Origin of the sequence: Cohnella soli (genome assembly GCF_042655525.1) — a bacterium.
GTDB classification, from domain to species: domain Bacteria; phylum Bacillota; class Bacilli; order Paenibacillales; family Paenibacillaceae; genus Cohnella; species Cohnella soli.
Genome location: NZ_JBHSMI010000052.1, coordinates 1 through 57,671 on the forward strand (window position 1 = coordinate 1; position 57,671 = coordinate 57,671).

The following is a 57,671-nucleotide window of genomic DNA, read 5'->3' on the forward strand; positions in this document are numbered from 1 at the left end:
TGCCATGTCTACATGACTTCTCCATCTCTTGAGATAGTCGATGGTTGAGAATTTAAGAACGAGTGAGAAAATGCGAGAAAACATTAAATTATAGTGGGAGGGGGGACGCTTGTTCTATACAGGGTTATGTTCGGTAACGTTTCGCGAGTTGTCTCCGCAAGCGATCGTGGAAGCTACCGTGAAGGCGCAAATAGATGCTATCGAATGGGGAGGAGACGTCCATGTTCCGCCCGGAGACGCAGTGCTGGCTGCCGAGGTCAGACGGATGACCGAGTCGGCAGGTTTGCGCGTATCGTCGTACGGCTCCTATTACCGAGCGGGCTGCTTTCATGGAGCCGAGGCTGATTTCGAAGCCGTACTCGTATCAGCCCGATCGCTCGGTGCTCCGATTATTCGTGTATGGGCCGGCGACAAGGGGGCCGCCGAGACGGACGAAACCAGGTTTCGGGCGATCGTCGAGGATGTACAACTTATGGCGGCAAGGGCGGAAGCGCTTGGGATCGACATCGCCTTCGAATACCATGGCAATACGCTTACCGATACGCCGGAATCGGCGCTTCGTCTTCTTGGCGAGGTCAACCGCGCGAACGTTCGCTGTTACTGGCAATCCGATAATATGCGGAACGTCATGGATGAGATCGAGGCAATAGGTCGGCTCACTCCATATTTGGCCCATGTCCACGTGTTTCATTACAACGGCGGCCATCAGAAGCCGCTGGCAGAAGGGAGGGAAGAGTGGAACCGGTATATTCGGGCATTTGAAGGCCAGAGCCGTGATTTCTATCTTTTGCTGGAGTTCGTCCGAGGCGGCTCGGTGGACCAATTGGTCCGAGATGCGGCAACGCTAAAAGCATTAGTCAATGGGGCAGCATCGTCCGACGCCGTACTGGATTTCTAGGTGAGCTTGACCATGAAACTTCTCTTTAGTAGATGATTCCAAGTAAAGTTTAATACACAGCAGATAGATCGAATAGGGCCGTCAGGGATTCATTGACGGTCTTTTTGTGTTATTGAGTGGGCGGCGGTCGCTTATCGTCTGCACGATTTGCTTTAACCCTTCCTTCCGGGTTGCATATATCTTCTGTATTTAACATGCGTGAATCCGGTTTTCTGCTTGAAAACACGCAGGACTTAAACTGAGTGTCAATGTTATAATGATATCGCTTCATTTCAGCCAAGCATATTCTACAAGACACTTGATAGTATGCGGAAAATTAGTTTTCAAGTGGCTTTCAGACCCAGTAGTATTAGCGTATTACGAAGGCTGCGATCGACCAAGGGGGAGAGACGATTCATGGTGGAAAACAAAAAGATTTCAAAACGACTTTCCGGAAGTGAACAAGTAAAAGCTTTTTTACAAGAGCTTGAACATCCCATGAAGCAAGAGGTTGAGGAAGTTCGTAATATCATTATTCAATCAAACAGCCAATTAACCGAACATATTAAATGGAATGCACCCAGCTTTTGTATAAATAATAAGGATAGAATTACATTCAATTTTCAAGGTAAGAATAGATTCCGCTTAGTTTTCCATTGCGGGGCTAAAAAAACTCAGTTTGAGAATGAAGAATCGCTTTTTATTGATGAATCAGGGTTACTAGAATGGGTAACCGGTGACAGAGCAATTTTAACTATTTCATCACAGCAGGAACTAAAAGACATTAATAAAAATAGATTAACCAACATCATAAATAAGTGGATTGAAGTAACCAAGGACATTTAGAGGGCTACTCGAAGATATGACTTGCGCTGCTTGAGGCGCTGCTCCGCGAAAAGCTCGGCGGCCTGTTCGAAATCGAGCCGACCGATGCGGGCTTGCACCTGTTCGCTTGGTGGAAGCGTCCCGCTGAAGAATGGCGGAGATATTTGACCACTTGCGAACGCAATGGCGTACAATTGTTCGACGGGACCGCCAACTATGCCGGTGATCCGCGGCTTTGCGCCGTTTTCGGTTTTTCTCACCTGTCCGAGCATGAGATTAGGGAAGCTGTGGAGAGGATGGGGGTCGGAATTGAATGCCGAAGCGGATGCATAAATTTTCATGGTTGAGCACAGCGTTCTATGCAAGGTGCCGCTTACGATACTCTGTGATCGTAAGGCGGCTTTTTTTCAAAATATAGACTTTATATGTTTCACCTATTAAGTGCTTGTATTTCTACGGTAAACGCGCCTGTCCTTAAAGGACGGCGAAGCCGTTTATCCTTGTATCAGTTCTCCCTAACTGCGCTTAGCTACTGAGGCGGATGATGGGGGCTTCTACTAAAGCTCTATCATTGTCTACGGTTGATTCTTGACAATGAGATTATGATTCCTAAAGAATAGAATCAAGGAGACTGTTATTTTTGAAATAGCTGAGTTGCGTTGGAAATCAAGAGAATGAGCGGCATGTAAGTGAGCGGGTTTTACGCGTCAAGCTGGCGAAGAATGATAAAGGATCCGGAACATATGTTTGGGGGGGTAACAATGAGGTTATTTGTACAGAATAACGGGCCTTCGATTTACATGAAGCTGCTGCTTTCCTTTTTAATTGTTCTCATTCCCGTCTATGCAGTTGCGATCATTGCCAATTATGACGGAGCACAGAAGGTAAAAACGGAGATTAAAAAAACAATCAGCTCAAAGGTCAATGACTATCTCAGAACGTTTGATAGCGAAATGGCGAGGGTGATCAGTTTAAGAAACGAGTATATCCTGGATAAGGACTTGCAGGACATAAGCGTTTTGTCCACAGTAATGACGCCCTTTCAGTTTTCGCAATCGGTCAGCCGCATTATGGATCGGCTGCAAGTGCTTAAGACTTCAAGCTTGTACGTGGAAGATGCGGAAGTGAGCATCCCTCAATTGAACCGAACCCTCTCAACTTTAACTTATGAAAACTCCATTGATGAAACGGCACTCTCGATATCAAACGGCATTCTGGACAATTCCATTATCGAAGCTTCCGGCGAGTATTATATTTACGGTTCCTATCCGGTATCTCTTCCGAAGGGCGTTATGCCGTTGTATGGCGTGAAAATCAAGCTCTCCAAAGAAAAGATCGACCAGTCTCTCTCCGAAATGGTTTCCCGTTTGGGCGGATGGGCTGTTTTATTCGATTCGTCTCAAAATTGGCGGCTGTATAGCCGTCAAAAGGAGGACATGCTTAGCAAATTCCAGCCCTATATGGATACGTTTACGGCTGGCGAAGAGCAGGAGATGAGCAAGATGTTGACGGTTGGCGGCGTCAACTATTTTGTCTTTATGGAGCGATCTGCAAAATCGGACGTGTCTCTGCTCTTCTATATTCAGGAGGATGAGATTCTAGGCCCTCTCAAAATGAACAGGGCATGGCTGATCCTGCTTTCTATCGTTTCGGTCCTCGTCGTCGCCCTATTTGCTTACTGGATTCATATGCTGATTCGCAGGCCGATCCGCATTATGGTTCAAGCGCTGCGTAATGTTGAGAACGGCAGGACCGGGATACCGATTCAATACCGGTTCAAGGACGAGTTTAATTATATGTACAATCAATTCAACGCGATGACGAACCAGCTGGATATTCTGATTCATGAAGTGTATGAGCAGCAGATTCGAACGCAAAAGGCCGAATTGAAGCAATTGCAGTCCCAGATCAATCCTCATTTTTTATATAACAGCTATTTTTTGCTGTCGCGGATGGTTCATTTGAAGGAATTTGAACATGTGGCCCGGCTCTCCAAGCATCTGGGAGAATATTTCAAGTTTATTACACGAAACGATAGGGACGAGGTTTCCTTACTGGAAGAGTGGCAGCATACGCTCGCTTATATTGAAATTCAAATGTACCGCTACAAGCGGCGCATGAAGACCCGTTACGAGCCTTTACTGCCTGAATTCCACCATGAGCGTGTGCCGCGCATTATTTTACAGCCCATTATGGAGAACGCCTATGAACACGGTTTATCCAATAAAGCGGCGGATGGCGTCATTACGTTGAGCTTTGTCGAGACGGACGGAGCACTGACGATTCGCATCGAAGACAACGGGGATGAGCTGACGGACGTTCAAATTTTACAGCTGCAGAAGAAGCTGAACGGTTACGATGAGGCAATCGAAACGACGGGGCTGATCAATGTCCATAAGCGGCTGCAGTTGATGTTCGGGGAAAAGCACGGCTTGCAAGTATCGCGCGCGGCGATCGGCGGTTTGCGCGTACAAATTTCGATTCCGGTGCAAGGAGGAAGGTACGATGTATAATTTATTAGTTGTAGATGACGAAGATTTTATCGTCGATGGGCTCATTGCCTTGTTCGATGAAAAATATGGTGATTCCTTCACTTACTTTCGTGCTTATTCGTCGCCTGAGGCGATCGGCATTTTGCAGCATACCCGGATGGATCTTGTCGTATCGGATATTCGGATGCCCGGGATGACGGGTATCGTTTTGCATGAGCATATCATTCGATTATGGCCTGCGTGTAAAGTCATCTTTTTAACCGGCTTCAATGATTTCGAGTATATTCAGACCGCGATACGCAATGCAAGCGTCGATTATATTTTAAAAACCGAGTCGGATGAAGTGATTGTGCAGGCGGTCGACAAAGCACTGGCATCGCTTCGGACCGACGATGCGGCAAAACAGCTGATGGAGGAAGCGAATGCACAACTGCAAGCTTCGCTGCCGATTTTGCAGAAACAGTATGTATGGGATATGTTGAACGGATTGGATGAGGGTGCCGATATCGTACGTCAATTCCGGGAGCTGCATATGGGACTCCGCGCTGACGAGCCCGTTCTCTTGATGCTTGGCCGCTTGGAAGAATGGGATGACGCGGTAGCGTTGTCCGCCCGCATGCCGTCGGTTTATGCTTGTCAGCAGATTGTGAAAAATTTATGGGAGCCGATGGCGGCAGCCTTCTCGATTTTTTATGATCGCGGAAAGCTGGTATGGCTTATTCAGCCGCATAGGAAGAAACAAGCTGATCAAGACACCGGCTTTATGGACTGGGAGGCGGTTAAGCGGCATGCCGGGCGTATATTGGCGACGATTCAGTCTGATTGTGCAACCTATTTGCATCTGAAAATATCGTTGATCGTTGCCGGACGGCCTGTTGACTGGCGGAGCTGCGGCGCGGAGTTTATGCGGCTCAAACAAATTTTTTATGTGCATTACGGCCTTCAGCAGCAACTGATATTGTCTGAAAACGATCTCCCGTCCAAGCCGGACCCGATATGGGAACATCGTTTCTATGAATTAAGGCCGAACAATTAGCTGCAGCTGCAGCATTATTTGGAAACAGGTCAGATCGAGCCTTTCCAACAGCTGTTTCAGGACATTGTAAATCGGATTCCCGCTGCGCAAATGAAGCAGGATGAGGTATGGCTACATATTTATCATTCGATGCTATCGCTGTTTTTTACTTATATCTCTCAATCCGAGCATCGGGACAAATGGACGGAATGGTTTGCGTACGATCAGCTGTTTTACGGAAAGCTGCTGACATGGGGCGAGGTAACGGAAAGACTATGGCAGTTGGCCGTTTCTATTTTTCATGTGCAGCAGGATCAAGCGGCGGATCGGGACCGGGAGGTTGTACGCAAGGTAAAGCAGTATATCAAGAGCCATCTCGGCGGCGATCTTTCGTTGACCCAGCTTAGTAAGGTTGCCGGGTATAATCATTCCTATTTATCGCGATTGTACAAAGAGATAAGCGGAGAAGGGTTGTCCGATTTTATTACGAATGAACGTTTGACTGCTGCGCGCATGATGCTGTCAAACCCGGAGCATAAGGTTCAGGATATTGCCGAAACGCTCGGCTTTGAATCCGCGACGTATTTTACGCGCTTCTTCAAGAAGCATACGGGGATGACGCCAAGCGAGTTTCGCGAGTTTTTGTGAAAGCGCTATTAATTGTGTAAATAAAAGTCCAGATTGTAAACAGTGTGCGATTGAGGCGAATGGGAAACGGCGGCTATGATGAAAGTGGGTCAAGCAAGATAGATATGAGGAGGAATCAAGTTGAAGCACAAGGGGTTAAAGCTGGGGATGACGGGGCTGTTAGCCGCTATCATGTTAGCGGTTACAGCATGTAGCGGCCAGGAAAGCGGCGGCAAGAAGGAGGAAACTACGCCGCCCTCAGGCAATCAATTGGAAGAGAAAGCCAAAGATCCGCTAGGCAAGTTCGATCCTCCGATCGAACTGACGGCTGCGCGCGATATTGGGGGAAAGAAGTTCCGCGATGGCGAATCGATTAGTAACAATGTATGGAGCCGCTTGTATGAGGAAGCTTTGGGCGTCAAGATCAAGTATTTGTGGACGACTTCAGGCGGGTATGATCAGAAATTAAATGTGTCCATCGCTTCAGGCGCTCTGCCGGATATGTTTCCTGTCAACAGCTCGCAATTGAAACAGTTGATCGATTCGGGTCAAATTGAAGATTTAACCAAGGTTTACGAACAATATGCTTCGGATACGACCAAACAAATCATGGGCGAAGATCCCGACCAGCTGAAGTCGGCTACGTTTAAAGGCAAATTGATGGCTATCCCGGTTGTCGGCTCCCCGTCGGATACTTCCCAAGTGTTATGGATTCGGCAAGATTGGCTCGATAAGCTCGGACTGCCCGGGCCGAAAACGATGCAGGACGTGGAAGCGATCGCCAAGGCTTTTGTGACCCAAGACCCGGATGGCAATCAGAAAAATGATACATTCGGTATCTCTGTCGGCCAATCCTTGGATCAAGGAAATATCGGTTCGCTTCGGGGATTTTTCAACGGATACCATGCGTATCCGAAACTGTGGTATAAGGATGCATCCGGGAAGTTCGTCTATGGCAGCGTGCAGCCGGAAATCAAGAATGCGTTAGCCAAGCTGAGAGAGATGTTTAAGGAAGGTCTGATTGACAAGGAATTCGTCGTAAAGCCGATTGATAAAATCAATGAGCAGCTCGTTGGCGGCAAAGTGGGCATTGAGTACGGAGCCTGGTGGAATCCGGCTTATCCGCTGCAATCGGGGATCGATCAGAATCCGGAAGCGCGCTGGGTATCCTACGGCATTCCGTCCGCCGACAGTACGCCGGCTAAAATCACATTCGATTTTCCGGCAAGCCAATATATCGTCATTAAAAAAGGTACCAAGCATCCTGAAGCGGCAGTGAAGATGCTTAATCTGATGGTGAAGAAAGCTTATGAAGAAAGGGATATTGAAAATTATTTTATCGCCAAGGACGGCTTCGAGTATAACGGCTATCCTTTGCTCTACGCTTCAAAAGTAGACGGGAATCTGGATATTCATCTGAATTTGACCCAAGCGCTGGAGAAGAAAGATCCTTCCTCGTTGAATGCCGAGGAAGCGTCATACTATGACAGAATTCTTGCATATCGGAATGGCGACCTGAAGCAATGGTATGAGGAAGGCATGCATGGCAAGTCGAGCGCATGGCCAAGCGTCAAGGAGAAAATCGATAAAGGGCTTGTGCAGAAACCGGGATTTTTCGGGGCGCCGACCGATACGATGGCGCAAAAAGGCGGTGTACTCACAAAGCTGGAGTTGGAGACGTTCTCTAAAATCATAATGGGAGAAGTCTCTCTGGACGAGTTCGATAAATTTGTAGAGAACTGGCACAAATTAGGCGGAGATCAAATTGCCTCAGAAATCGAAGCCTGGTATTCCAATCTCTAGAACGCTTACGGGGGAGGGGAATCCCCTCCTCTGTACCTTGGATAGGAGAGGCAAAATGAACAAACGAATTTCACGGCAGTTCCCCCTTCATCTTATGCTTTTACCTGCCATCGTGTTTGCCGTCGTTTTTAGTTATGTCCCCATGGTAGGCATAGTCATCGCTTTTCAAAACTTCATACCGGCTAAGGGGTTATTCGGTTCCGAATGGGTCGGGTTCGACAATTTCAGATTTGCGTTTTCGCTTCCCGACTTTTCCGTCGTACTGGGCAATACCATTTATATCGCCGTCATGAAAATAATAGCCGGTCAAGCGGTTCCGATCCTTGTCGCCCTGCTGCTCAATGAGTTACGTTTGCAGTTCCTAAAGCGCAGCTACCAGACGCTCATTTATTTGCCTCACTTTCTGTCCTGGGTCATACTGGGCGGGATTTTGACTGATATTTTATCTTATAACGGAATTGTCAATCGATTTATCGAGCTATTCGGCGGCAAGCCCATCTCGTTCCTGTTGAGCAATGATTGGTTTCCATCCGTGCTGGTCGCTTCCGACGTATGGAAAGAATACGGCTTCGGCACCATTGTATATTTGGCTGCGATTACAAACGTCGACCCGTCTTTATATGAAGCAGCTGTCATCGACGGGGCAGGACGCTGGAAACAGATGTGGCATGTTACCTTACCCGGCATGCGGCCGATTATCGTATTGTTGGCGACACTTAGCATGGGCAATGTTCTGAATGCCGGCTTTGATCAAGTTTTCAATCTGTACAATCCGGCCGTCTATGAGAGCGGCGATATCATCGATACGTTCGTATACCGGATGGGCATGATTGATTTCCAATACGGATTGGCGACCGCGATCGGCATGTTCAAGTCTGTCGTTGCTTTGCTGCTGATTTCCATTTCTTATTGGACGGCGTATAAACTTGCGAATTACCGGATTTTTTAAGGAGGAGCATCATGCCCGGGCAAAAAACAGCAGGGAATTATACGTTTCACACTATTAATATCTTGTTTTTATCGGTCATGTCATTATTGTGCCTATTCCCGCTTATTCATATATTGGCCATTTCGTTCAGTTCCAGCAGCGCTGCGGCCTCGGGGATGGTTACTTTTTGGCCGGTGAATTTTACATGGGATTCGTACTCGTTTATTTTGGAAAAACCCGAGTTTCTTCGTTCGATGAAAGTGACGTTAGTTCGAGTCGTTCTGGCAGTGTCGCTAAGCATGGTCCTGACCATTATTACCGCCTATCCTTTGTCGAAGGATAAGGGGACGCTGAAGTTTCGCACGGGATATGTCTGGTTTTTTGTCTTTACGATGCTTTTCAGCGGAGGATTAATTCCTTCCTACATGATCATCAAATATATCGGCATTTTGGATAGCATATGGGCTTTGGTGCTTCCCTCAGCCCTGCCGGTGTTTCATGTCATTTTGTTGTTGAATTTTTTTCGCGGATTGCCCAAAGAACTTGAAGAATCGGCTTTTATTGATGGCGCGAGCTACTGGCAGTCCTTATGGCAAATCTTTTTGCCGATTTCTCTGCCGGCTCTTGCTACGGTCTGTTTGTTTACAATCGTCGGCGTATGGAACTCCTGGTTTGACGGTCTCATACTGATGAACTCGCCGGAAAAATATCCGCTGGCAACGTACTTGTTCACGATTATTCAAGGGATCGATTTATCGAAAATAAATGGAAGCGATTATCGAAATCTTGCTGAAATTAGCGAACGCACCGCTAAAGCCGCCCAAATATTTTTGGGGGCGCTGCCCATTCTTGCGGTCTATCCGTTTCTGCAAAAGTATTTCGTTAAAGGGATTGTGCTAGGCAGTGTGAAGGGATAGGGACGCTGCAAGATGATGGTTGAACGGGGGGGGGGGGGATGGATATGCAAGTTGTAATCACCGAATTTGGTGCGATTGGCGATGGGGAGGCGAAGGATACCGCTTCTTTGCAGCGGGCGATCAATGCCTGCGCAGCGGACGGAGGCGGAACGGTTATCGTCCCTAGAGGACGGTTTCGGATTGGCACCGTATATTTGCAAAGCTACGTCTCGCTGGTTCTCGAGGCCGGCGCAATATTGGAAGCAAGCACGGAGCGGAGCGACTACGATCGCCTGCAGCTTTACAGGAATACGCCGAATCCGGCAGCTTACGAAGGCGTTCTGTGCGCGATTGGCGCGCGGGGAGTCAGCATTAGCGGCAAAGGCCGCATCGAAGGACAAGATCAGTCGTTCTGGATCGCAAAGGAAAGGGAGAGGCTTCGCGACCGTTCGGAAGATACGGCGATCGCATATTGGGCGAAGGAATGGCGGCCGATGCTGCTTTTGCTGGAAGACTGCAGCGATGTGCTGATCGAAGGGATTACGATTAGTCAAAGTCCGATCTATGCGGGCTGGTTAATCGATTGCAGCAACGTAAGAATTACGGGTGTTACGGTAAACAACGATGTAGAAGGACCGAATACGGACGGATTTCATCTCAGCTCCTGCCGGAATGTACGCATATCCGACTGCGATTTTCGTACCGGCGACGATGCGATCGCGATAGACGCGAATGGAACGCGAGCCTCCAACGGCATTACGGTAACGAATTGCGCATTTCATACTTCCGTCAATTGTTTTCGGATTTATACCGGGCTTGATCCGTGGATCAAGGAGCGGATTTACACCCGAATCAGTCAAATTGCGATTTCGAATTGCACCGTGTCCGAGGCATCCGGGTTTATAAATGTGACTGCCGAAGACGGCGAAATTTCGGATATCGTCGTCACAGGAGCGTCTCTGAATATGGAGTATGAAGGCGTGCCGATATTCATGATGACAAACCGCGGCCAAATTCGCAACGTGCAAATGAGTCATCTTATCGCCAGCGCGAATGGCGTTTGTACCATTGTCGGCCAACCGGAAGATCAAATCGATCAAATTCAGTTAGCAGACATGAATTTCACGATTACGCCGCGCAAGAAAAAATACGGGCTGGGCATTCCTGCAGATATGATAGGGTATGCGCATCATCATTTTGGGCCGTATAACCTCTATTTGCGTCATGTGGATTCCATTGAATTCAATAGGATTCAAGTACGGTGGACGGAGCATTTGCTGCCGGAAAGCTGGAGTTTGCTGCATGCGGAACATGTGCGGCATATCGTGCTGGACCGCATTCAGGGAGCAAAGTGCGGGGCGGATCCCTCAATGCCCGTCGTTTCGCTGCAGCAAGTTAAAGAAGCGGAGATTACTAGAATGCGTGTCGCGGAACCTGCCGCAGTCTTTATTCGGGTATCGGAAGAGCCTGCAGAGCGCACTTGCTTGCGGTTGGCGGACAACGATTTGCGACTGGTAGATATCGAAGTGAAACGAGACTAATAGCGTTTATGGGCCGGCTTGAAGGCGGCGGCGTGCAACTAGTGTTTGAATAAGAGAGGAGCGATGAACCATGCAAAGGAATACGGATTCGCCGGAAACGGAAAAAGAGGTCAAGGATAGATTGATCGACCGGAGGAGTTTTCTCGCTTATACGGGGATCGCCGGAGCGGCATTATTGAGCAGCGGCTTGCTGCAATCTACGACGGCTTTGGCTGCATCTGATGAGAAGAAGGGGCCGCCGAAGCCCGTCCATCCCCTCGATCCAAACGCCGTTACAACCGTCACGATCTCCGGACTCCGGGCATTGCCGACGCCTTCAACTACTCGCGCTTTCCTCGTTTCCGATGCCGGGAAAGAAGGTCTGTTCCTGCTTGATTCGTCGGATTCCGTGTCCGCCGACAACGGCGGAACCGTGATCGTGTCCTCCTCCGGCGCCCGTTTCAAACGGCTGGTCGACGATGCCGTCAATGTCGCCTGGTTCGGTGCTATTGGTGACGGAACGGCCGACGATTCCGATGCGATTCAGTCGGCTGTCAATGAAGCGATCGCGGCGGGGCATGGCGAAGTGGTTTTTCCGCAGACTAGCGGCTTTTATCGGGTAACCAAATCGATAGAAATCCGTATGCCGGATCATCGCTTCCTGCATTTGAGGGGAATCGGCCAGCCCGAAATTCGGGTGACGCAGTTTACCTCTCCCGATTCGCACATGTCCTTGTTCAAATGCGTTCGCCAGACGACTCCATCCACGAACGCCGGCGTCATGATCAGCCATTTGTTCATAAACGGGATCGGTGTGGGGGAAAGCTGGGGAGCCACCAATTATTACGACAATACGCAAAATAAAATACTCTTTGCCGTGCACATGGAAGTTAATCAAGCCATTGTCCACAATTGCCGATTCGAGAACGTTTACGGTTACGGGATCAATATCCGCTATTATGACTTCGCGCTGGTGGACAACTGCACATTTAAGTCCGTCGGGGGGCACTGGTACGTTAACGACGGGTTTGATGCGTTCGGTGACGCCGTATATTGCGCTCAGGCGAACAGTCCTTCAGCCACCGCTAAAGTATCGAACTGCGTCATCGTCGCGTATCCTTCGGACCGGCCGAGGCTGTCCCGAATCGGTGTGACCTTCGAGTTTGCCGCTTACCAGGCGGTCGTGGAGAACTGCTACATCGAAGGTTACGATAGAGGGATTCATGTGGAGGGTTGTCCCGAGATCGATTTGCTAGTCAGTGCAACCGTCGTTCAACGATACAACGTAGGCGTTTTCGTTCAAACGGGAGGGAAGAAGCTGGCTTTCCATCATCTCCGCATCTTCGGGAACGTGGGCCAATACAACGGACAGTCCGGCCCGTTCGCCACCTACGAGATCACGTCGATGCCGATTTCGACCGTCTTTGAGAATTGCCAGTTCGAAATCGACCGCGATGTGGGGTCGCATCTGAAAATATATACGAGCTTCAGCAACACGACAATCGTCAGCAAGGGAGGCAGGTGGACGTTTGTGTTTTTCAAAGGCCTGTTTAATCAATGTACGCTGATCGGCAAATGCATCTACATGTATCAATGCTTGACCGATCAGATGAACGATTGCCGATTGATTGGACAGCCGGGATCGGATCAAGTCATAGAGGCTGTTGCTGGGAGCACGATATTGCGGTTATCGGATTGCGTTTTCGAGAACGGCTGGATCAGTCTCGATAACGTTTCGGCAGGTCAAGAGCCGCTGCTGAGCGATTGCAAATTTTACAAGCAGGCGGGAAGCACGATGTCTTACGGCGGATTCATCAGACCGTATGCCGCGACGATTTATATCAACGATGGTTTCCTTCGTTCCGATATTCCGATGAGCTTCGTCGCAAGCGGAGGGGGAACGACCAAGTTTCTTGGGCTAAGCTATCTTGATATAGCGGGTACGCTGCAGGATTCCAACGGTAATCCGGTTTAAGCTCGGCCCGGACGGTAGCAGGAGCCGGCAAGCGTACGATTGGAAGGGCAGCCCGCAAAGCCGCACGTATAAAGAAGACAGGTTTTCTATGAATATGTACGGCAACGATGATTGGAGGGATAGCTGTGCACTTGGGATTGCAATCTATGTTTTATCAATATTCCAATAGCTTTAGAGCGTGGGATCATGGGAAGCGGGAAACCGAGAATAAATCGATAGATATCGTGTGCTGCAGAAGGGATAGCGCCGTTTTTCAAGCGGTCGTAAGCGCGGAGGAAGATTTGTTGCTGACGGTCGGTAATGATTCATTATTCTGGAAGGGAGGGCCGTTAACGATTGCCCGAATCGGTGTCGAAATGGAAGGTGCAATCGATGTAGAAGTGAAGATCGTGGGGCTTGTAGATGACAATAACCGTACGATGAAGGCAGATACTTTATTGGATCAATCTCATATTTTTGTGAAAAAGAGAACGGTTCAACCGATATGGGTCGAATGCCATGCATCTCCGGACACACCGCCCGGACGTTATGAAGGAACCGTAAAAATGTTTGCGAGAATGTTGTTTGAAGATGAGCGGGAAGTTGCGAAGTGCAGCTTCAGCCTTGTTGTCAAACCGTATACGTTACCCGAACCGAAAGACTATAAATTTTATCTTGATTTATGGCAGCATCACTGCAATATTGCCAGAAAATATAATATGCCGTTGTGGTCGGACGGACACTTTACAGTATTGAACGAGTATTTTCAGAGCATGGGGCAGCTTGGACAAAAAGCGGTATCTTGCGTCGTTTCAGATATCCCGTGGATCGGTCAAAGCAGCTTCATGGATCCGGAACCTTCCGATTTATTCGAGTATAGCATTATTGGGGTAGAGCGTGATATTGACGGAGCCTTTCACTATGACTATTCATCCTTGGATCGATTGATTGAACTAGCGGAGAGCCAAGGGATTGACCAAGAAATTGAAGTGTTCGGTTTATTGAACGTATGGCAGGATCCTGCTGCAGGGTATGGCGGGGTAGTTGAAGATTACCCTGATGGGATGAGAGTGCGTTATTTCGATAAACGCAGTCAGCGGTATTGCTTTATTCGACATTTTGACCATATCAGTCATTATGTTAAGTCGCTTGAGGCGCATTTCATTGACAAAGGCTGGATCGATAAGGTGCGGGTTCTTGCCGACGAGCCTGCCGATATGACGGAGTTTCTTAATAGATTGAACACATTGCGCAGCATAGCTCCGAGTTTTAAATATAAAATTGCTGTCAATCATGCGGAATTCATCCGCGCGGGAATTGAAGGGATTTGCGATTTTGTGCCTATCATTGTCTGTGCAGCGAATGAATATGAGAAGATGCAGGAACTGCGGGACAGGATTAGCGGGCGGCTTTTGTATTACGTTTGCTGCGGTCCGCAAAGACCAAATACATTTGTTTCGTCTCCGCCTCTTGAAAGCCGATTGATCGCTTGGTTAACCGAGAAGCTGCAGTACGACGGTTTTTTGCGCTGGAGTTATACCGCTTGGCCCGATGATCCGTTAAGACAAATAAGCTATCGCGCCAGCTTGCCGACGGGCGACATGCATTTTGTATATCCAGGGGCAAGCGGCAAACCGATGCTCTCGCTCAGGTATAAATGGCTGCAGAGAGGCATTCGTGATTTTGAATTCATGCAGCTGCTAAAGGCAGAAGGAAGAGCGGAAGCAGTAACGCAAGCGCTGAATGACGTGATTCGATTTACCCATCCGTCGGAGCTGTATGCGCCGGGGAAAGAAATTGGCGATCTTTATAGTTTAAATGAGTCGGATTATGATCGATTGCTTCATCTATCATGACTTCTAAGTTAGGAGAACGTACACACATGACTAGAAAAATCGCTTTTATCGGTGCAGGCAGTTTAGGATTTACACGGAAATTAGTGACCGACATTTTAACTTATCCGGCTTTTCAGGACTGTACAATCGCATTGATGGATATTGATTCCGAACGCCTGGCGATGGTGAAAAAAGCAGTTGACAAAATCATTCAAGCGGGAAACTATCCAGCACAAGCTATTGCAACAACAAACCGGCAAGAAGCGCTAGATGGTGCCGATGGCGTTATTTGCACGATCTTGGTCGGCGGTCCTCAAGTGTTCCGGCATGATATTGAAATTCCTAAAAAATATGGTGTAGATATTAATGTCGGTGATACGCGCGGGCCTGCTGGAATTTTTCGGGCACTCAGAACGATACCTGTCATGATGGATATTATTCGCGATGTCGAAATTTATTGTCCGCATGCAGTATTATTAAATTATACGAATCCTATGGCTATGCTGTGCAGAGCCATGCAGGGAGAAAGCAAGGTAAAGGTTACTGGATTATGCCATAGCGTTCAGTATACGGCGGAAATGATGGCTCGCTGGATAGGCGCTCCGCTGAATGAAATCGATTATTTATGCGCGGGAATTAATCATCTTGCCTTCTACTTGAAATATGAATGGGGAGGAAAAGATGCCTATCCGCTGCTTAAAGAGGCCGTTAAACAGACAGACATCTATAATGAAGAACAAGTGCGGAATGAGATGTTCATTCACCTGGACTACTATGTTACGGAATCCAGCGGTCACAATTCCGAATACAATCCTTGGTTCCGTAAAAGACCGGATTTGATTCAGAAATACTGTACTTCCGGAACGGGGTGGAATCCGGGAGAGCATGCATATATTTTGAACGGATATTTGGATGCAGAGGAAACCTGGAGAGAAGGATTGGCCAAATCAATTGATGAAGCAGTCAACTTGGAACGAAGTTTTGAATACGCATCCTCTATTTTCAATGCTGTGTTTGGTGATGGAACGTTATTTAAATTTAATGGAAATGTCCGCAATTTCGGCTTAATCGACAATCTGCCTGCAGGTTGCTGCGTTGAAGTGCCGGTGTTGGCTTCAAAGTCCGGATTAGAACCAATACATGTAGGGCCGTTGCCTGATCATCTTGCTGTGCTGGTCAATATAAATGCCGCTTGTGAGGAATTGGCCGTCGAAGCAGCATTGACAGGCGACAGGAGGAAGGTGTTTCATGCTATTTGTATGGATCCGTTGACTTCTGCCGTATTGAGCCTCGATGAAATACAAATGATGGTGGATGAAATGTTCGTAGTTAATGAAAAGTGGCTTCCGCAATTTCAAAAAAAGTAAAGCGGAAATGCGGAAATCACAACAGGGTTAAGGCTGGAGTGCAAGAAGGCTTTCAACTCAACCCCTTCGCACCCGCATTTTGTATTTTGTAATCGTGGAAGGGACAAACTCAAGATGCTTTACTGGGATCACAACGGATTCTGGCTCTTTTATCGGCGCCTCCAGTGAGCGCACCTCTGCGGACCAACTGGAGATTTTCAACGAGGCGGAGGCGCTGGCAAGTCCGTCGACGGGCGAACCGGATCTGGAAACGGTCGTCACGAAGCGGGGCCAGAAAAAGCGCGGCGCCCGGTAGGAGCAGTTGGCGTCTTTGTCATCGGAAACACTCACCTACCGATACCCGATTGCCAATTTCCGGAGGCGGACACGGCGGGGGGGACGAAAGGCTTCGCCGCATGTTATTTGCCGGTCCGCTTGACGATCCGCTCGGTCAACTTGCGGACATCACGGCAGGCGCGTTGTCGCTGCTCATCGGCGCGGCCGCGAATCGCTCGATCGCAGAAGAGAAAATGTTCAACATATCGGCATTGTCCGCAGGGCTTATATAAACTTAACGAAAACGGAGGTAATACGATGGGTGGTATTGGTGCATCCGGTATGATATTGCTCGTGTTGATCGCGTTGCTGTTATTTGGGCCGAACAAGCTTCCTGAACTTGGAAAAGCATTCGGCCGCACGTTACGCGAATTCAAGAAAGGCGCCAACGATTTGATGGACGATCCGAAGCCGGCAAGCCGGGTCGACGTTTCTCCGGAACAGCCGGATCCGCAGAAAGCGGAACGGCACCTGCCGGAATAAACGAAGTTGCAACAAAGAACCTCATGGGGCCGGCCTCTTGATGCGAAGTAAATATTCGCGTAAGAGGCGGCCCCATTGTCGCGAGGAGGCGAAAGATAATAGATGGCTGAAAACCAAAGCGAGCAACATAAAGACGAATGGATGCCGCTTACGGAGCATCTTGGTGAATTGCGCAAACGAATGATTTATTGCCTGATCGTATTTGTGCTCGGCCTGGTCGGGGGCTTATTCGGCTCTCACCCCGTATTCGAATATCTAGTGAAAGCGGCACCGGTGAAAAACTTAGATCTGCACGCGTTCTCTCCATGGGATGCCATCGGGCTGTATATGAAATTTGCTTTCCTGATCTCTTTCGTCGTCGCAATTCCTTTTGCGATGTTCCAGTTGTGGTTGTTCGTGAAGCCAGCGCTAGGGGAGAAAGAGCAGAAAGCGACACTTGTATTCGTCCCATGGGCGTTTGTCCTGTTCCTTGTCGGTTTGACGTTCTCCTATTTCGTTGTTTTTCCGATGGCGTTCTTGTTCACAGAGAAGGTCACGTTTAATTTGGGTCTCGAGCAGACGTATGGTGTAACGCAATACTTCTCGTTCTTATTTAATATATTGCTGCCGATCTCGTTGCTGTTCGAGCTCCCGCTCGTTATTTTGTTCCTGAGCCGCATCGGTATTCTCAGACCGGCGCTACTTGTCAAAATGCGGAAAATAGCCTGGTTTATTCTGATTATGATTGGCGTGACGGTTACTCCGCCGGACGTTGTATCGGACTTGCTTGTCGCTGTACCGCTCGTACTGTTATACGAGATCAGCGTATTATTGTCCAAGCTTGCCTATGGCAAAAGACAGCGCGCATTGGAGCGCGAATAAATAATTAATCGGATCTGAATTTATTTGCTAAACTGTGAACGATAGTTGCGGGGAGATTGCTTAACTAATTTTTTAAACACCCTCTCAAAGTGAGGAAAGCTTTCAAAACCGACGAGTTCAGAAATGGTCGTTATGCGTTCACCTGTTTCCCGTAATAAGCGCTGTGCTTCCTTGATCCTTACGGAGCTGATAAATTCAATTAGGCCGAAGCCTGTAAATTTTTTGAAGGTGCGGCTCAAATAGCTTGGGCTAAGGTGGAAGTGACGGCTTATTTCATCCAAAGTTAGTGATTCCTTAAAGTTGTTGCAAACATATTGAGTCCTGAAATATTCATAGAGTCATAAATCGACTGATTAAATTGGATACATAAGGGTAATTGACTTTGCGAAGTCATTCAATTTTGTATTTTTGTAATTGTATTGGATGAGTCTCTAAAGCCGTCACCGAACAAAAAGGGAATATCCATTATATGGGTAGAAAAATGAGCGCACTTGCCCGTTTCGCCGAAATGTTACATTTGAAAATTAGGGATGAAGTCGACTTTCATCCGAATCTAGGCAACCGCTGGATATTGTTTAGCGTTTGGATAAAGGGATTCTGGTAGATGCAAGAACTGCACAGTTTCCATGTCCAGTATCGGCCGGAATAGATCAGCTTTCCAGCAATCTTAAGCAACTTGGTACGCAGCGTTTCCATTCGGTTTGGTTTGAATGATTCGGGCAAACAAAGCCTGCGAAACCAATTGTTGAAATTGTACGCCAACATCGCCAATTGCAATTTAACCGCATTGGATTCGAATCCGGTGCTGCTCATCTTATGGCAAGCAAAACTGTTCTTCGCTTCCTTGATGAAATTCTCCATGTGTCCACGTTGAAAGTAAAAGCGAATGACATTGCGTGGTTGCAAGCTCATGTTCGTGGCTATAAAGGTGAATTGAAAATGAAGTTCTCCCGCAAGACGCTCCATCTTCACGACCACACGACGCTCACAGTTCCAGGATTTTGCCTTGTACCGGAATTCAAGATAGTGAACTTGCCGCTCATGTAGCTTTTGGGGATTAAATCAATTGATTTGCCATCGCTTGCGCAGCAGATTGTAGACGGGCATTGGCTTTCAGGCGAATCGCGTATTTATGTCCCTTCGTTTCGGCGAGTTCAAACAAGCCAGGAACGGCAAAAAAACCGCTGTCACCACGAAATACAATTAAAGCCTTAGGTGCCCAAGATTGATAACGTTCCAGAACAGGTCCCATGAATCTTACAACCTGACGAGAGGTGTACACATTTCCGGCACGAAGCTCTGCACGCAAACAGTCACCGGTCAATCCGTCAAAGCAAAACAGCGGATGAAATCCATTTTGCGCATAGTGATGAATGTAGTTCGCTCCATGCTGCTTGCCGGAAGTAGCAAATCCAGAGGAGTCCAAATCCAGTACAAACTGGTCACGGGGCTCAATCGCATAGGCTCGGCCCTGTAGAATTTCATGAATACGCTCCAACGATTTAGCCGTTGTGAAATTTGCCTTTTCATTGAAGCGCGAAATGGTTGGTTGTGAAGCGAGTCGTTCTTTTTCCATCAATGCGATCAACAGAGGTTCATGAGATAAGTCATCCGCATGATCATCGGTGTGATAACCACAAAGATGCTGATCAAATTCTTTATAGAGAAGCAGGCCAGCATCTGAGGTCAGATCGCCGCCTTCAAAATTCACTTTCATTCGGGGGTTGAAGTTCATGCCATACTCTTGTAGACTTGCCATAGAAGAGTCTCCTTTGTAGTTTTGGTGCGTTTGGTCACCATCAACACTACCAAAGTAAGGGCTCTTTTTCCATATTTCTGTTTCACTTTTCAAGTGAAGCGTTAAATTGCTATAATCCCTTGATGTTACTGGTCTTACAGCATGTTCAGTTTTGGGCTATGAATATTTCAGGTTGATTTATAACTATTATGACAGGAGAAAGAAATTAAAAGAAATTGCAGTATTATCATCAAGAACAAACGCATTGGAATATGTAAACATATTTTATAATGAAGAGGAAAGTTTGGTTTTGGAGTACCTGCCTGGAAAACCGAAAATGAATATAATATAGAGGGATCAGGATGGAGGATAATCGATATCCAATTGGTATGTTTGAACCCATTTCAGGCTGCTCTGTTGAAGAACGAGAAAAAAATACCAGGTATCATTGATCCCCTTAAAAGAGTGCTTAAACAGCTTACAAAAGATCAATTAATGACTCCATATCGACCAAATGGATGGACGATTCAACAAGTCGTACATCATTTGGCTGACAATGACATGAACGCTTTCTTGAGATTTAAAAGAGGACTAACTGAAGACGAACCGATGGCAAGTTCATACCGACAAGATTTATGGGCAGAGCTTGAGGACTATAAACATGTTCCAGTTGAAGTATCGATTCAATTACTGGACTCCATACATACGCGATTTTTTGTTGTATTAAAAGGAATGAACTCAGATCATTTTACGAGTAAGTTTAATACGCAGGTATTAGGCACAATCCCTTTGGACGTAGCACTTCAAAGGTTTATATGGCACAATGAGCATCACATCGCCCAAATTATCTATTTGATGACAAAAATGGGGTGGAAGCTTGAAGCGTAAGGAAAAACTCATTCAAATTCTTTCCGGGCATCGGTTTCTCTTGAGGGATCTGAAAGCCGTTCAACGGCTCCAATTACCTGAGTGGTGCATAGCAGCCGGCTATGTACGGAACTTCGTTTGGGATTTTTTACACGCCAAGATAGATGAAACACCATTGAATGACGTAGATGTCCTTTATTATGATTTGAATGATCTATCCGAGACGACTGAGAAAGATTATGAAAAACTCTTGAAACAAGAGATAGATAAGTATAATTGGTCAGTTAAGAATCAAGCAAGAATGCATGATAAGAACAATGAAGCGCAGTATCGTTCAGTTGAAGAAGCAATGAGAAGGTGGCCAGAGACGGCTACTTCAATTGGAGTCTCGCTAGAAGAAACAACGGATCAATTAAGGATAATTGCTCCGCAAGGGCTTGATGATCTGTTTAACTTAGTAATTAGAAAAAGCCCATTATTTAAGGATCAAGATTATTTTCAGCGTAGAGTCAGGGAAAAGGAATGGTTGAGTAAATGGCCTTTACTTAAAATGGAGGTAAGTGGAAATGAAGATCACTTTTCAACTACCTAGAGCCGATGAGAATCTGAGATTATATCAGGAAATCCTAGGAGGAAAATGATGATAGTAAAACGAATTGTAACAAATATCCATTCGGAAGCGCTGTCTCAGGCGAAATCTTTTTATCAGGATGTGTTAGAACTCGATCTGCTGATGGACCATGGATGGATTACCACTTACGGATCGAATCAAGCTATGCAAGTACAAATTTCGATTGCTTCGCAAGGAGGTTCCGGGACTTTAACCCCTGACTTATCCATTGAAGTGGATGATGTAGATGTCGCTTATACTAGAACTAAAGAAGCAGGATTTCAGATAGAATATGGACCAGTCAATGAACCGTGGGGTGTGAGGAGATTTTTCGTAAGGGACCCTTTCGGAAAACTGGTAAACATTCTTGCTCATCATGAATAGAAAACTATAGGCTCCGATGGAGGTGCAAAGATGACTAAGTCGAGCAGCAGCCAAAGAAAGTGTAAGCAAGGGCATCTGTATTATAAGAGCACCGATTGTCCGACTTGCCCAATCTGTGAAGAACTACGAAAACCTAATGACGGATTCCTGTCTTTGCTTTCCGCCCCGGCAAGGAGAGCTTTGGAGCATCATGGGATTCATTCCTTGCAGGAGTTATCTCAACATAGCGAAAAGGATATTCTGCAATTTCACGGAATGGGCCCCGCATCCATGCCAAAACTTAGAGCTGCCTTGCAGGAAGCAGGACTATCATTCAAAAGCTAAGGGGAAAACGGGTACATGTTGATCAATGCGGTGTTAGTTATCGGCTGCCTGTTCGCACTCATTGCGGTCTTTATTAGCGAAGGGGACAAATGGAACGATTTGTTGCTATTTGTTGTTGTGTTTGCAGTCTTGTATGCGATTACCCGAATCAATACAGCACTATATGAAATAAGGGCCTTGGATTCTACGCCGATCCAAATCGTTGTTGTTATCGCAGTTATTTCTTACATGATCTTCCTGTTCAGAAAAACTGATGTTCGATGGAGAAAGTAGAGTTTATTCTGCCACATGAACTGGTCGCTGTTTCCCTGCAGCACTACAACTCTGTATTTAGCTTTGTCCTTCAGAAAAATTAATGCTTTGGGCTGAGTGCCAGGCTCGAGGAACAAATAGATTTCTTTGATTGGCTCCGGGTACAAGGCGGATGCTAACTGGATGGGCTCGTCCCATACGATGTGAAGGACGATACCGCTTTCTGGATTCATGGCAAGTCCGCCATACAATGTGGGCGAGTTGTCCAGAAGAGACAAAATGGACTTCTCGAGCTCGGAAGTAAGAGGCCGTTGTTGGACGACTTTCCCTTGCTTCACGTCAAAAACTTGAAATAGCGTCGGTTCATGGACGATGAGACTAGCAGACATCAATACGGTTGCCACTAACTTAAAGACCACGAAGATCACCTCAGCGTTATTTTTCCCACAAAGTGTAAGAAATATCAACGAGGCGACGATGAGGTACGGTCAATCGCCAACAAAATCAGCTAGGTGGTGTGGAAATGAAGCGATGCCTGCCAATAGTCATTATCCTTCTATCGATTGTCGTCGGATTGATATCGTTCCCTGAGAAAAAGGCTTATGCCTGCAGTTGTGCAGGAAGCAGTGTGAAAGAGAAACTTGAGCGCTCCGGCGCGATCTTTGTTGGTACAGTCGTCAAGAGAGGCGGCACGAAGAAATCTCAACACGGTAAGCTAAGGCAATACACATTTGCTGTTCAGCAAGCTTGGAAAGGTGTAAGCGGACCGCGAATCTCGATTTATAGTTACGATGGCAGTTCGTCGTCTTGTGGATTCGAGTTCGATAAGGGTCAATCCTATTTGGTCTATAGTTATGAGGATAAGGATCGGACGTTGCAGACGAACTTATGCAGCGGGAATGTTCCGTTAGCACAAGCAGATCAAGATATTCAGCAGCTTGGAGCGGGCACTACCTACACACCAGGCGAGGCGGATAACGGGGACCGTAAGCTTTCGCCATTTCTTCTTCTCGGTGGAGGTGCCCTTCTAATATTAGCCGCAGCCACGATTGTGTGGAAATGGCGACTGGCGAATCGACGGTAGGATAACAAGGCATGAACAAGGAGGCAGACCGGGTGGGATTGCAAGGGCTTGTGCCGATTTTACGAATATTCGATGAGCGAAAAGCGAAGGAGTTTTATTTGGACTTCCTAGGCTTTAAGATGGACTGGGAGCATCGTTTCGAACCAGATCTGCCGTTGTATATGCAAATTTCCAAAGATGGCGTTCGGTTACATCTGAGCGAGCACCACGGGGATTGTTGTCCTGGCGCAGCGGTCAGAATCGAAATAAAGGGGATCGAAGGATTCCAGCAACATCTCGTACAGAAGCGATATTCCTATGCCAGGCCGGGACTGGAACGAATGCCATGGGGCAGTCGCGAATGTAGCATTACCGATCCATTCGGCAATCGGATTGTATTTTATGAGGAAGAGGAAGTTAGCGGTTCAAATTAAAGATGCGGGGGATATAGCGATGGAGCAATGGGAGTATCGCACGATCAAGTATAAAACAGGCGGGTTTCTTGGCGGAAAGGTTGACACTGAAGAGTTCGAAGACGAATTGAACGCACATGGCAGCGAAGGCTGGGAGCTAGTTTCGTGCTTTGACACGAGTATGTCGCAAGGCGCTTCGCGGGATATTGTCATCGTCTTTAAGCGGAGGAAGTAAAAGGGGCTCTTATAATAGGCACAAAAACATAACCATATGAAGGAGGCTTGTTCATGAACCCGATATTGAATGAAGTAGGCACCGTATTTATTCCCGTCAGCAACATCGAGCAAGCTCGTGATTGGTATTGCGAATTATTAAATTTACCGGTCGATGGCGAAATTCTGTTCGGTCATCTGTACGTGCTGCCTATGAATGGTACGAGCATTGTGCTGGATAGCAAAATTTATTCGCCAGATCACATATTTAGAGCACCAGCCTTTCATTTCAACACGAACGACATCGGGCAAGCCTTCGAGTATATGCGAGCGAAACAAGTTAATCTTGTAACGGGAATCGAACATAATCACTGGTTTAATTTTAAAGATCCCGACGGCAATCTGTTGATGGTATGCAAATGTTGATCTTGCCTCCGCAACTTCAGATTATGCTGCATGAATGCCAGCTTCACGAGAATACTGTCGGACACTCGGGCAGCTCGGTGTTTCGCGTAACCGGCGCCAACGGCTATTCCGCCTATCTCAAAATCGCGCCATCCAACTGGAAAGAAACTTTACGGCCGGAGAAAGAAGCACTCGAGTGGCTTCACAGTCGGGCTCCGGTACCTGAAGTGCTCTTCTACGAAGAGCATCAGAATAAGGACTATTTATTGATCTCGGAAATTGTCGGACTGGATGGCTCGAACGAGCGGTTGCTGGCGAAACCCGATGATTTGGTGCGCGTCTATGCGGAAGCGCTAAAGCAATTCCATGAGATCAGTGTTGCGGATTGCCCGCTCATTCAGACTGTCGACAGGAAGCTCGAGACGGCACGCCGATTAATCGAACACGATTTGGTGGACGAATCCGATTTCGAAGAACAATATCAAGGCTGGACGCCATTGCAAGTGTATGAGCATTTGCAGCGGACAAGACCAAGCTCGGAAGATCTCGTCGTCGCGCATGGCGACTATTGTTTGCCGAACTTGATCATCCATAACGATCAATTGTCCGGGTTCATCGATCTGGGCAGGGCGGGAGTGGCAGATCGTTATCAAGATATCGCGCTGGCGATTAGAAGTTTAAGACACAATTATGGCACAGATCGATACGCAGATTATTTTCTAAGCTGTTACGGCATCGATCGGATCGATACCGACAAAGTGAACTATTACATTTTGATGGACGAGTTATTTTGAGAGGCGGTCCCCTTATGATGACGGTTCAAGAAGTACGGGATTATTGTTTGTCTTTGCCGGAGACGATCGAATCTGAACATTGGGGGAAGCCGTCTTTCCGCATTCGGAATAAAATCATCGCGGTCATTCAGCCGGACGGGTACACCGTAACGATCAAGTCAACTGCGGAGGATAAGGCCTATTACGCCGAAATCGAACCTAGCGTATATCGTATAGACGAATCTTACGCGACAGTGCACTATTTGAATGTTCATTTGCCGCTTGCCGAGCGTGCGGAAGTACAAGGTTTGATTCGGAAAGCATGGTGTGCCTTCGCGCCCAAGAAGCTGGTGAAAGCGCTGGAGGCGAGCCGGTGATGAGCACCAATCTTATCATCGTATTCGCAATGACAATGATCATTCACGCCGCGGAGACGTTATCTTACTCGATTCGGCTGGCAGGCGTTCAACTCAACAAAATCGCCGTTGCGTTGTCGCTTACGGGCATTATCGTGCTTGTCTCACGTACGGCGAATATGGTGCAAGCGCCGATGACGGCAAAGTTCGTCGATTATGCCAGACATCACGTGGACAACGAACTGCTCCGTCAACTGAGAATCATCATCCTTGCTTCGTCCGTCGGAACATTGCTGGCGATTATCTTGTTCCCGTCATTCGTCGGCATTTGCGCCAAAATCATTAATCGGCTGGAAGTAACCGGCTCTATTCCGAAGCTCATCTCTAGCGTCACTTTCGCACAGATCAAGCGAACGAGAAGATACATAAGATTGCCCAGATTCAAACTCAGCCAGTACCGCTACCTTGGCATCTCCAAAAGTTTCATCCTCTTAAATGTTGCCGTCACCGGAATCTATACGGTTGGCGTTCTGGCTTCCCTCTATGCGGCTCATCTGTTTCCGCAATACAGCACGACAGCATCGCAAGCTTCCGGTATCATCAATGGGATCGCGACGATTATTTTGACCATTTTCATCGATCCCCAACTTGGACTCATTACTGACAAAGCGTTAACGCACCAGGAACAACGTCATCAACTCGGCAAAATCTATGTTCTGCTGATGACCAGCCGCTTTTTCGGCACGATGGCTGCCCAACTTATTCTCATTCCGGCGGCGTATTTGATCGGCTATTTCGTTAAAATTATTTAATGAAGGAGAGGGTATCGATAACGTGGAAAACCAATCATTTACGATTACGGTGAAGTTAACGCCCCAAGATCTTATGCAAATGAATATTTCGTACCTTACTCGGCAATGGAATATTTGGCTTTTTGCAGTATTGTTTATTTTCGCTACGTTACGAATTGGCGTAGACATATCGTCACTCGAGTTCTCCGGCTATACGCCAATGGCGATTATCGTCTTTGTGACCATGATTGCGATGATTTATGGCGTGTTCATCGGCTCCAAAAAATCGTTCGACAAATTCGCTCAAGAAGAAAGAACATATACGTTCTCTGAGGACGATGTGTATATGGAGTCGGAATCGACTACGCAACGCGTCCGATGGTCTGATATGGTTCGCGGGCTTTGTTTGCCGAAGTATATCATGATGTTCCATAGCCATAATGCCATACATTTGATTCCGGCTCGATCGTTGACCCCGGAGCAATATGAGTCGATCAAGATTACGATTAAAAACAAAGTGAAGAAGCCCAAGCAATCGGGAGCGAAAAGATTTCTGAAGTGGACGGCTATTTACTTGATCATCTTCCTTGTTGCGGTTGGCGTCACGCAGTTTTTTTTGGCTGAGTAGCGAGGGAACAGGAAGAGGAGTCACTGCATGCGTAACCACAGCCCTTTTACAGGGCTTTTTTTGTTGAAAGCGAAGAAAATCCGAATTTGGCAGGAGATTCTAAAACGATGTCGAAATATAAGGATTCGTGAAAAAGACAGCACTATACATCAATGTTTAAGGGAGTATTTGTTATGTTTTGTTCGAATTGTGGAGCTAAGTCTCAGGAAGGCAGCAAATTTTGCAGCAGTTGCGGCGCTTCTCTCGAAGTCACTGCCCAAGCGGAGGAACAAGCGGCTGCAATGGCTGGGGAACTCGCTGAAGAAGAAACGGCCGCAGCACTTGCGCCAGCGCCAATTATAATGGAAGCCGACGAGAAACCGGAATCGCGGGAAAAAGAAGACGCCGTTGTTCAGGCAACGACACAAGGCGGAGTATCGACCGCTAATGCTACTGCCCCACGGGTTTCCGGTCGACGTTTTCTTTCTCTCACTTATTTGCTCCCGGCAGCAAGTGTTCTCATCATTGTCATTCTCATCGGTGGACTATATGGATATCAAATGTCCGTCAATCGGCAGGTCGACAAGCTGCAGCAACAGGGGGAGAGCCTCGCACTGGAAGGCAAGTTGGCGGAAGGGATGGCGGCGATTGAGAAGGCGCTCGGGAAGCGGCCGGATCATAAAGTGTTGCTTGCCGATCGCGAATTGCTTACGGATGCGCTCAGTCTGCAAGCCCGTCTGGACGACACAGATAAACAATGGAAAAGCAAGAAGTTCGACGATGCGATTAAAGCGATCGATACACTCGATAAGGAGCTTGCGACTCGCAACGGTCCCGTTTTCCAGAAACTCGCTTCCCTTGCGGATGAGAAGAGAGAGACGATCGTTGTTGCACAAGTGAGCGGTGACCTGGCGGTCAAGACGACGGTAGAGGCGCTTATCCCATTGTTCAATACAGTGAAGGACTATAGCGGAGACGAAGCGCAAAAAACATCGAAAAAAATCCGGCAGAAGATCATCGATCTTTCTTACGACAAAGCATCAGACAAATTGGCCGAAAAGCAGTTTGCGGAAGCATTGACTACTATCGAGACGGCTCTGAAGTTCGACGATGGAAACAGCAAGTTGACTGCGTTAAGAACGAAGGTCGAGCAGAAGAAGAAAGCGTTCGAAGACGCAGAGAACAACCGTATTCAGAAAGCGATCGAAGCGGCGAATCAGGAAGACCTCAACAACCGGACGCAGGCGGTCGAACTGCTCACGCTTAACGCCTACACCGATGACAGCGGGTATTTCGTTGTAGAAGGCACGGTCAAAAATCGTGCGATGCGCCCGATCAGCTACATCCTCGTCTATTATGACCTTTTGGACGATGCTGGCAACGTGATTGACAGCGATTCGATCTACGTGTCGCCAACGGATCTGGATGTCGGGAAGACGGGAAGTTTCTACATGGACTACGACAATCTGGACGGCAAAAGTTCGGCCACTGTCACCCGTGTGGAATGGGAGATCAATTAAGCGAAAGGCAGGACCGCAATTATGAAAAGTTGGATTACATACACCCTATCAGCCTTGATTCTTGTTGGCGGGGGCTTCTCCGCCTATGAGCTAAACGACCATTGGAGCGCACCTGTCGTACATGCGGAGTCGAAGCTTGGCAGTCCGGGGACGACAGAGAAACTGGATGCCAAACCGGATCTCAAGGAAATGATTCGCGAGAGCCAGAAGCGGGTCGTATCTATTGAAGTGATTTTGCCGGAAGAAACGTCGCTCGGATCGGGGTTTCTATACAATGATAAAGGCGATATCGTTACGAACGCGCATGTCGTTGCCGATGCTCTTGGCGTTCAAGTAAAAACAAGCGACACGAACGTATACGAGGGTAAGGTGATCGGAATAAGCGTAGAGAAAGACATCGCCGTCGTGCGTGTCGATGCGCTCGCAGGCAAGGAACCGATCGCTGTCGATAAAGAGTCGAAAGTTGAAGTCGGCGACGAAGTCATGGCTTTCGGTAGCCCGCTGGGGCTGGATAATACGGTTACAACCGGGATTATTAGCGGAGTTGACCGCGATTTTGATATCGATACGGTCAAGTATCGTGGTTTGTATCAAATTTCTGCTCCGATCACGCATGGCAACAGCGGCGGACCGCTTGTACTCGAGAGCAACGGCAAGGTGATCGGCATCAACTCTGCGGGCAATGACCAGGGCAGCATTGGATTCAGTATCCCGTATCGCCAAGTTGCCAGTATGATCGAGGAATGGAGCCTGCATCCGGATAAGAAACTTGCCGAAGAGTCGTCCAGCATGAACGGCGAAGCGGCATTCGGAGCGGGATATACGAAAGAGACGCTCTCAGAGGATGCGCAATATCTCGTGAACTACTTCTATGAGTCGCTCGACAGCGGCGATTATGTATCGGCGTACAGCGTCCTGGGAAGCGATTGGCAGACGAAAACCTCATACGAGAAGTTCCGGGAAGGTTATTTGCATACGCAGAGCGTAGCGGTTACCCAGAGCTCCATCTTGTCCGCAACCGAAAAGGAGGCGCAAGTTGCCGTTCTGATCGAAGCGTGGGAAGGCGGGGGGGACGAACCGAAGCTTAGCAAATACAAACTCACCTACACGGTAAGAGTGGAAAATGGATCGATCAAAATCATTACCGGCAAAGGGAAAAAGGCAAGCTAATTCCTGTTTATTCTCCTCCTCCCCTCCATTATGGTAGACTAACCGTACAAGACATCCAGCGTATAGACCGGATGGGGGGGAGCAACTACGATGTTCGCAAGCAAACGATCCTCGATATTCCGTTGGGGAAGAATTCGGCTTCCCTACAAGCTTCTTCTCGTATATATGCCTCTAATCCTCCTGCCGGCGCTAGCCGGTATTTATAGCCTGACGGCTAATTACACCGCCTCTTCCAAAACCCGCTCATCGGAATATGCGACCAATCTGCTCAGCCTTATGGGGCAGAAGATCGATGACCGCCTTGGCAGCTACGAGTTGCTCAGCAAACAAATCATGACGGACGACAGCTTGCTGGCGTGGATTTCCGTTACTCCGAAATCGATCTACGAGAAATTTCAAATCCAGAACGACATTAACGAGAAATTAAACGTGTTCTGGCTTGGCGCCGGGCAGAACGCTTACATTAAAGCGATCAAGATCGTGACGCCGACCGCTCAATATACGTATGGCATTAACGCGATCGATGACTTCAATGCGACCAACGAAGCGTACAATCGCCAAGTATCCGAAGGCAAAGGCAGCGCGAACTGGTTTATGCCCCAGAGTTATAGCGACGGGTACGTGAAATACGAGGCGTTCCGACTCGGTCGTTCGATTCGGGACAAGAAGCTGAACGTACTCGGGACGTTAACGATCGTGATCGATTCGAAAGCGATTACTGACATTTTCGCCCAGACCAAATTTCAAGAGGACGTCGCCATCAAGCTGCTTACCCAGGACAACGTCCTTCTCGTCAGCAACGGACAACAGATCAACGATGACGAACGCCAATTGCTGACCTATTCGCAAAATCAACTGCACAACGGGTGGCGCCTGTCCGCGCAGCTTCCGCTCAGTCAGCTTTACGAACCGATCTACCGGATCGCGAAGCTAGCCATCTTTATCGTCCTTGTCTGCATCGTGATCGGATTGATTGTAACCCAACTGCTAGCAATGGACCTCGTTATTCCGATCCGCCGGCTGAAGCTGAACATGAAGCAAGGCATTAAAGGCGTCAAGCCGAACAAGCTCAAACGATTCGGAGGCGCGATCGAAGTCGTCGAGATGAACGATACGTTCATTTCCGTCATGTACGAGATCGAGCAACTGATCGATGAAATTTCGAAGCAGGAAGCGAAGAAGAAAGACGCGGAAATCCGCGTACTGCAAAATCAATTATCGCCTCATTTTCTATACAACACGCTTAATTCCATCCGTTGGATGGCGATGATCCAGAAGCAGGACAACATTAAAGAAATGGTCGATTCGCTGAACCAGATGCTCACTTACGCCTTGCGCGGGAAAGGCGATCCGGTCGCTCTTTCCACGGAAATCGCGATGTTGCACAATTATGTCACGATTCAGAAAGTGCGTTATCAGCATTTTCAGTTTAATGCGGATATTCCGGCCGAGCTCGAAGGCGCTCGGATCCCGAAGTTTCTGCTTCAGCCGCTCATTGAGAATTCGCTGATTCATGGGCTGGCTCTGGCGGATAGACCGGGCGATATTTCGGTGCGCGCGAGAAGAGAAGGGGATAAACTGCTGCTCTTCGTCGAGGATAACGGAGTCGGCGTAGAAGCAGAGCGTTTGACGGATATTGTAAAAGGATTCGACAGCGGGGAGAGCCACTTCGGTTTGCATAGCGTGCACGAGAGAATTCAGCTTCATTACGGCAGCGCCTTCGGCCTTGATATGAAGAGCTCGCCTGGCGAGGGGACGACGTTTAAGCTAACCTTGCCTTTACAGCTAGAGGACGACCGCGAGGAGGGAAAACATGCGTAACGTCATGATCGTAGACGATGAATCGCTCGTCAGAATCGGGCTGCAATCGATTATAGATTGGGAAAGCAATGGATTCCGGGTCGCCGGCGTGTTCAAAAGCGGAGAAGAAATGCTCGCCGCTGCCGCTGTCTCTCCCGTCGATGTCGTGCTAACCGATATCCGGATGCCCGGGATGGACGGATTCCAATTGATCCGCGAGCTTCGCAAGACGCATGCTGATATCCACGTTATCGTGCTTAGCAGCTACAACGATTTTGAATATACTCGTCAAGCGATCCAGCTTGGCGTGACCGACTATATTTCCAAGTACGAAATGGAGCCAGAGGAACTGCTGAGAGTTCTAAGCTCGCTTCCTTACGAGATGAGAAAGTCATACGACCCCGCACAGCCGGCGACGCCCGGACATACTGAAATCGGCTCGATTAACGACAGCGACAAGAACGCCATGGCTGCAAAGTTAAGAGATCACGGGTCGGCATTTCGCTGGATCGTCCTGATTCCCTATCATCGTAGCGAGGCGTATTCCCCTGAAGAGCGCAAAGCGATGAGGCTGCTCGCGGAAGAGATGTTCCAACGACTGCGCAACCCGATTCTATTTGGCGAAGAAGACGGCATATTCCATGGTGCTTACGCATTTGATCCCGCTGGAGACGACCAGCGCATACGAGAAGAATGCGAGAGGATGGCGGAAGAGTGGACCGCAGCGTTCTCCCAGAAGCTGAACGTCTCGCTCGCGGTCGGTTTCGGTGATGAGATTGGGATAGATGGCGATTGGACGGCTGCGCGCAAGAGAGCGGAGCAGGCAGCGGAAGGTTCCCGATTCGATGGCGAGGTCCGCTTGTCCGATGCTGCGCTCCCGAGAGGAACTTTCTCGGAGGAAGAGTGGCTAGCGGTCTACAAGCTGGTGAAGCAGCGGATTCGTTATATGCAATTCACTCCACTTGCGGAGGAGCTGCTCGCTTATCAGGACGAGAAGCTTCTCAGCTACAAGCCTTCGGAATGGGTAAGACTCGGTGTCGCCGTCGCTTCTCAACTTGCCGACTTCCTGATCGAACGGTATGACTTGCAGACGGCGGAGCTCGGACGGTTCTTTGTTTCGTTATGGCCGTTACCCGAAGCTGCCGGGGCTGTACGTACTTCAGACGAATGGCGGACATTGGTTCGCGAATTGACCGCCAGAACGCAGATGACGGTTACAAGCCGGCAATCCCGGACAGGATGGTTGGAGCGGGTTAAAGAGCATTTAAGCCAGCACTTCAGCGAAGCGATCCGGCTGGAGGATATGGCCCAACTATCCAACTTCAGCGAAAATCATTTTAGTCAGCGGTTTCGCCAGGAAACGGGGCAAGCGTTCTCCGATTATTTGACCGACCTGCGTGTACGGGAAGCAGTCAGATTGTTCCGCGATACGGATCTTTCGACCGAGGAAATCGCGTTTCGCGTAGGATATTCGAACCCGAACTATTTTATTAAAGTGTTCAAACGCAAGACGGGCCAGACGGTCAAACATTTCAAAAGCTTGAAGTAAGCGGGAAAATGGAATCAAATTCGAGAAATTTGGAACGTCGTCGCAGCCGGGGCCGTGGAGGTTCCGGCTGTTTGGCATCAGAAGAGGGGCAAACTGCATGGATGCCCGGTGTGTCAACGCTTACAATGAGGGTAGATCGCGATCCGCTACACTGCAATTCGGATACACAATCCATGGAAGCTCAGGAGGGGTTCACGTTGAGAAAAGGTCAAACATTCGCGCTCGCGTCGATAACGGCATTGCTCGCTTTCACGCTGCAAGCATGCGGAAGTAACAACAAAAACGAAAGCTCGCCAAGCGCATCATCGTCGGCTCCTGCCGCCTCAAGCCCGGCAGCATCGTCCGGCGGAGAGAACGTCACGTTAAAAGTATGGGGCGACCTCGGCAACCAAGCCGTACTGGAAGAGCCGTTCAAGAAAATTAACGCGGCGTTCGCGGCGAAATATCCGAACATCAAAATCGAATACGACTTCGCGCAGAACGATCAGAGCTTAAACGTCGCGCTGCAAGCGAACGAATTGCCTGATCTGTTCTGGGTACAAGGCGACAAAACATCAAAAATGTCCGAGATGGTCAAAAACGGCTTTTTGCTTGATTTGACTTCGTATAACATGGACCTGTCCCGTTACGACGACTCGCAGAAATCTTACTGTACGATCGACGGCAAAATTTATTGCTCCTTGCCATCTTTCTTCGATACGAACGTCGTTTATTACAACAAAGAAATCTACGACAAGAACGGGCTTAGCGTACCGAAGAACTGGGATGAATTCGTGCAAGGGCTCGACAAGCTGAAAGCAGCGGGCGTCACTCCGATTGCCCTCGCAGGTAAGAGCGAATGGGATCGCGCTTGGCCGATCTTCGCTTTGGCGCCGGCTTTCGCGAACGACGCGCTTCAAGCGGCACAGAACGGCACGGGCAAGCTGACCGATCCTGCGGTCGCCGGAATGTTCCAGACGTTCCGCGATCTCGTGGATAAAGGTTACTTCGGCAAAGACTTCCTGGCTCAAGATATGGCGGGCGCGCAGTTCTCCTTCACGAACGGCAAAGCGGCTGCGATCATCGACGGCACGTGGAACAACTCGACTTACGTCGCGTCAGGTTTGAGTCTCGGCCGCTTCCCGATTCCGAACAAAGACGGCAAACGCATCGTGCAATCGAGCTACAGCAACTTCATGACATACGCGATCGCTTCGCGTTCCAAACATCCTGAAGAAGCGCTGAAATACTTGGAGTTCCTGGGCGGTCAGGAAGCGCAGCAGATTATGGAAGACGCGACCGGCCTCGTGCCGACGATCAAAGACATTACGCCGAAAGACGAAGGCGTTAAGGAGCTTGGCGTATTCGACCAAGCGGGCCTCAACATCTACTCCGTCTTGACCGCGTTGTCCTCTCCGCAATCGAATGCGGCTGACATGATGATGAAAGATGTGATTCCGAAGCTGATGACTGCGGCCATTACGGGCGAAGAAGCAGCGGCTATTCTCGATAAAGCGGCAACCTACCCGGCGCCGAAGTAATTGTAACAGCATCCGCGGGAGCGGCCAAGCGGCGTAAAGTAACGGTCGCCGATTGGCCGCTTTCGCATCAAGGAAGGTGAAAGCGATGTCCTGGTTTCGCAGCAAGCCGTTCATCTGGTTTATTTTACCCGGCTTCGTTCTCTATACGTTGTTCTCGGTTTACCCGATTTTATCGGCCGTTCAGATCAGCTTGAATAAGTGGGACGGCATTGGCGACAAGACGTTCGTCGGATTTGGAAACTACGCGGAACTGTTCCGCAATCCCGATCTGTTCTCTCAGCTCACGAACGCGCTCGGCCACAGCTTCACATTGTTTGCGCTGAATGCGTTTGTCGTACTTCCTGCACAGCTTTACTTGGCTTACTTGTTATACGGCAAAATCAAAGGGCATCGCTTCTTCCAGGCCATGATCTTCTCCCCGCAATTTATCGCTACGCCTGTCATCGCGTTCATGGGCACCCTTGTGTTCGACGGCAACATCGGCGTATTTAATCGGTTATTGGAAGCAATCGGGCTCGGCGAATGGACCCGTCCTTGGATGGGGCTGCCAGAGCTCGGTATTTATATCGTATGGCTGCTAGTCGCTTGGTCGGGCATCGGCGTCGGCATGATTTTTTTCTTAGGCGCAATGAAGATGATATCGTCCGAAGTGATCGAAGCGGCGCTGCTGGACGGCGCTTCGTATTGGGGCAGGTTTTTCCGCATCGTGATTCCTCAGATCAAGACGACCATCTTAAATATGCTTATTCTGACTTATATTTTCGCGATGACGATGTTCGACTACAGCTTTATTCTAGGCGGTGCAGCGGGCGGCATTAATCGCAGCGTCGACGTCATGGCGCTATTCTTCTACCGGATTTCTTTCGGGGAAAACAGCGCAGTCGGCGGAACGACAAACGTGAACGCGATGGGCATGGGCACGACGATCGCTTGCGTCATGTTCCTGATCGTCTTCATCGTGGCGCTCTTGCAGGTGTTCGTCACCTATCGCAGATCGGAGGACTGACATGAAATCGATATCGAGAAAAACGCCGATCAGCTCCGCGATCTTGTGGACGTATTCGCTACTGACCTTGTTCGTACTCGCTTATATGACTTACCAGTCTTTCCGTCCGAAGAAAGATCTGTTATCGGCGACGTTCGGCTGGCCGAAACATTTCGGCTTCGGCAACTTCCGCAAACTGTTCGTCGACGCAGGTTTTTTCACTTACTTGCTCAATAGTGCTTTGATTTTGTTCGGTGCATTGCTTATCGTTGTCATCTTGTCGACGATGGTCGCTTACGGCATCGGCAAATTCAATTTCAAATTCAAAGGCGGCATTTTGCTTTATTTCTTGATCGGACTTATGTTCCCGGTCCAACTCGGCATCGTGCCGATCTTCCTGCTCATTCGGGATATGGGGCTTATGAACAGCCAGTTTTCGGTCATTCTCGTGCTGGCATCCGGCTTGTCGATGCCCGTCTTCTTGTTGACGACATTTTTCTCCAAGCTGCCGCACGACTTGTACGAATCGGCCAAAATCGACGGAGCCGGAGAATGGACGACTTTCATTCGTGTCATGTTCCCGCTGGCAAGCCCGGTTACGTTCAGCATTTGCATTATTATGTCCATGCAAATATGGAACCAGTTTTTCGTCCCGCTTATTTTCTTGCATACCGAGACGAAGAAGACTATTCCGCTCATGATTATGAAATTCACGAACAATGTCATCTACAACATGGATATGGCGATGGTCGGCTCGGTGATGGCCACGGTACCGCTGCTGATTCTATTCTTCCTGTTCTCGGGAAGAGTCGTCGAAGGCGTGGCAACAGGCGGGGTAAAAGGATAAATTGCACGGTATGTTTGCAAGGGAGGGGAATTGTGCATGGATCGGATGATTGTACAGAAGCTTCGCACGGAATATTTGGAGGATCCACTTGGAGTTGACGTGCTCGCTCCAAGATTAAGCTGGAACGTAGAAGCGTCATGGCGAGGAGCGAGGATGACGGCTTATCGGGTCCTCGTCGCCTTCTCGTCTAAAGCGCTTGCGAGTGATGAAGGGGACGCATGGGACAGTGGAATCGTATCTGATGCCCGGCCGACGCATGTTGAATATCGCGGCATGCCGCTTCGCTCGGGACAGCGGCTTTATTGGAAAGTTCAAGTCTGGGACGAGAAAGGTGAAGGCTCCGATTGGAGCCAAGCGGCGACTTGGTCGATGGGGTTGCTTGGAAGGAATGAATGGGAGGGGCACTGGATCGGCCACCCGAGCAGCCGAAAGCCGACCCGGGAAGCGCCTAATCCGGTCGCTTACTTGCGCCGATCTTTCGTTAGCGAAGGCAACGTCAGGAGAGCGACCGTCCACGCGACGGCACTTGGCGCGTACCGGTTGTTCCTCAACGGCGTTCGAATCGGGAACGATGCGTTGACGCCGGAGTGGACCGATTATCACGTGCGCGTCCAATATCAAACATACGACGTGACGGAGCTGCTTCGCGCAGGCGATAATGCATTGGCCGTCATGCTTGGTCACGGTTGGTATACCGGGTACATCGGCATGTACGGCTATCAGAAATACGGCATGGATCCCTCGTTCCTGCTGCAATTAAACATCGAGCTCGAGGACGGAACGATCCAGTCTGTCTCGACTGATGCAGAGTGGAAAGCGGCGTTCGGGGCGATCATCGGTTCGGACTTGCAGATGGGCGAGAACTGGGACGCGAGGCTGGAGCCGCTTGCGTGGCGGGAAACCGGGTTCGACGACGAACTATGGAAACCGGCGGCACGTATGTACGATTACCGTGGACATCTTGTTGCACAGAAGTGTCCGCCGATTCGCGCGACCCAGATCAGGCAGCCGATTGCGGTGAGGCGTCTGGCCGAAGACGTTGTACTCGTGGACATGGGGCAGATGATGAGCGGTTATCTCCGCGTCGTGCTGCAAGGCAGCGAAGGCGATCTCTACACGCTACGCTACGCGGAAGCACTGGACGAGAACGGGCGCTTGTACACGGACAATTTGCGTTTCGCCAGACAGACGGATACGTATATGTGCCGGGGGCGAATGCAGGAAACGTTCGAGCCTGCGTTCACGTATCACGGATTTCGATATGTCGAGATTTCTGGCGGACCGGCGCCTCTCGCCGACGATATCGTCGGTGTCGTCATCCATTCCGCGTTGCCCGAGACGGGGAAGCTCGAGACTTCCGAGCCGCTTCTTAATCAGCTAATAAGCAATATTGTTTGGACGCAACGGGCGAACTACATGAGCGTGCCGACGGATTGCCCGCAGCGCGACGAGCGGCACGGCTGGACCGGCGACGCGCAGATTTTCGCGCCGACTGCTGCCTATAACATGGATGTGGCCGCTTTCCTGGCGAAGTGGTTGGATGACCTTGAAGACGGTCAGCGGCCGACGGGGGCATATACCGATTTTGCGCCGTTTATTTTCGGGCCGAAAACGGAATTCGACAACGATTTCACTTACACGCATACCGCATCCGCCGGATGGGCAGACGCTCCGCCGATCATCGCATGGCTGTTGTACGAGCGATACGGCGACATCGGCGTGCTTCGTCGTCACTACGCTTCGATGAAACGGTGGATGGACTACAACGAAAAGTTATACCCGACCGGCATTCGGCGCGACGCCCCGCAATACGGGGACTGGCTGTCGTTGGACGAGCGGCCGTTCGAGCAGACGAAAGCGGAGTTCGACTGGCAAGTAGCGGGTCATTCGACGACGCCTTATGATGTATTCTCGACCGCGTATTGGGCGCATGGTGCCAAACTGATGGCCGATATTGCATCGGTCGTTGGCGAGGAAGCGGACGCCTTACGTTACAAAGAGCTGCATGCTTTCGTTCGCGAGGCGTTCATTCGGGAGTTCGTGGATGGCGAAGGGCGCATTCGGGGCAATACTCAGACGGTGTACGCGATGGCGCTTGCATGGGAACTGGTGCCGGACGGATTGCGTGAAACAGCACTGCAGCGGCTCGTCGACGGCATAGAAGTGGCGGGAATGGCGGCGACAGGGTTCCACGGCACGAAACATTTGATGGAAGTGTTGTCGACAAGCGGGCACGAGAAGCTTGCATTCCGGTTACTGCTGAAGGAAAGTTACCCTTCCTGGCTGTATTCGGTGACGCAAGGCGCGACGACGATCTGGGAAAGATGGGATGGATGGACGGAGGAACGCGGGTTCCAGGATCCGGGCATGAACTCGCTTTGCCACTATGCGTTCGGTTCCGTCGGAGAATGGCTGTATCGTCATGTTGGGGGCATCCAACCGGACACGTCTTCTCCCGGATTTGAGCGTACGATCATTCGTCCACGTCCGCTTGGCGGGTTGACGTCGGCCAAATGCTCGTACGATTCCATCGCGGGCGAAATCGCTACGGCATGGACGCTTGAGAACGGTGTATTCAGGTTAACGGTGACGATTCCGGCGAATATGGAGGCGGTTGTTCATGTCCCGTCGGACGTTGGTGAGCCGATAACAGAAAGCGGATTGCCAGCAACGCAGGCGGTCGAAATTCGTTCGCTCGGCCGGGAAAGCGATGTTGAACGTTTCGCAATCGGTGCGGGAACCTATGTGTTCGAATCCGTTTTTGCGAATGAAACGTAAGAAATTGATCGTTTTGTCGATGGACATTGCTTAAATATGACAGTATAGGGGCTGTCTCATAAATAAGTTCTATATAGACGGTCTAAAGCAATAAAGTTAATGCGCATTATCTCTGGGCTAGAGGTGCCTTGGGAGCTCAAGTTAATGCGTTTGGCGCATTATCTCTGGGCTAGAGGTGCCTTGGGAGCTCAAGTTAATGCGTTTGGCGCATTATCTCCGGGGTAGAGGTGCCTTGCGCGCTCGAATTAATACGTTTGGCACAGTATCTCTGGGCTAGAGGTGCCTTGGGAGCTCAAGTTAATACGATTGGCGTAGTATCTCCGGGCTAGAGGTGCCTTGGGAGCTCAAGTTAATGCGTTTGGCGTAGTATCTCCGGGCTAGAGGTGCCTTGAGCGCTCGAATTAAATGCGTTTGGCGCAGTATCTCTGGACGTCAATTGGCAACCCGTGATGGAGCTGCAACCAGGAAGAGATTCATCTCCGCAAAATATAAATTGTGAGCACAAAACAGGGGATGTCCCTTAGTCAATTATGACTGATGGGACATCCCCTTTGCGCGTCGTCGCCGTCGAGATCGAGCAGTTCGGACGGCTGACAAACATTATGGCCTAACTTGTTGGTGCATTTTTGTTAATCCGCCAATCGCCATTTCCATTTCGTGATACGTCCGCGCGGCACCCATTCGACGACGAGCAGATGGCCTTGGCGATCAAGACACATCGAGTGCGGAGAGACGAACGTATCGGCCGTCCATTCGGATTCCGGGATGTCCGGCCACCTCTTGTCTTGCCAGTGCTTCGGTTGTTCGCCGAAATGTCCGAGCACCTGGAAATCCAGGTCGGCGATCGTGATACGGCTGTTCAAATCGGGAATGTAGAAATATTGCCCGTCGCTGACGAGGTCGCATGGCAGCAGATAATCGCCGTTGTAAGTATGAAGCAGCTTGCCGTCGAGCGTATAACGCTGGAAGCGTTGATTTCTACGATCGGCCACATATAGCGAAGGCTCAGTGCCGCGCGTGTCTATCCATAGACCGTGCGGTTCTTGCATTTGCCCGTCGCCGCTGCCTCGGCCGCCCCAGCTTTGCAGCCAATTGCCTTGGCTGTCGTAACGATGCACATAATATTGACCATACCCGTCTACGACGTATACATCCCCATTTGGTGCAGCATGTACGTCGGTCGGTACGAATTTCTCGGGACGATCATACGCGTCGGATGGAGGAGGAGCTGCGAAAGTAAGCAGCTCACGTCCGTCCAGTGTATATTTGGCAACGAGATGACGCTCGATGTCAGTGAGCAACAGGCATTCTTCGCCGTTGGCGTCCCGGTAAAGATGCATGCCATGGGCGCCGCGTGCGAACTCCTCTCCCCAAGAGAACAAGTAGTTCCCCTCGGGGTCGAGTACAACGATCGCGTGTTCGCTCATATTAAAGACGAAGATACGATCCTGCGAATCAACGGCAATGCCGTGAGTGTACCCGAGTTTGATCGTTTCAGGAATATGCGGCCAGTCGACAACAGGCTCCGCGATGACGCGGCTGTTCGCGTTAGGCATCGGCATTGGCCAGCAGCGGGAAGAGCGGCCCCTTGATTGGCTCGCCTGCTTGCAAACCGCATCCATCCGTCACCGGATGGCTTTTGCCATTAAACGTAACACCGTCCGGCATGAAAATAATCGCCAGCACGCGGCGCGGTTTGTCCGTCACGTTCGAATGAGCGTAATGGAACGTTAATCCGTTATGAAATGTGCAACTGCCGGCTTTCAGCGGAACGATGACAGGTTTGTGCTCTTCCGACTGTCCTCCGTCGACATAGTCGAAAATATTTTGCGGATTCAGGAAGTCGATGCCGGTCAGCTTACCGAGCTTATGGGATTTCGGCACGAACGCCATGCAGCCGTTGTCCTCGTTGACGTCGTCCAGCGTGAGCCACAGAGACATCATGCCCGCTTGGGCTTCGTTGATCGGCCAGTACGGCGTATCTTGATGCCAAGGCGTCGCTTTGGAGTCGCCGGGCATTTTCCACAAGCCGTGGTCGTGGAAGAAACGAATGCCGGAAGCGCCTGTCAGCGCCAGAGCGGACGCTGCAAAGCGAGGGTGAAAGCTGTACTTGCCCATACCGGCGTGATCGCGCCACAGATTCACTTTTTGATTCAGCACGCGATAATAGAGCCCACCTTTCTTGTCTGTCGACTGCGACAGATCGCCTTCCGTCTGCATCGCCTCTTCCAAATATTCGCGCAGCTCTGCCAGCTCTTCTGGAGAGAGCATGTTATCTACTTGTACGAAACCGTTTTCTTGATAAAAGTCGATATGTTCTTGTGTAATCGGTGATTGTGTTTGCGTCATATTCGTCATTGATTTATCCTCCTTGAAGTTGGGGTTGACTTGATTGTAATCGAACGGGAATCGCGTTACGATGGAGAGAAGTTTAATAAATTTGTAAAAAAGTCGAATTACACTTGGAGGACATATGAGCGAACGGTTAAAGATAGATTATCGGACGATTTCTCCTTACGTCCGCTTCGTACACGAAATCGAATTGCCAGCTGGAAGCCGCGTTCCAGATCGGGTCATCTACGATCACGAGTTAATTTACGTTGTGCAGGGGAGCGGGTCGATTCGCATTGAGAATCGCCTGCATACGATCAAGGGAGGCGATCTTGTTTATATACAGCCTCATCTGTTTAACAAAATGACGATAGATGATGAGGCGCCGATGCAATGTTTCGCCGTCCACTTCGACTACGTTTTTCTCGGGGAAGGCATGGATTTCTCTCCATACTCGGTGTACTTGGGACTTCCATCGGATGGCGGTGAACCGGCGGAAGAGAAATGGCTCGGTCAACGTCCGACCGTAGAAGTGGCAGATCTCGACATCCCGGAGACGCTTAGGCCGGCCGCGGTTCAACCGTTCTATGAGGCGTTTCGTGAGCTTCGGATTCGGTTCGAGGAATCGCGAATGGATTCGTGGATATGGCTGAAAGCCGGAATGCTGCGCCTGATCGGGCTTATCCACGGGGAATTGATGACGAAGGAAGGCGTGCGAATCGACCATACGCATGCGGATCTCGTCCTTAGCGCCATCGCTTATATGGAAGAGCATTTTACGGAAAAGATCAATGCGGGATTATTGGCGAAACGAGCGGCGCTGACGCCGAAGTATTTCGGTACGATTTTCCGCCAGGCGACGGGGCAATCGATCTCGGATTACTTGCTGCGTCTCAGACTGGAAGAAGCTAAGCGACTGCTTCGACTGAAGAAATACAGCGTTCAGCAAGTCGCGGAACGAGTTGGTATCGGCGATCTATACTACTTCAGCAAGCTGTTCAAGCGGGCGGAAGGCATCTCGCCCAAGCGGTATGGAGCTTCGATATCGTGGTTGGGGGAATAAGCTTGTCGAGAAAGGCCCTTCGAAATTTGTATTGAAGATCACCATTCGATAAGTGTAAGATGGAAATAGTGGATATTCGTGGAAAGGAGCGTTACGATGGTACGTAAGTTTATGTACATCGTTTCAACTATGTTGTTGATGTTTTCCATAACAGCGTGTAATTCCACCATACAGGTTAAACCATCGGATATAGATCAGATTAAATTAGAGTTAGTAAGTTATTCGAAATTACCGAATGGTAATGCATACACCGTTAAATTGCGGAATTTATCCAAATTTAAAATCGCTCAAAACGACATCTATTTAAGTTATTTGATTAAAACGACAAGTGGCGGTAGAACGAATGATTTCAAAGTTATGGCGAGAAACAATAAACTGAATATCAAGCCCAATGAGGAAATATTTGTCGATCTATTTGCCCCCATTGAAGAATTTGCAGGAAACCAAAAGCTCGATACTGAAACGCCCTATATAGAAATCATAGGATATCTAGAAGAAGTCAAGGAAGAAAGACGGTTTCAAAAAACGGGTCAAATTGATTATTTCAAGTAGTAGTGCTTTTAAATTGAATTCGAGGAGACCAAGTTACCGCGATGATGAAGTTGGCAATTAGAATTTGTTGTTGGATTTGCCTTGTCGTATATGTACTGATCTTAACTAAATACTTAGTGCTAGATAGAATGCACCTTATGGGGTATGGGTATAGGTCATACAATTTATTGCCTTTCAGTTCGATTAAACAATACTTATATCAAAAGGAACATTATAACTACCATACTTGGTTCATGAATCTCGTTGGGAATTTTGTGATGCTAATGCCACTGGGACTTCTTCTTCCTCTGTTGCACCGTTACTTCAGAAGAACCCGTAATTTCATAGTGTTTCTCATTGCTACTAACATCTCGATTGAGGTTCTCCAGTATTATTCGGGGTTGGGGAGTGCGGACATTGATGATGTAATCATGAATAGTGCGGGAGCGATAGTTGTTTATTTGCTGGTAAGAATTCTCCTAAAAATATTAAATCATGGGTTGAATAAGGAAAACGATGAATCGTGAGGAGTGATCGCGATGTCTGAGTATTATTGGGATAGCCAGATCGAATATCTTAGAAATACACGGTCACTATATTACAATGACGATTACCTTGATTTTCTGGTGCAAAAAGTTTGGAAGATCAATAAGCCTGTTAAAATAATTGATTTTGGTTGTGGCTATGGGTTTCTTGGTCTCAAGCTGCTTCCATTACTGCCGGAAGGTTCATTTTATACTGGAATTGACAAAGGCAAGGAATTAATCCGACACGCAAAGGAACTACATGCCAATCTTCCCTATCCAACCGAGTTTATTGTAGCAGACATCGAGGAAGTCAATATCGACTGCAAATACGACATAGCAATGAGCCACGCTTTTTTGCTGCATATGAATGAACCAGTCTCCGTTCTTAAGAAAATGATCCAAAGCGTCGTTCAGGATGGGAAAATCATATGTTTTGAACCTCACTGGATCGCCAACATGGCAAATTACAGATTCGACAAACTTGATCAATCGAAGGTCATTCAATTGGGAGTACTTGAGAAATTGTTCGAAGAAGATACCAAGCAGACCGGTAAAGACGGGAACATCGGAATGAAAGTCCCCATTTTGCTAAGTCAATTAGGCGTAAAGAATGTAGAGTGCAGGGTAAGCGATAAGGTAAATTTCTTGGATCAAAACATGGAAGCGCTGAATAAGAAAAAACTCTACCTATCACTGAAAGAAGAAGGGATTGGTCAAGTTCCTGGCGATAAGGATGGAGTCTTGAACAGCTTAGCCACAAGAGGATTGACCCGTGAAGAGGCGGAAAAACAATATGAAGCTGAGCTGTTATTGTCACAAGAATTTAGTGAGAAATCTTGGTTAACTTATGCCCCCAATATGAAGATAACGTTTGGTACGATTAGGAGATAATGGGGGATTGTGCGACGGGTTGGCGTCCGAGCAGTTACATGTGGTTGAAAAATCATACACATGCTGCAGACAGGCGCAAACGCTCGCGGAAACCAAATCGTCAGGAGGAGACTTATGTCCGTTCATTTTGAAGAGAAAAAGGCATTTACAGTCATTGGTAAGCTAGGGCAGGGATACGCCTCCGAAAGTCAAAGTTGGATTCCGACTCTCTGGCAAGAGGCGAACGGTAACTTTGAAGAAATTCGCTCGCTAGCGAAGGTTGATGATGGAGGCAATATCGTTGGCATCTGGGGTGCAATGAGCGATTTATTCGGTCAATTTAATCGATGGACGAATCAAGGCAAATATTTAGCGGGGTGCGAAGTGTTGGAAGATGCAATTGCTCCGGCGGGCTGGACGAAATGGACAATCCCGGCATATAAGTACGCAGTCATTAAGTGCAATCATAATACATACCAAAAGATATTCAATGAGATGGTCAATGAATTTTTGCCAAATCATAACTTCACCATCGTTGGAGCAGTTCACGAATATTATAACCCGGTAGAAACTAACGGCGAGCTTTATTTGTATTTTCCAATTGAAAAACAGGGTTGATCAGTCAAGTGAATAGATGTAGCACTGGAAAGTAAATTTGGAGGAAAAAGTGATATGGTGGCGATTGCAGAGATTTCCATTGATGACCTCGATGTTCCATACAAAAATTTGATCTTAAACGATCGAATTTCTCTTGCAGAATTGACATCTGAATTAAAGCTTTCTTTTGTGGAAAATAAGGAGAATGTTCGGACAAGGGTAGCAGGCAACGTGAAGGATACGGAGTACGACTGGTTTCAAATTTCCTACCCGAATAAGGAACACGCAGATTTGATCTTCGATTATCTCTTTAATGCGACCAACAAATCGGGACGTATCGTCTCGGTTGAATTAATCAACGTAGCTACAAAGCGCGGCGTCGTTGTTGGAGATTCAATTGAAAAAGTCAAACAAGTGTATGGGAAAGATCTCGTTGAAGAAACCGCGGCTGAAACAACGAATAGTTTGAGTGTTATCGTCAACAAAAACAAGATGAGTTTCATATACGACAAAAACACTGTTAAAATCACTGAAATCTACATCGATTACGATTCCAATCAAGCGATGGAGGAAATGGACATTCCTAGCCTTGAAGATTAGGGGAGAGAAATGAAATCATATTTGGGTTCTATTCGTTACTTGCTAATTTCCTCCATCTGCTTTTCTCTGCTAGCGGCAACGCAAATATTTTTGAACCTATATACTGAACGTACCCCGCTTGTCATATTATTCTCGGTTCTGTTTATGATGTTCTTTGTGCTTGCCATTTTGTTGGCACTGGATTTGATCCTGAAAGACACAAGAACGATGAGAGTCCGAATTGTACAAATTGACAATGAAATCATTAGAGTCTTGAAGCCAAATGGCAAGACGCGGAAAATACGAATAATCAAAAGTGAAGTCGGTAAGTACAGTATCGAGCAAGAGCTTGATTTAATCGTCACTCGTCGAACAAGGCAGATCACGAAAGTGGAGCTGCCTCGATGAGTTAGTTGTCCAACAAGCAAATTATAAGCACCTGCCCGTAACGCGGGCAGTTATTGGCGTTCTGCCAGAACATGTTATAATGTCTGGCAACGACAATAAGCGCGAGAGAAGGCACCAACGTGCGACTACGGAACATTTACAGCGACTATCTGCGCAAAAACTTATTCGTTAAAGTCATCTTCATCTTCGTCGTGATCGTCACCTTGACGATTATTACGCTTTCCTATTTGCTATTTAATCTCCTGTCGGCTTCTGTTGTGCGCAGCGAGTTGAACGATCAGAAACAGGCGATGGAGCGGGTTAACCGTTACATGGAGATGAAGTACGACTGGCTCCAGCTAACGGTGCAGGAAATCTACCGCAACAATGTGCTTGCGAACAACATGTCTTATTTTCTCACACATCCTTACAGCGACTATATCCAACACATGACGGATCAGAATCTTGCGGGCGGCAACGAGAATGCCTCAGATATATTAAATTTTTTCGCCAACAGAATGGAATTGGACCCCGACATTCGTAACGTCATTCTGTACAGCTATGAGAAGCAGATGATGTATGTATACCAATCGCTCGGCCCGCGCAAGCTGATCCCGGTTAATGCCACCCGATCCTATATCCCGGATGTGATGGCGGCGGAAGGGCCGGCTGCCGGAACGCCGAACGTGTGGGTCCGTAAAGCGATCGGGCAATGGAACCCCCAACTGTACGCAATGCACGGCCAATTAAACGACAAAAATACGCTGAAAAACATCGGGCAACTACTCGTTTATTTTGACGCAGGTTTGGTGAACAGGGCGCTGGAGCAAGACCGTGCATCGCTGAAGGGCGCGATTCTCGTGCTGACGCCGGACGGACAAGTACTGTCCGATTCTTCCAACCGTTACTATGGTCGCGTATACCCGTATATGGAGCAAATCGGCTCATTGCGCAGCGTCGAGATGTTGGACGAGCCTTCGTATATTTCCGCTCTGCCCCAGAACAAAGCCGGTTACATCGTTGTAGGCGTCGCCCCGACCAGAGAGATCGACGCTGCTTACGCAGGGCTGAGAAGAACGTTAATGTTGATCGCCATCGCCTGCATCGCCGTGACCATTCTCATTCCATCGCTTGTCATCGTTAACATCGCCAGAAGAACGAAACGAATCGTCTTTCTCATGAAGAAGGTCGAGAGGGGCGATTTGAGCGCCCGCCTACATGATGCGAGGGAGGATGAGCTTGGACAAATATCGCGCGGATTTAACGATATGCTGGACGAACTGGTCAATCATATCGATCGGGAATATAAGTCCGAGATCAGACTGAAACGTACGGAGCTTGCCGCGCTCCAAGCGAGAGTGAACCCGCATTTTCTATACAACACGTTGGAGGTCATCCGGCTAAGGGCCATTTCACAAGGCGCGAAAGATGTCGGGGAGATGATCTTCAGTCTGGCGACGTTGTTTCGGCATTCCGTCAGCTCGCGACCGTCGAACACGCTTGGCGAGGAACTGGAAATGTGCAGATTGTATTTGGAGCTTTTTCGAATTCGCTACAAAAACAAGTTTAGTTATTCGATTGAATGCCCGCCCGAATTGCTGGGCATAACCGTAATTAAAATGCTGCTGCAGCCGATCATTGAGAATTATATCGTCCACGGCGTCGATTCGCGGCGCGACGATAATCGGTTATCCATCGAGGCGGTCAATGACGCTGGAACCGTCCGTGTGTACGTTCGCGACAATGGGAACGGGATTGAGGCGGATAAACTCTCGGCCATCCTTCAAGCTCTGCAGTCGCCTGACGATGAAGAAAGCGGATCTTTCGGCTTGCGCAGCGTACACGATCGGATCAGATTAGCGTATGGGCCGACCTACGGCATTCATATCGAGAGCGAGCAAGGGAACGGGACTGCAGTTACCGTTAGCTGGCCCGCGGAGGAACGGGAAGCGGGGGAAAAAGACAAAGATGTATAAAGTATTTATTGTGGACGATGAACCGTTCATTAGCGAAGGGCTGATCGATGCGGTCAACTGGTCCGAGTTCGGACTGGAAATCGTCGGCAGCGCGGAAGACGGGGAAGAAGCGCTGGAGCGCTTAAAGCAAGTGCCGGCCGATATTCTGATTACGGACATCTCGATGCCGATCATGAACGGCCTGGAGCTTATTCGACACGCCCGAGAGACGCTGCCTCATCTCAAAGTGATCGTGCTTAGCGGATACAACGAATTCGACTATTTGAAGACGGGCATGAAACTGGGGATCGAGAACTATTTGCTCAAGCCGGTTCATTTCGAGGAATTGGAAGCCACCTTAAGCGGCACGGTTGCCAAGTTAAATGCGGAGAAACAGGATCGAGTTTTCGGAGAAGACGAGATCGACATCTTGAGAGATAACATTATGTCTCGCTGGGTCGCCGGGCGAATTGCATTCCCCGAACTTGCGGAGAGGACGGCGCTGCTGGGCATCGATTTGTCGTGGCCCTACGTGGTCGTGGCGATCGTTCGAACAGCGGAAGGCGATCAAGGGATGGTCGACAGCAAGTTGGATGAACGATTCGAAGCGACGGAAGGGTACGTTCGATTTCGGGATGTGGACGGTAACACGGTCCTTGCATTTGGAATGACTGATCCTGAATTGGAGAAGCGTAAAATAGCGGGGACGCTTCGGGAGATGAATGGGACTGGCGGAATCCGGGACATCGGTATGAGAATCTCGATAGGCGATTCTGTGGCCATGGCCGAAGCAAGCGTTAGTTATGAGCAAGCGCGTAAGGCGCAGCAGTATTTCCTCGTTATGCCTGACAGCGAGCTTATCGATTACGCACAGCTTCAATCCGTAGCCGAGCAGCGCCTTCCTTCCGAACTGTTGGATTGGGATACATATGCGAAGCCTATTATGGCCAAGGATAAAGAAGGACTGTTAAGCCAAATCGCAGCTGATTTCTCGGTCATCTGCCTTACAGAGGGCTTGAATCCCGCGAGAACAAAAGGCGCGGCTGTTGAACTGCTGATCCATATGAAGATGGAGACGGACAAACTGAATCGGCCGGATTCGACGGAAGCGTACAAGGCGGCGCTTGATCAAGTGGTGTCCGCGGACACGCTGGACGGTGTCGAAGCAGCTGTCAAGGAAGCTGCGATACGCACGATCGATTCGTTTGCCGGCGAGGACGTGAGCCCAATCGTCAAGCAAGTATTGCGCTATATTCAAGATCATTACGAGGAAGCGCTGACGCTCAAGTCGCTTGGGCAAATGTACCATATCCATCCGAATTATTTGGGCCAGTTATTTCATAAGCAGACTGGCGAATCGTTCGCGGATTACATAAACAAGTTCCGAATCGATAAGGCGAAGCATCTACTGACGAGCAGCCACTTGAAGGTGAATGAAATCGCCAAGCAGGTGGGATACTGGGATATCGGTTATTTTTATAAGCAATTCAAAAAACACGTCGGCATCGTACCGGGCGAATACAAGGGGCTGCAATAGTCTGTTCGGGAAATCGGGCGAGCTAGGCGGCTCCTTTTCTTTAGTTTGTCCATGTAATCTTTAGTTCCTCCTATTTTTGAAACTGTTTTCATTCTTTAAGATACAAATAGAACATGCATCAAGGCTTGCGACACACAGAAAAGGGAGGCAATACCGAAATGAGCAGCACTCGCAAAAAACTGACTGTCGGGCTTTCGTCCGCGCTCGCGCTTTCGCTCGTATTGAGCGGCTGCGGCAGCAAATCGAATAACTCTTCCAATGCAGGCGGTTCGGACAAAACGGTCGAACTGAGCTGGTACACGATCGGCACGCCGCAGAAAGACGTTAACAAAGTAATGGAAGAAGTCAGCAAGTACACGAAGGAAAAAATTGGCGCTACCGTGAAAATGACGCAGATCGACTGGGGCGACTACACGCAGAAAATGCAGGTGCTGACAGCTTCCGGCTCGGATATGGACATTATGTTTACTGCGTCTTGGGCTTTCGATTATGTACAAAATGCTCGTAAAGGCGCATTCGCTCCGATTGACGAGCTGCTGGAGAAATACGGTCAGGGCATCAAGCAAGTGCTCGATCCGGCGTTCCTGGAAGGCTCCAAAGTCGACGGCAAAAATTATGGCATTCCGGCCAATAAAGAGCTGCCTGCACAAGAAGTATGGCGCTTCAACAAAAACATTCTCGACCAGGACAAGCTAAGCATCGAGAACATTCGTACGCTTGAAAGTCTTGAGCCGCTGCTCAAAGCCGTCAAAGAAAAAAATCCGGGCATCACGCCGTTCCAAGTGGACAAAACTTTCGGACCGTACGTGCCTTACGACTACCTGGTCGAGAAATTCCCGCTTGCGGTCAAGCTTGGCGATACGAGCTACAAAGTCGTGAACGTGCTCGACACGCCGGAGATGAAGCAAGCGCTCGCGACGATGCACAAGTATTACAAAGCCGGCTACATCCCGACGGAGGCTGCGACGCTTGAATCGTCTTCGGATGCGATGGCAACGGGCAAATGGTTTGTGGACAAAGCGACGACTCAGCCGTTCGCGGACAACATTTGGTCGACCAGCTACGGTTATCCGATCGTGTCGACGCCGCAAAGCGACGCGCTCATCTACAATTGGTCGGTCATGGGCTCGATGCAAGCGATCTCCGCCAATTCCAAACACAAAGAAAAAGCGATGGAATTTCTGAACTTGCTTAACACTGATCCAGTGCTGCGCAACATGGTGGATTCCGGTATCGAAGGCGTGCACTTCAAGAAAACCGAAGGCGACTACATGGAGAACTTGCCGGAATCGAAAAACTACGACATGCCGACGTTCTCTCTCGGTAACGTTATGCTGACGTACTTGAACCCTGGCGATCCAGCCAACAAGTGGGAAGAATTCAAGAAATACAACGCTTCCGGTAAACCGGCCACTCTGCTTGGCTTTAACTTCGATCCGTCGCCGGTGTCGAACGAAATCGCTGCCGTACAGAACGCAAAAGAAGCTTTCTGGGCGCCGCTGATGACGGGATCGGTTGATCCAGCGACGTATTTGCCTAAAGCCATCGATAAGCTGAACGCTGCCGGTTTGGGCAAAATCCAAGCCGAGGCGCAAAAGCAGCTCGACGCTTGGAAAGCAGCTAACGGCAAGTAAGAAACAATTGGAAAACGCAAGGGGGCGAATGTTCGACATTCGCCCGTTTGTGTTGCGAGGGCGTGTCTGAAAACTCGCTCAGGGGCATCTTTCACCGCCTTTTCGCCCCCTGCTTCGTCACTTTTGCTCGACGTACCCCCGGTACGCCTTCACAAAAGTTCCTTGCATGGAACGAAAATTCGGCAAAATTTGCTGCCTTCGGAGTATTCAGACACGCCCTATGTCCATATCCGACAGCTTGATTTTACTTTCACCGGAAAGGGTGATTCGCATGAGATCGTTGGGGCGTTTCGTGAAAGACATCAATCGCAACAAAGCAATGCTGTTGATGGTGCTGCCCGCAACCTTGTGGTTTATTTGCTTCTCTTATTTGCCCATGTTCGGTACGGCCATTGCCTTTAAGGAGTATCGCAACAGCGGCAATTTTTTTACCAGCTTCATGGACAGCAAGTGGGTCGGCTTCGATAACTTCAAGTTCTTGTTCAGCACGGATGATGCGTTCGTCATTACCCGCAACACGCTGCTCTACAACATTGTTTTTATTTTCATCGGCCTTGTATTGGCTGTGGCCATGGCGATCGTTCTTTCCGAAATCGCAAATAAAAAGCTGGCGAAGTGGTATCAGACGGGAATGTTCATGCCTTACTTCCTGTCTTGGGTCATCGTCGGGTATTTCGTATATAGTTTTCTCAGCTTCGACCGGGGGATGGTCAACAAAATCGCTACTGCATTCGGCATGGATCCTACGCAATGGTACTCCGAGCCGAAGTATTGGCCGTTCATTATCGTCCTCGTGTTTCTCTGGAAATCGCTTGGTTATAACAGCGTCGTCTACTTAGCAGCCATCATGGGCATCGACAAATCGTTGTACGAAGCAGCGATGATCGACGGGGCCAACAAGTGGCAGCAGATTCGCAACATTACGATCCCGATGCTTACGCCGCTTATGACGATATTGACGCTGCTTGCGATCGGCCGCATTTTCTACGCGGATTTCGGTTTGTTCTATCAGGTCACGCGCGATTCCGGTACGTTGTATTCCGTAACGAACGTCATCGACACGTACGTGTATCGCGGTTTGAAAACAACAGGAGAAATCGGCATGAGCACGGCTGCCGGTTTGTACCAGTCGTTCGTCGGGTTTGTGCTAGTTATTACGTCCAATTACGTCGTCCGCAAATTCAACAAGGATAACGCCTTGTTCTAAGCCGGGCGCAGGAGAAAGGAGCAACCTTCATGGCATCCTTGGTCAAACCGCGCGATTTCCACAGGCTTTCGCCTGCGTGGAACGTTATATTTAATTTGATTGCCGGCCTGTTCGCGCTGGCGTGCGTTTTTCCGTTTCTGTTCGTCACGATCATCTCGTTCACGGACGAGAACACGCTAGCCAATAATGGCTACTCCCTGTGGCCGGAGAAATGGAGCATAGAGGCGTACCGTTACTTGTTCAAAGCGGCCGATCAGCTGATGCGTTCGTACGGGATTACGATATTCGTTACCGTCGTCGGTACGGCGATCAGCCTCGTATTCATATCCTTGTTCGCTTACGCGATTTCGCGCAAAGGATTTAAATACCGGAACTTCTTCTCGTTCCTTGCTTTCTTCACGATGCTGTTTAACGGCGGTCTCGTACCGACGTATATCGTGGTGACCAAACTGCTTAACCTGCAAAATTCAATCTGGGCATTGATATTGCCGCTGTCCGTCAATGCCTTCTATATTATGATTATGCGCACGTTTTTCTCCACGATGATTCCGGATGCGATTATCGAATCGGGCAAAATTGACGGGGCGGGCGAGTTCGGCATTTTTCTCCGTCTCGTGATTCCGCTCGCGCTCCCGGGTCTTGCGACGATTGCTTTGTTCAGCACGCTCGGTTATTGGAACGATTGGTTTAACGCCTTGCTTTACATCGAGGATCCAAGCCTCGTACCGCTGCAATCGATGCTGATGAGAATCGAGAACAGCATGCAATTTATTTTGCAAAACTCGAACAATCCTTCGCTTGGGGCAGGCGTGTTGCAATCGATGCCGCAAGATACGTCACGAATGGCGATGGTCGTGCTCGCGACAGGGCCGATCGTGCTTGCTTATCCATTTTTCCAACGGTACTTTATTCAAGGGTTGACGGTCGGCGCCGTTAAAGAATAGGAGAGTCATTCATGGAACAATTCAGATTGCCCAAGATCGACATGCCGCCGCTGAAGCTGCCGCAAGCTGTACAAGACGTGCTGAACGAAGCCGAAACGAGGCTCGCCCATCGGCCGAAGCTGCTCCGGCTGTTCAAGAACTGCTTCCCGAACACGCTTGAGACGACGACAAAGCTGCTGGATGACGGTACAACGTTCGTCATTACGGGAGACATTCCTGCAATGTGGCTGCGCGACTCCGTCGAGCAAGTGATCCATTATGTGCCGCTTGCTAAGAACGACGCGGATTTGCAGCGGGTTATCAGCGGGCTGATTAAGCTCCATATGCGCTACATCCAGATCGACCCGTATGCGAATGCGTTTAACGAAATGGCGAACGACTGGCATTGGAATGCGGACGATGTGACGGAAATGTCGCCGTGGGTGTGGGAACGGAAGTTCGAGCTGGATTCGATCTGCTTCTCGATGCGCCTCGCTTTCGCGTATTGGAAAGAGACGGGACGCGCGGACATTTTCGATGCGGACTTCAAGAAGGCAATGCGCGTGACGGTAGACTTGTGGAGAAGAGAGCAGTACCATTTCGAGCATTCGCCGTACCGCTTCGAACGCGATAATGGTATTATGACCGATTCGCTTATGAACGACGGCATAGGCATGCCCGTCAATTTCACGGGCATGATCTGGTCCGGCTTTCGGCCGAGCGACGATGCCTGCGATTTCCATTACAATATTCCAGACAATATGTTCACCGTTGTCACGCTGCGCCAAATGCGGGAAATTGCCGAATTCGTGTTCCGCGACCTGTCTTTCGAGAAAGAAATGGCGAAGCTTGAGCGGGAAATCAACCATGGCATCCAGCTGTATGGCATCTACCGTCATCCCGAATTCGGACCGATTTACGCGTACGAGACGGACGGCTTCGGCAATTATTGCTTGATGGACGATGCGGGAACGCCGGGACTCATTTCCATTCCTTATTTGGGTTACGCGGACGCGAGCGATCCTATCTATCAGAATACGCGGCGTTTCGCACTGAGCAAGCATAACCCGTTCTATTATGAAGGCAAAGCGGCGAAAGGTATCGGCAGCCCGCATACGCCGCCGGATTATATTTGGCATATGGCGTTGTCCATGCAAGGCTTGACAGCCGCTTCCGCAGAAGAGCAGCTAGAGATGCTCTCTACGTTGGAAGCGACGGATGCGGACACCGGATATATGCATGAAGGCTTCCATGCGGACGACCCGGAGCAATTTACCCGCAAATGGTTCGCATGGTCGAACAGTTTGTTTTCCCAGCTTGTCTATAAGACGATGAAAGCGGGTTTACTCGATGCCTAAGTCGATCATCTTCTACGATCGTGATTTTCCGGGTGATGCGGAATTCAAGGATTTGGAGAAATTGAACGCGCTCGGCGAAGTGGTCGATGCCGACAAGCTTGCCGATCTGCTGAGCAAGGCGGACGGAGGTTGCTTCGTATCGCTGCATGCACCGTATTTTCCTGAAGAGGCATGGGAGGAGTTGCTCGCGTTCCTCAAACGCGGCGGCGGTTTGATCAGCGCGGGAGGCGCCCCGTTCCGCATACCGGTTAGGAAAGTGGACGGAGCATGGGTTATCGGGGCGGAGCAGACAGCATACCACAGGCAACTGCGTATTCACGAGATGCTGCCCGTTCGGGCTGCTCCCGTTGTCAAGATGGCGGCAAACGGGGATATTCCATTGTTCAAAGGACACGAATCGTTGCTAGATGTCGCAGACACGTGGAACCTGGTGCCGCACGTTACAAAATCGAGCGACTTGCCACACCAGATGGGCTCGGCGGGCCCGATGGACGCGCACATTTATCCCGTTCTGAAAGGGATATCGTCCGAGGAAAGAGAAGTCGCCGCACCTGCCGTCTTATGGGAGAACACGAAGGGAGAATTCGCGGGCGGACGTTGGCTGTTCGTCAATGTGCCGCTCGGCGAATCGTTCGTGGAACGCGGCGGTCTTGGCGCTTTGCGGGATTGGATGGCGTTCTGCGCGGCGGGCGTTACTGAGCTGTGGCTGAAGCCGAATTACGCATCCTATGAGTTGAACGAGCGGCCGATGCTGACGTTGCAAGCGCAGAAGCTGTGCCGAGGACAGGAAAAAGGTGCTGTGGCGGCAACAGCTTGGACGTTTCACATTCGCGTGAGCCACCAAGAAGATGCGGAGGCTGCGATTGAGCATATAGTGAACCTCGATGTCGGACACGGTCTTGCGATCAAACGGATTCCACTCGACCTTGATCTGACTGGCGGTTTCTACCAAGTGGAATGCCTCGCCGAAAGCGCTGACGGGCAGACGCGCGTCCTGCGTCAAGGGTTCTGGGGAGCGGACGCCGAATTGCTCCGCACGGGCGGCCATCTTGGACTCGGCAGAGATTATTTCGAGAAAGATGGGCGTCCGATGCCTGTCGTCGGCATGACGTACATGACTTCCGACGTCGCTCGCAAATTTCTGTTCCTGCCGAATGTTGCAGTCTGGGACCGCGATATGGCCCAGATGCGGAAGGCAGGCATCAACTGGATTCGCACAGGCATCTGGACGGCGTATCGCAACATCATGCAAATCGACGGACATGCTTCGGAAGAGGCTTTGCGTTCGATAGATGCGTTCATCATGACGGCGAAGAAGCACGGGCTGCAAGTCACGTTCACCTTTTTCTCGTTTACGCCGGAAGCTTGGGAGGGCGTCAATCCGTATCTCGACCCGCGCAGCGTAGAAGCTCAGAAGCGGTTCGTCCGCTCCATCGTCAGCCGCCACCGGGAAACGACGAACATCGACTGGGATTTAATTAACGAGCCGTCGATGTTTGATCCTCCGCGCATTTTCTCCAACGGACCGCGCTCATGCCATGACTCGTTCGAGAAAGCGGCGTATGTGGAATGGCTTGAGAAGCGGCATGGTTCGATCGAAAAGCTGCAGGAGCGATGGGGAATGACTTCGGGCGAACTTCCTGACTTCGCTGCGGCTGCCATTCCGGAGCCCGAAGACATCAACTTCGATGTGCAGGATATGCATCAAGGCAAGAGAGGCACGCGTTGGCTCGATTACGTGCTGTTCTCCATGGACATGCACAACCGTTGGGCGAAGCAGCTTTATGATGCCATTAAGGACGAGTGCCCGAATCAGATCGTAGCGGTCGGTCAGGACGAAGCGCTTGGGGCGCAGCGGCCGTCTCCGTTTTTCTACGGAGAGGCGGCGGATTATACGACCGTGCATTCATGGTGGTTGAACGATCATCTGCTGTGGGACGGTATTTTCGCCAAAACGCTCGACAAGCCGAATGTCGTTCAGGAAACAGGCATTATGTACGTGGAGACGCCGGCCGGATTCGCGAAGCGGTCCGAAGAAGAACTCCGCGCCATGCTGGAGCGTAAGTACGCCTATGCGTTCGCGACCGGCGGAGCCGGAGCGATTCACTGGATATGGAATACGAACTTCTATATGGATAATGCCAACGAATCGCATATCGGCGCCTTGCGAGCAGATGGGACGGAGAAGCCGGAGGCGGATGTATCGTACCGGTTCGGCAGCTTTATGGAAAACATTCGCGACTTGTTCCGGGAACGGAAGCTAGAAGAGGTAGCCGTCGTATTCCCTTACTCGAACGATTTCTCGAACCGCAAACTGGCATTTGACGCCACGACCCGGTTGACCCGCGTGCTCGGCTACGAACTGAAAGTGCCATTCCGCGGCGTTTCGGAATATCATCTGGAGGCGCTGGAATCCGAGCCTGCCAAGCTCATTATCGTGCCGTCGGCTCACAACTTCGACGACGACGCATTCGCGAAGCTGCTCGACATCGTTGCCCGGACGGGCGCGACGCTGCTGTACTCCGGCCCACTCAGCTTTGACGCTTATTGGCGGACGACGGATCGGTTGACAGATGTTTTCGGTGCCGGAAAAACGGGTAACGTCGTGCGCGAAGAGCGGCTTTCGATCGGGAATGCTTTCTATTCGGTTTCTTACGGCAATCGGCGCATTGCTGAAGTGTGTAAGGAAGTTCGGGACGGAGGGGTTGGCACAAGCAATGGCACAGGACAAGATTCGGTCATCGAAGGCGGTGCAGGCGCCCACATCGGTTCCGATTCCATTGTCGAGGCGGCTTATGGACAAGGCCGGATCATCTGGTGTCCGCTGCCCGTTGAGTTGAACGAACGTTCGGAAGTAATTAGCCGACTATACGAACATGCGCTGGCTGCCGCAGGATGCCGTCAAGATCTGGAATGGCTGCAAGGCGGAGACTTGCCTGGCGTCTATGGACGTAAGCTGCAATATCGGGATGGAGCATTGTTCGTGTTCGTCTCTGAGTACGCTTTTGATGCCGAAGTCGAAGTGAAGGATATCGTTACAGGCGCGAATTATACGTTCAAGTTGGAGCGGGAGCGTGCAGTTTTGTTCGCGACGGATGAACATGGCAGCATCACGGCGGTATACCGTCCCGGAGAAGTGGACGTGCAATTCACGGCTGTTAAGGAATAGAAAGGGGAATGAACATGGCGAACGCGACTGGCGGGCGAACCGCGCATATTATTTCCCACTCGCACTGGGATCGCGAATGGTATTTGCCTTATGAGAAGCACCATGTGCTGCTCATTCAACTTGTAGATACGCTTATGGATACGCTTGAGCGGGATGAGGAATATCGAAGCTTTTATCTCGACGGGCAGACGATTATTCTGGAAGATTATTTGCAGGTGCGTCCTGACCGGAGAGAGCGGC

55 protein-coding genes and 2 pseudogenes (1 of these 57 running past the window's edge) are annotated in these 57,671 nt (G+C 49.4%); 50 read left to right on the forward strand and 7 right to left on the reverse strand.

Going from position 1 to position 57,671, the window contains the following annotated elements; translation table 11 throughout:
• Positions 1-109 precede the first annotated feature (109 nt).
• Both ACFPOF_RS24035 and ACFPOF_RS24040 read left to right on the forward strand, forming a co-directional pair.
• Positions 110-898 carry a sugar phosphate isomerase/epimerase family protein gene (locus ACFPOF_RS24035; RefSeq protein WP_378137459.1) on the forward strand — a complete coding sequence of 263 codons (789 nt, stop codon included), beginning with the start codon at positions 110-112 and terminating at the stop codon, positions 896-898.
• A 396-nt stretch (positions 899-1,294) separates the two neighbouring features.
• On the forward strand, positions 1,295-1,723 hold the full coding sequence (locus tag ACFPOF_RS24040; protein WP_378137460.1) for a DUF1801 domain-containing protein: 429 nt from the start codon (positions 1,295-1,297) through the stop codon (positions 1,721-1,723).
• Here ACFPOF_RS24040 and ACFPOF_RS24045 read toward each other — a convergent pair.
• Positions 1,720-2,043 carry a hypothetical protein gene (locus ACFPOF_RS24045; RefSeq protein WP_378137462.1) on the reverse strand — a complete coding sequence of 108 codons (324 nt, stop codon included), beginning with the start codon at positions 2,041-2,043 and terminating at the stop codon, positions 1,720-1,722. The genes ACFPOF_RS24040 and ACFPOF_RS24045 overlap by 4 nt on opposite strands.
• Positions 2,044-2,463: 420 nt before the next feature.
• Between ACFPOF_RS24045 and ACFPOF_RS24050 the strand changes: the two genes are divergently transcribed.
• The 14 genes from ACFPOF_RS24050 (at position 2,464) to tatC (ending at position 17,798) form a co-directional block, all read left to right on the forward strand.
• Entirely contained in the window at positions 2,464-4,215 is a 1,752-nt protein-coding gene (locus tag ACFPOF_RS24050) for a sensor histidine kinase (RefSeq protein ID WP_378137464.1), read from the forward strand.
• Complete coding sequence (locus ACFPOF_RS24055; protein WP_378137466.1) at positions 4,208-5,230, forward strand: response regulator; 1,023 nt, start codon at positions 4,208-4,210, stop codon at positions 5,228-5,230. Before ACFPOF_RS24050 ends, ACFPOF_RS24055 begins: the two co-directional genes overlap by 8 nt.
• Before the next feature lie 18 nt (positions 5,231-5,248).
• Positions 5,249-5,857, forward strand: a complete 609-nt coding sequence (locus tag ACFPOF_RS24060; protein WP_378137468.1) for a helix-turn-helix transcriptional regulator — start codon at positions 5,249-5,251, stop codon at positions 5,855-5,857.
• 120 nt (positions 5,858-5,977) lie between these two features.
• Positions 5,978-7,639 (forward strand): extracellular solute-binding protein, encoded by a 1,662-nt coding sequence (locus ACFPOF_RS24065; RefSeq protein WP_378137470.1) that lies wholly within the window; start codon positions 5,978-5,980, stop codon positions 7,637-7,639.
• A 55-nt stretch (positions 7,640-7,694) separates the two neighbouring features.
• A complete protein-coding gene (locus tag ACFPOF_RS24070; RefSeq protein WP_378137472.1) occupies positions 7,695-8,588 on the forward strand; it encodes an ABC transporter permease in 894 nt (297 codons plus the stop codon).
• An 11-nt stretch (positions 8,589-8,599) separates the two neighbouring features.
• Positions 8,600-9,484, forward strand: coding sequence for a carbohydrate ABC transporter permease (locus tag ACFPOF_RS24075; protein ID WP_378137474.1), 885 nt, complete (start codon positions 8,600-8,602; stop codon positions 9,482-9,484).
• Positions 9,485-9,522: 38 nt separating this feature from the next.
• Complete coding sequence (locus ACFPOF_RS24080; RefSeq protein ID WP_378137476.1) at positions 9,523-11,004, forward strand: glycoside hydrolase family 28 protein; 1,482 nt, start codon at positions 9,523-9,525, stop codon at positions 11,002-11,004.
• Positions 11,005-11,074: 70 nt separating this feature from the next.
• Entirely contained in the window at positions 11,075-12,958 is a 1,884-nt protein-coding gene (locus tag ACFPOF_RS24085) for a right-handed parallel beta-helix repeat-containing protein (protein ID WP_378137478.1), read from the forward strand.
• Positions 12,959-13,242: 284 nt separating this feature from the next.
• Positions 13,243-14,793 (forward strand): DUF4091 domain-containing protein, encoded by a 1,551-nt coding sequence (locus ACFPOF_RS24090; protein WP_378137480.1) that lies wholly within the window; start codon positions 13,243-13,245, stop codon positions 14,791-14,793.
• Positions 14,794-14,819: 26 nt separating this feature from the next.
• Positions 14,820-16,139: an alpha-galactosidase gene (gene melA / locus ACFPOF_RS24095; protein WP_378137481.1), complete on the forward strand. Its 1,320-nt coding sequence runs from the start codon at positions 14,820-14,822 to the stop codon at positions 16,137-16,139.
• A gap of 33 nt (positions 16,140-16,172) precedes the next feature.
• Complete coding sequence (gene tnpB / locus ACFPOF_RS24100) at positions 16,173-16,307, forward strand: IS66 family insertion sequence element accessory protein TnpB (protein WP_378138532.1); 135 nt, start codon at positions 16,173-16,175, stop codon at positions 16,305-16,307.
• 227 nt (positions 16,308-16,534) lie between these two features.
• Positions 16,535-16,687 (forward strand): hypothetical protein, encoded by a 153-nt coding sequence (locus tag ACFPOF_RS24105; protein WP_378137483.1) that lies wholly within the window; start codon positions 16,535-16,537, stop codon positions 16,685-16,687.
• A gap of 25 nt (positions 16,688-16,712) precedes the next feature.
• On the forward strand, positions 16,713-16,937 hold the full coding sequence (tatA, locus tag ACFPOF_RS24110; RefSeq protein WP_378137485.1) for a twin-arginine translocase TatA/TatE family subunit: 225 nt from the start codon (positions 16,713-16,715) through the stop codon (positions 16,935-16,937).
• 102 nt (positions 16,938-17,039) lie between these two features.
• Positions 17,040-17,798: a twin-arginine translocase subunit TatC gene (gene tatC / locus ACFPOF_RS24115; protein ID WP_378137487.1), complete on the forward strand. Its 759-nt coding sequence runs from the start codon at positions 17,040-17,042 to the stop codon at positions 17,796-17,798.
• 20 nt (positions 17,799-17,818) lie between these two features.
• On the opposite strand, the pseudogene ACFPOF_RS24120 reads toward tatC, so the two are convergent.
• The 3 genes and pseudogenes from ACFPOF_RS24120 to ACFPOF_RS24130 form a co-directional block, all read right to left on the reverse strand.
• Positions 17,819-18,091, reverse strand: a pseudogene (locus ACFPOF_RS24120) (helix-turn-helix transcriptional regulator); the annotation flags it as partial.
• A gap of 250 nt (positions 18,092-18,341) precedes the next feature.
• Positions 18,342-18,830, reverse strand: a pseudogene (locus ACFPOF_RS24125) (transposase); the annotation flags it as partial.
• A 25-nt stretch (positions 18,831-18,855) separates the two neighbouring features.
• Positions 18,856-19,557 (reverse strand): transposase, encoded by a 702-nt coding sequence (locus tag ACFPOF_RS24130; RefSeq protein ID WP_378137489.1) that lies wholly within the window; start codon positions 19,555-19,557, stop codon positions 18,856-18,858.
• 396 nt (positions 19,558-19,953) lie between these two features.
• Here ACFPOF_RS24130 and ACFPOF_RS24135 point away from each other — a divergent pair, with 396 nt between their 5' ends.
• The 4 genes from ACFPOF_RS24135 to ACFPOF_RS24150 are packed head-to-tail and all read left to right on the forward strand — an operon-like array spanning position 19,954 to position 21,721.
• Positions 19,954-20,424 carry a YfiT family bacillithiol transferase gene (locus tag ACFPOF_RS24135; RefSeq protein WP_378137491.1) on the forward strand — a complete coding sequence of 157 codons (471 nt, stop codon included), beginning with the start codon at positions 19,954-19,956 and terminating at the stop codon, positions 20,422-20,424.
• A complete protein-coding gene (locus tag ACFPOF_RS24140) occupies positions 20,414-20,995 on the forward strand; it encodes a nucleotidyltransferase family protein (RefSeq protein WP_378137493.1) in 582 nt (193 codons plus the stop codon). The genes ACFPOF_RS24135 and ACFPOF_RS24140 overlap by 11 nt, the downstream gene beginning before the upstream one ends.
• A gap of 48 nt (positions 20,996-21,043) precedes the next feature.
• Entirely contained in the window at positions 21,044-21,397 is a 354-nt protein-coding gene (locus ACFPOF_RS24145) for a VOC family protein (RefSeq protein WP_378138533.1), read from the forward strand.
• A 30-nt stretch (positions 21,398-21,427) separates the two neighbouring features.
• Positions 21,428-21,721: an RNA polymerase alpha subunit C-terminal domain-containing protein gene (locus ACFPOF_RS24150; RefSeq protein ID WP_378137495.1), complete on the forward strand. Its 294-nt coding sequence runs from the start codon at positions 21,428-21,430 to the stop codon at positions 21,719-21,721.
• A 224-nt stretch (positions 21,722-21,945) separates the two neighbouring features.
• Here the strand turns inward: ACFPOF_RS24150 and ACFPOF_RS24155 are convergent, their stop codons facing one another.
• Positions 21,946-22,392 (reverse strand): hypothetical protein, encoded by a 447-nt coding sequence (locus ACFPOF_RS24155; protein WP_378137497.1) that lies wholly within the window; start codon positions 22,390-22,392, stop codon positions 21,946-21,948.
• 104 nt (positions 22,393-22,496) lie between these two features.
• Here ACFPOF_RS24155 and ACFPOF_RS24160 point away from each other — a divergent pair, with 104 nt between their 5' ends.
• The 16 genes from ACFPOF_RS24160 to ACFPOF_RS24235 all read left to right on the forward strand — a co-directional run bounded on the left by ACFPOF_RS24160 (position 22,497) and on the right by ACFPOF_RS24235 (position 38,763).
• Positions 22,497-23,057: a hypothetical protein gene (locus tag ACFPOF_RS24160; protein WP_378137499.1), complete on the forward strand. Its 561-nt coding sequence runs from the start codon at positions 22,497-22,499 to the stop codon at positions 23,055-23,057.
• An 11-nt stretch (positions 23,058-23,068) separates the two neighbouring features.
• Entirely contained in the window at positions 23,069-23,470 is a 402-nt protein-coding gene (locus ACFPOF_RS24165; RefSeq protein ID WP_378137500.1) for a glyoxalase superfamily protein, read from the forward strand.
• Positions 23,471-23,489: 19 nt separating this feature from the next.
• Positions 23,490-23,684: a DUF4177 domain-containing protein gene (locus ACFPOF_RS24170; protein ID WP_378137502.1), complete on the forward strand. Its 195-nt coding sequence runs from the start codon at positions 23,490-23,492 to the stop codon at positions 23,682-23,684.
• Between the two features lie 53 nt (positions 23,685-23,737).
• A complete protein-coding gene (locus ACFPOF_RS24175; protein WP_378137504.1) occupies positions 23,738-24,088 on the forward strand; it encodes a VOC family protein in 351 nt (116 codons plus the stop codon).
• Positions 24,082-24,861 (forward strand): APH(3') family aminoglycoside O-phosphotransferase, encoded by a 780-nt coding sequence (locus tag ACFPOF_RS24180; protein ID WP_378137506.1) that lies wholly within the window; start codon positions 24,082-24,084, stop codon positions 24,859-24,861. Before ACFPOF_RS24175 ends, ACFPOF_RS24180 begins: the two co-directional genes overlap by 7 nt.
• 14 nt (positions 24,862-24,875) lie before the next feature.
• Positions 24,876-25,217, forward strand: a complete 342-nt coding sequence (locus ACFPOF_RS24185) for an MmcQ/YjbR family DNA-binding protein (protein WP_378137508.1) — start codon at positions 24,876-24,878, stop codon at positions 25,215-25,217.
• Positions 25,217-26,008 carry a lipid II flippase Amj family protein gene (locus ACFPOF_RS24190; protein WP_378137510.1) on the forward strand — a complete coding sequence of 264 codons (792 nt, stop codon included), beginning with the start codon at positions 25,217-25,219 and terminating at the stop codon, positions 26,006-26,008. The genes ACFPOF_RS24185 and ACFPOF_RS24190 overlap by 1 nt, the downstream gene beginning before the upstream one ends.
• A gap of 22 nt (positions 26,009-26,030) precedes the next feature.
• Positions 26,031-26,615, forward strand: a complete 585-nt coding sequence (locus ACFPOF_RS24195; protein WP_378137512.1) for a YcxB family protein — start codon at positions 26,031-26,033, stop codon at positions 26,613-26,615.
• A 173-nt stretch (positions 26,616-26,788) separates the two neighbouring features.
• Positions 26,789-28,114 (forward strand): FxLYD domain-containing protein, encoded by a 1,326-nt coding sequence (locus ACFPOF_RS24200; protein ID WP_378137514.1) that lies wholly within the window; start codon positions 26,789-26,791, stop codon positions 28,112-28,114.
• Between the two features lie 21 nt (positions 28,115-28,135).
• A complete protein-coding gene (locus tag ACFPOF_RS24205) occupies positions 28,136-29,284 on the forward strand; it encodes a S1C family serine protease (protein ID WP_378137516.1) in 1,149 nt (382 codons plus the stop codon).
• A gap of 90 nt (positions 29,285-29,374) precedes the next feature.
• Positions 29,375-31,105, forward strand: coding sequence for a cache domain-containing sensor histidine kinase (locus ACFPOF_RS24210; protein ID WP_378137518.1), 1,731 nt, complete (start codon positions 29,375-29,377; stop codon positions 31,103-31,105).
• A complete protein-coding gene (locus ACFPOF_RS24215) occupies positions 31,098-32,633 on the forward strand; it encodes a response regulator (RefSeq protein WP_378137520.1) in 1,536 nt (511 codons plus the stop codon). The genes ACFPOF_RS24210 and ACFPOF_RS24215 overlap by 8 nt, the downstream gene beginning before the upstream one ends.
• A gap of 197 nt (positions 32,634-32,830) precedes the next feature.
• Complete coding sequence (locus ACFPOF_RS24220; protein ID WP_378137522.1) at positions 32,831-34,153, forward strand: ABC transporter substrate-binding protein; 1,323 nt, start codon at positions 32,831-32,833, stop codon at positions 34,151-34,153.
• A gap of 85 nt (positions 34,154-34,238) precedes the next feature.
• Entirely contained in the window at positions 34,239-35,159 is a 921-nt protein-coding gene (locus tag ACFPOF_RS24225; RefSeq protein WP_378137524.1) for a carbohydrate ABC transporter permease, read from the forward strand.
• A 1-nt stretch (position 35,160) separates the two neighbouring features.
• On the forward strand, positions 35,161-35,985 hold the full coding sequence (locus ACFPOF_RS24230) for a carbohydrate ABC transporter permease (RefSeq protein ID WP_378137526.1): 825 nt from the start codon (positions 35,161-35,163) through the stop codon (positions 35,983-35,985).
• A gap of 36 nt (positions 35,986-36,021) precedes the next feature.
• Entirely contained in the window at positions 36,022-38,763 is a 2,742-nt protein-coding gene (locus tag ACFPOF_RS24235; protein ID WP_378137528.1) for a glycoside hydrolase family 78 protein, read from the forward strand.
• 629 nt (positions 38,764-39,392) lie between these two features.
• On the opposite strand, the gene ACFPOF_RS24240 is transcribed toward ACFPOF_RS24235, so the two are convergent.
• Together ACFPOF_RS24240 and ACFPOF_RS24245 are read right to left on the reverse strand one after the other, a co-directional pair.
• Positions 39,393-40,319 (reverse strand): NHL repeat-containing protein, encoded by a 927-nt coding sequence (locus tag ACFPOF_RS24240; RefSeq protein ID WP_378137530.1) that lies wholly within the window; start codon positions 40,317-40,319, stop codon positions 39,393-39,395.
• The gene (locus ACFPOF_RS24245) at positions 40,312-41,121 is read right to left on the reverse strand and encodes a phytanoyl-CoA dioxygenase family protein (RefSeq protein WP_378137532.1); all 810 of its coding nucleotides are present in this window, start codon (positions 41,119-41,121) and stop codon (positions 40,312-40,314) included. The genes ACFPOF_RS24240 and ACFPOF_RS24245 overlap by 8 nt, the downstream gene beginning before the upstream one ends.
• A gap of 115 nt (positions 41,122-41,236) precedes the next feature.
• On the opposite strand from ACFPOF_RS24245, the gene ACFPOF_RS24250 reads away from it, so the two are divergent.
• The 14 genes from ACFPOF_RS24250 to ACFPOF_RS24315 form a co-directional block, all read left to right on the forward strand.
• A complete protein-coding gene (locus ACFPOF_RS24250; RefSeq protein ID WP_378137534.1) occupies positions 41,237-42,157 on the forward strand; it encodes a helix-turn-helix domain-containing protein in 921 nt (306 codons plus the stop codon).
• A gap of 96 nt (positions 42,158-42,253) precedes the next feature.
• Positions 42,254-42,709, forward strand: a complete 456-nt coding sequence (locus ACFPOF_RS24255) for a hypothetical protein (protein WP_378137536.1) — start codon at positions 42,254-42,256, stop codon at positions 42,707-42,709.
• A 44-nt stretch (positions 42,710-42,753) separates the two neighbouring features.
• Positions 42,754-43,215 (forward strand): VanZ family protein, encoded by a 462-nt coding sequence (locus ACFPOF_RS24260; RefSeq protein ID WP_378138534.1) that lies wholly within the window; start codon positions 42,754-42,756, stop codon positions 43,213-43,215.
• 12 nt (positions 43,216-43,227) lie between these two features.
• The gene (locus tag ACFPOF_RS24265) at positions 43,228-44,106 is read left to right on the forward strand and encodes a methyltransferase domain-containing protein (RefSeq protein WP_378137538.1); all 879 of its coding nucleotides are present in this window, start codon (positions 43,228-43,230) and stop codon (positions 44,104-44,106) included.
• 114 nt (positions 44,107-44,220) lie between these two features.
• The gene (locus tag ACFPOF_RS24270) at positions 44,221-44,703 is read left to right on the forward strand and encodes a GyrI-like domain-containing protein (RefSeq protein WP_378137539.1); all 483 of its coding nucleotides are present in this window, start codon (positions 44,221-44,223) and stop codon (positions 44,701-44,703) included.
• 54 nt (positions 44,704-44,757) lie between these two features.
• Positions 44,758-45,282: a hypothetical protein gene (locus ACFPOF_RS24275; protein ID WP_378137541.1), complete on the forward strand. Its 525-nt coding sequence runs from the start codon at positions 44,758-44,760 to the stop codon at positions 45,280-45,282.
• Between the two features lie 506 nt (positions 45,283-45,788).
• Positions 45,789-47,624, forward strand: coding sequence for a sensor histidine kinase (locus tag ACFPOF_RS24280; protein ID WP_378137543.1), 1,836 nt, complete (start codon positions 45,789-45,791; stop codon positions 47,622-47,624).
• Positions 47,617-49,140, forward strand: a complete 1,524-nt coding sequence (locus ACFPOF_RS24285) for a response regulator (protein ID WP_378137545.1) — start codon at positions 47,617-47,619, stop codon at positions 49,138-49,140. The genes ACFPOF_RS24280 and ACFPOF_RS24285 overlap by 8 nt, the downstream gene beginning before the upstream one ends.
• A 158-nt stretch (positions 49,141-49,298) precedes the next feature.
• The gene (locus ACFPOF_RS24290) at positions 49,299-50,774 is read left to right on the forward strand and encodes an ABC transporter substrate-binding protein (RefSeq protein WP_378137547.1); all 1,476 of its coding nucleotides are present in this window, start codon (positions 49,299-49,301) and stop codon (positions 50,772-50,774) included.
• 271 nt (positions 50,775-51,045) lie between these two features.
• Positions 51,046-51,981 carry an ABC transporter permease gene (locus ACFPOF_RS24295; protein WP_378137549.1) on the forward strand — a complete coding sequence of 312 codons (936 nt, stop codon included), beginning with the start codon at positions 51,046-51,048 and terminating at the stop codon, positions 51,979-51,981.
• A gap of 29 nt (positions 51,982-52,010) precedes the next feature.
• A complete protein-coding gene (locus ACFPOF_RS24300) occupies positions 52,011-52,925 on the forward strand; it encodes a carbohydrate ABC transporter permease (protein WP_378137551.1) in 915 nt (304 codons plus the stop codon).
• Positions 52,926-52,936: 11 nt separating this feature from the next.
• Positions 52,937-54,262: a glycoside hydrolase family 125 protein gene (locus ACFPOF_RS24305; RefSeq protein ID WP_378137553.1), complete on the forward strand. Its 1,326-nt coding sequence runs from the start codon at positions 52,937-52,939 to the stop codon at positions 54,260-54,262.
• A complete protein-coding gene (locus ACFPOF_RS24310) occupies positions 54,255-57,431 on the forward strand; it encodes a beta-galactosidase (protein WP_378137555.1) in 3,177 nt (1,058 codons plus the stop codon). The genes ACFPOF_RS24305 and ACFPOF_RS24310 overlap by 8 nt, the downstream gene beginning before the upstream one ends.
• 14 nt (positions 57,432-57,445) lie before the next feature.
• A protein-coding gene (locus tag ACFPOF_RS24315; protein WP_378137557.1) for an alpha-mannosidase crosses the window boundary here: on the forward strand, positions 57,446-57,671 show its beginning. 2,546 nt of this gene lie beyond the right edge of the window; only the first 226 of its 2,772 coding nucleotides appear in the window; the start codon lies at positions 57,446-57,448; the stop codon falls past the right edge of the window.

Excerpts from the sequence above, each read along its gene's own strand:
- ACFPOF_RS24040 (WP_378137460.1), top strand. The coding sequence starts at position 1,295 with ATGGTGGAAAACAAAAAGATTTCAAAACGACTTTCCGGAAGTGAACAA.
- ACFPOF_RS24045 (WP_378137462.1), bottom strand. The coding sequence starts at position 2,043 with ATGAAAATTTATGCATCCGCTTCGGCATTCAATTCCGACCCCCATCCT.
- ACFPOF_RS24050 (WP_378137464.1), top strand. The coding sequence starts at position 2,464 with ATGAGGTTATTTGTACAGAATAACGGGCCTTCGATTTACATGAAGCTG.
- ACFPOF_RS24055 (WP_378137466.1), top strand. The coding sequence starts at position 4,208 with ATGTATAATTTATTAGTTGTAGATGACGAAGATTTTATCGTCGATGGG.
- ACFPOF_RS24070 (WP_378137472.1), top strand. The coding sequence starts at position 7,695 with ATGAACAAACGAATTTCACGGCAGTTCCCCCTTCATCTTATGCTTTTA.
- ACFPOF_RS24075 (WP_378137474.1), top strand. The coding sequence starts at position 8,600 with ATGCCCGGGCAAAAAACAGCAGGGAATTATACGTTTCACACTATTAAT.
- ACFPOF_RS24080 (WP_378137476.1), top strand. The coding sequence starts at position 9,523 with ATGGATATGCAAGTTGTAATCACCGAATTTGGTGCGATTGGCGATGGG.
- ACFPOF_RS24085 (WP_378137478.1), top strand. The coding sequence starts at position 11,075 with ATGCAAAGGAATACGGATTCGCCGGAAACGGAAAAAGAGGTCAAGGAT.
- melA (WP_378137481.1), top strand. The coding sequence starts at position 14,820 with ATGACTAGAAAAATCGCTTTTATCGGTGCAGGCAGTTTAGGATTTACA.
- ACFPOF_RS24105 (WP_378137483.1), top strand. The coding sequence starts at position 16,535 with ATGTTATTTGCCGGTCCGCTTGACGATCCGCTCGGTCAACTTGCGGAC.
- tatA (WP_378137485.1), top strand. The coding sequence starts at position 16,713 with ATGGGTGGTATTGGTGCATCCGGTATGATATTGCTCGTGTTGATCGCG.
- tatC (WP_378137487.1), top strand. The coding sequence starts at position 17,040 with ATGGCTGAAAACCAAAGCGAGCAACATAAAGACGAATGGATGCCGCTT.
- ACFPOF_RS24130 (WP_378137489.1), bottom strand. The coding sequence starts at position 19,557 with ATGGCAAGTCTACAAGAGTATGGCATGAACTTCAACCCCCGAATGAAA.
- ACFPOF_RS24145 (WP_378138533.1), top strand. The coding sequence starts at position 21,044 with ATGATAGTAAAACGAATTGTAACAAATATCCATTCGGAAGCGCTGTCT.
- ACFPOF_RS24150 (WP_378137495.1), top strand. The coding sequence starts at position 21,428 with ATGACTAAGTCGAGCAGCAGCCAAAGAAAGTGTAAGCAAGGGCATCTG.
- ACFPOF_RS24160 (WP_378137499.1), top strand. The coding sequence starts at position 22,497 with ATGAAGCGATGCCTGCCAATAGTCATTATCCTTCTATCGATTGTCGTC.
- ACFPOF_RS24165 (WP_378137500.1), top strand. The coding sequence starts at position 23,069 with ATGAACAAGGAGGCAGACCGGGTGGGATTGCAAGGGCTTGTGCCGATT.
- ACFPOF_RS24170 (WP_378137502.1), top strand. The coding sequence starts at position 23,490 with ATGGAGCAATGGGAGTATCGCACGATCAAGTATAAAACAGGCGGGTTT.
- ACFPOF_RS24175 (WP_378137504.1), top strand. The coding sequence starts at position 23,738 with ATGAACCCGATATTGAATGAAGTAGGCACCGTATTTATTCCCGTCAGC.
- ACFPOF_RS24180 (WP_378137506.1), top strand. The coding sequence starts at position 24,082 with ATGTTGATCTTGCCTCCGCAACTTCAGATTATGCTGCATGAATGCCAG.
- ACFPOF_RS24185 (WP_378137508.1), top strand. The coding sequence starts at position 24,876 with ATGATGACGGTTCAAGAAGTACGGGATTATTGTTTGTCTTTGCCGGAG.
- ACFPOF_RS24190 (WP_378137510.1), top strand. The coding sequence starts at position 25,217 with ATGAGCACCAATCTTATCATCGTATTCGCAATGACAATGATCATTCAC.
- ACFPOF_RS24200 (WP_378137514.1), top strand. The coding sequence starts at position 26,789 with ATGTTTTGTTCGAATTGTGGAGCTAAGTCTCAGGAAGGCAGCAAATTT.
- ACFPOF_RS24205 (WP_378137516.1), top strand. The coding sequence starts at position 28,136 with ATGAAAAGTTGGATTACATACACCCTATCAGCCTTGATTCTTGTTGGC.
- ACFPOF_RS24210 (WP_378137518.1), top strand. The coding sequence starts at position 29,375 with ATGTTCGCAAGCAAACGATCCTCGATATTCCGTTGGGGAAGAATTCGG.
- ACFPOF_RS24215 (WP_378137520.1), top strand. The coding sequence starts at position 31,098 with ATGCGTAACGTCATGATCGTAGACGATGAATCGCTCGTCAGAATCGGG.
- ACFPOF_RS24225 (WP_378137524.1), top strand. The coding sequence starts at position 34,239 with ATGTCCTGGTTTCGCAGCAAGCCGTTCATCTGGTTTATTTTACCCGGC.
- ACFPOF_RS24230 (WP_378137526.1), top strand. The coding sequence starts at position 35,161 with ATGAAATCGATATCGAGAAAAACGCCGATCAGCTCCGCGATCTTGTGG.
- ACFPOF_RS24235 (WP_378137528.1), top strand. The coding sequence starts at position 36,022 with ATGGATCGGATGATTGTACAGAAGCTTCGCACGGAATATTTGGAGGAT.
- ACFPOF_RS24240 (WP_378137530.1), bottom strand. The coding sequence starts at position 40,319 with ATGCCTAACGCGAACAGCCGCGTCATCGCGGAGCCTGTTGTCGACTGG.
- ACFPOF_RS24245 (WP_378137532.1), bottom strand. The coding sequence starts at position 41,121 with ATGACGAATATGACGCAAACACAATCACCGATTACACAAGAACATATC.
- ACFPOF_RS24250 (WP_378137534.1), top strand. The coding sequence starts at position 41,237 with ATGAGCGAACGGTTAAAGATAGATTATCGGACGATTTCTCCTTACGTC.
- ACFPOF_RS24255 (WP_378137536.1), top strand. The coding sequence starts at position 42,254 with ATGGTACGTAAGTTTATGTACATCGTTTCAACTATGTTGTTGATGTTT.
- ACFPOF_RS24260 (WP_378138534.1), top strand. The coding sequence starts at position 42,754 with ATGAAGTTGGCAATTAGAATTTGTTGTTGGATTTGCCTTGTCGTATAT.
- ACFPOF_RS24265 (WP_378137538.1), top strand. The coding sequence starts at position 43,228 with ATGTCTGAGTATTATTGGGATAGCCAGATCGAATATCTTAGAAATACA.
- ACFPOF_RS24270 (WP_378137539.1), top strand. The coding sequence starts at position 44,221 with ATGTCCGTTCATTTTGAAGAGAAAAAGGCATTTACAGTCATTGGTAAG.
- ACFPOF_RS24275 (WP_378137541.1), top strand. The coding sequence starts at position 44,758 with ATGGTGGCGATTGCAGAGATTTCCATTGATGACCTCGATGTTCCATAC.
- ACFPOF_RS24285 (WP_378137545.1), top strand. The coding sequence starts at position 47,617 with ATGTATAAAGTATTTATTGTGGACGATGAACCGTTCATTAGCGAAGGG.
- ACFPOF_RS24290 (WP_378137547.1), top strand. The coding sequence starts at position 49,299 with ATGAGCAGCACTCGCAAAAAACTGACTGTCGGGCTTTCGTCCGCGCTC.
- ACFPOF_RS24295 (WP_378137549.1), top strand. The coding sequence starts at position 51,046 with ATGAGATCGTTGGGGCGTTTCGTGAAAGACATCAATCGCAACAAAGCA.
- ACFPOF_RS24300 (WP_378137551.1), top strand. The coding sequence starts at position 52,011 with ATGGCATCCTTGGTCAAACCGCGCGATTTCCACAGGCTTTCGCCTGCG.
- ACFPOF_RS24305 (WP_378137553.1), top strand. The coding sequence starts at position 52,937 with ATGGAACAATTCAGATTGCCCAAGATCGACATGCCGCCGCTGAAGCTG.
- ACFPOF_RS24310 (WP_378137555.1), top strand. The coding sequence starts at position 54,255 with ATGCCTAAGTCGATCATCTTCTACGATCGTGATTTTCCGGGTGATGCG.